40 protein-coding genes, 2 tRNA genes and 1 other RNA gene (1 of these 43 cut by a window edge) are annotated in these 40,916 nt (G+C 69.7%); 18 read left to right on the plus strand and 25 right to left on the minus strand.

The features are described from left to right. Both ABZ664_RS31070 and ABZ664_RS31075 read right to left on the minus strand, forming a co-directional pair. A protein-coding gene (locus ABZ664_RS31070; RefSeq protein ID WP_350941754.1) for a ribonuclease HII crosses the window boundary here: on the minus strand, positions 1-248 show its 5' portion. 421 nt of this gene lie to the left of the window's left edge; only the first 248 of its 669 coding nucleotides appear in the window; the start codon lies at positions 246-248; its stop codon lies off the left edge, out of view. A gap of 173 nt (positions 249-421) precedes the next feature. Continuing rightward, on the minus strand, positions 422-1,408 hold the full coding sequence (locus tag ABZ664_RS31075) for a LysR family transcriptional regulator (protein ID WP_362517595.1): 987 nt from the start codon (positions 1,406-1,408) through the stop codon (positions 422-424). A 180-nt stretch (positions 1,409-1,588) separates the two neighbouring features. Between ABZ664_RS31075 and ABZ664_RS31080 the strand changes: the two genes are divergently transcribed. Then, the gene (locus ABZ664_RS31080) at positions 1,589-2,869 is read left to right on the plus strand and encodes a pyridoxal phosphate-dependent aminotransferase (RefSeq protein ID WP_362517598.1); all 1,281 of its coding nucleotides are present in this window, start codon (positions 1,589-1,591) and stop codon (positions 2,867-2,869) included. A gap of 173 nt (positions 2,870-3,042) precedes the next feature. Beyond that, on the plus strand, positions 3,043-3,687 hold the full coding sequence (locus tag ABZ664_RS31085) for a GNAT family protein (protein ID WP_362517601.1): 645 nt from the start codon (positions 3,043-3,045) through the stop codon (positions 3,685-3,687). A 277-nt stretch (positions 3,688-3,964) separates the two neighbouring features. On the opposite strand, the gene ABZ664_RS31090 is transcribed toward ABZ664_RS31085, so the two are convergent. Then, a complete protein-coding gene (locus ABZ664_RS31090) occupies positions 3,965-4,447 on the minus strand; it encodes a hypothetical protein (protein WP_362517604.1) in 483 nt (160 codons plus the stop codon). A 305-nt stretch (positions 4,448-4,752) separates the two neighbouring features. Between ABZ664_RS31090 and ABZ664_RS31095 the strand changes: the two genes are divergently transcribed. Beyond that, complete coding sequence (locus ABZ664_RS31095; protein WP_362517607.1) at positions 4,753-7,851, plus strand: BTAD domain-containing putative transcriptional regulator; 3,099 nt, start codon at positions 4,753-4,755, stop codon at positions 7,849-7,851. Positions 7,852-8,165: 314 nt separating this feature from the next. Here the strand turns inward: ABZ664_RS31095 and ABZ664_RS31100 are convergent, their stop codons facing one another. After that, positions 8,166-9,635 (minus strand): class I SAM-dependent methyltransferase, encoded by a 1,470-nt coding sequence (locus tag ABZ664_RS31100; protein WP_362517610.1) that lies wholly within the window; start codon positions 9,633-9,635, stop codon positions 8,166-8,168. A gap of 140 nt (positions 9,636-9,775) precedes the next feature. Between ABZ664_RS31100 and ABZ664_RS31105 the strand changes: the two genes are divergently transcribed. Continuing rightward, positions 9,776-10,087: a hypothetical protein gene (locus ABZ664_RS31105; RefSeq protein WP_362517614.1), complete on the plus strand. Its 312-nt coding sequence runs from the start codon at positions 9,776-9,778 to the stop codon at positions 10,085-10,087. A 58-nt stretch (positions 10,088-10,145) separates the two neighbouring features. Here the strand turns inward: ABZ664_RS31105 and ABZ664_RS31110 are convergent, their stop codons facing one another. Both ABZ664_RS31110 and ABZ664_RS31115 read right to left on the minus strand, forming a co-directional pair. Further along, positions 10,146-10,742, minus strand: coding sequence for a TetR/AcrR family transcriptional regulator (locus tag ABZ664_RS31110; protein WP_362517617.1), 597 nt, complete (start codon positions 10,740-10,742; stop codon positions 10,146-10,148). 258 nt (positions 10,743-11,000) lie between these two features. After that, on the minus strand, positions 11,001-11,669 hold the full coding sequence (locus tag ABZ664_RS31115; protein WP_362517621.1) for a GNAT family N-acetyltransferase: 669 nt from the start codon (positions 11,667-11,669) through the stop codon (positions 11,001-11,003). A gap of 88 nt (positions 11,670-11,757) precedes the next feature. Here ABZ664_RS31115 and ABZ664_RS31120 point away from each other — a divergent pair, with 88 nt between their 5' ends. After that, the gene (locus tag ABZ664_RS31120; protein ID WP_362517624.1) at positions 11,758-12,324 is read left to right on the plus strand and encodes a helix-turn-helix domain-containing protein; all 567 of its coding nucleotides are present in this window, start codon (positions 11,758-11,760) and stop codon (positions 12,322-12,324) included. Here the strand turns inward: ABZ664_RS31120 and ABZ664_RS31125 are convergent. Then, a complete protein-coding gene (locus ABZ664_RS31125) occupies positions 12,236-12,931 on the minus strand; it encodes a VC0807 family protein (protein ID WP_362517627.1) in 696 nt (231 codons plus the stop codon). The genes ABZ664_RS31120 and ABZ664_RS31125 overlap by 89 nt on opposite strands. Before the next feature lie 205 nt (positions 12,932-13,136). On the opposite strand from ABZ664_RS31125, the gene ABZ664_RS31130 reads away from it, so the two are divergent. Next, positions 13,137-14,117, plus strand: coding sequence for an SURF1 family protein (locus tag ABZ664_RS31130; protein ID WP_362517630.1), 981 nt, complete (start codon positions 13,137-13,139; stop codon positions 14,115-14,117). Here ABZ664_RS31130 and ABZ664_RS31135 read toward each other — a convergent pair. Both ABZ664_RS31135 and ABZ664_RS31140 read right to left on the minus strand, forming a co-directional pair. Then, positions 14,114-14,830, minus strand: a complete 717-nt coding sequence (locus ABZ664_RS31135; RefSeq protein WP_362517633.1) for a hypothetical protein — start codon at positions 14,828-14,830, stop codon at positions 14,114-14,116. The genes ABZ664_RS31130 and ABZ664_RS31135 overlap by 4 nt on opposite strands. A 21-nt stretch (positions 14,831-14,851) precedes the next feature. After that, a complete protein-coding gene (locus tag ABZ664_RS31140) occupies positions 14,852-15,538 on the minus strand; it encodes a hypothetical protein (RefSeq protein WP_362517636.1) in 687 nt (228 codons plus the stop codon). Positions 15,539-16,044: 506 nt separating this feature from the next. Between ABZ664_RS31140 and ABZ664_RS31145 the strand changes: the two genes are divergently transcribed. Then, positions 16,045-17,241, plus strand: a complete 1,197-nt coding sequence (locus ABZ664_RS31145; protein WP_362517639.1) for an amidohydrolase family protein — start codon at positions 16,045-16,047, stop codon at positions 17,239-17,241. Here the strand turns inward: ABZ664_RS31145 and ABZ664_RS31150 are convergent. From ABZ664_RS31150 to ABZ664_RS31160, 3 genes are all read right to left on the minus strand, one after another. Next, a complete protein-coding gene (locus tag ABZ664_RS31150; RefSeq protein ID WP_362517642.1) occupies positions 17,222-17,560 on the minus strand; it encodes a YkvA family protein in 339 nt (112 codons plus the stop codon). The genes ABZ664_RS31145 and ABZ664_RS31150 overlap by 20 nt on opposite strands. Positions 17,561-17,664: 104 nt before the next feature. Further along, the gene (locus ABZ664_RS31155; RefSeq protein WP_362517645.1) at positions 17,665-19,080 is read right to left on the minus strand and encodes an amidase; all 1,416 of its coding nucleotides are present in this window, start codon (positions 19,078-19,080) and stop codon (positions 17,665-17,667) included. 3 nt (positions 19,081-19,083) lie between these two features. Beyond that, entirely contained in the window at positions 19,084-20,052 is a 969-nt protein-coding gene (locus ABZ664_RS31160; RefSeq protein ID WP_362517648.1) for an LLM class F420-dependent oxidoreductase, read from the minus strand. Between the two features lie 772 nt (positions 20,053-20,824). Between ABZ664_RS31160 and ABZ664_RS31165 the strand changes: the two genes are divergently transcribed. Further along, on the plus strand, positions 20,825-21,070 hold the full coding sequence (locus tag ABZ664_RS31165; protein ID WP_362517651.1) for a hypothetical protein: 246 nt from the start codon (positions 20,825-20,827) through the stop codon (positions 21,068-21,070). Between the two features lie 297 nt (positions 21,071-21,367). On the opposite strand, the gene ABZ664_RS31170 is transcribed toward ABZ664_RS31165, so the two are convergent. Next, positions 21,368-22,135, minus strand: coding sequence for a hypothetical protein (locus ABZ664_RS31170; protein WP_362517654.1), 768 nt, complete (start codon positions 22,133-22,135; stop codon positions 21,368-21,370). 110 nt (positions 22,136-22,245) lie between these two features. After that, complete coding sequence (locus ABZ664_RS31175) at positions 22,246-22,920, minus strand: TetR family transcriptional regulator (RefSeq protein ID WP_362517657.1); 675 nt, start codon at positions 22,918-22,920, stop codon at positions 22,246-22,248. A 408-nt stretch (positions 22,921-23,328) separates the two neighbouring features. On the opposite strand from ABZ664_RS31175, the gene ABZ664_RS31180 reads away from it, so the two are divergent. Further along, on the plus strand, positions 23,329-24,375 hold the full coding sequence (locus ABZ664_RS31180) for a hypothetical protein (protein WP_362517660.1): 1,047 nt from the start codon (positions 23,329-23,331) through the stop codon (positions 24,373-24,375). 365 nt (positions 24,376-24,740) lie between these two features. Here the strand turns inward: ABZ664_RS31180 and ABZ664_RS31185 are convergent, their stop codons facing one another. The 5 genes from ABZ664_RS31185 to ABZ664_RS31205 all read right to left on the minus strand — a co-directional run bounded on the left by ABZ664_RS31185 (position 24,741) and on the right by ABZ664_RS31205 (position 28,651). Continuing rightward, positions 24,741-25,808, minus strand: coding sequence for an aspartate-semialdehyde dehydrogenase (locus tag ABZ664_RS31185; protein WP_362517663.1), 1,068 nt, complete (start codon positions 25,806-25,808; stop codon positions 24,741-24,743). Further along, positions 25,805-27,079: an aspartate kinase gene (locus ABZ664_RS31190; protein WP_362517667.1), complete on the minus strand. Its 1,275-nt coding sequence runs from the start codon at positions 27,077-27,079 to the stop codon at positions 25,805-25,807. The genes ABZ664_RS31185 and ABZ664_RS31190 overlap by 4 nt, the downstream gene beginning before the upstream one ends. 90 nt (positions 27,080-27,169) lie before the next feature. After that, positions 27,170-27,703 (minus strand): DUF5063 domain-containing protein, encoded by a 534-nt coding sequence (locus ABZ664_RS31195; protein WP_350941788.1) that lies wholly within the window; start codon positions 27,701-27,703, stop codon positions 27,170-27,172. Then, positions 27,696-28,295: a recombination mediator RecR gene (recR, locus tag ABZ664_RS31200; RefSeq protein ID WP_362517671.1), complete on the minus strand. Its 600-nt coding sequence runs from the start codon at positions 28,293-28,295 to the stop codon at positions 27,696-27,698. Before recR ends, ABZ664_RS31195 begins: the two co-directional genes overlap by 8 nt. 2 nt (positions 28,296-28,297) lie before the next feature. Beyond that, complete coding sequence (locus tag ABZ664_RS31205; RefSeq protein ID WP_329087916.1) at positions 28,298-28,651, minus strand: YbaB/EbfC family nucleoid-associated protein; 354 nt, start codon at positions 28,649-28,651, stop codon at positions 28,298-28,300. 329 nt (positions 28,652-28,980) lie between these two features. Here ABZ664_RS31205 and ABZ664_RS31210 point away from each other — a divergent pair, with 329 nt between their 5' ends. Further along, a complete protein-coding gene (locus tag ABZ664_RS31210; protein ID WP_362517675.1) occupies positions 28,981-30,462 on the plus strand; it encodes a GAF domain-containing protein in 1,482 nt (493 codons plus the stop codon). A gap of 189 nt (positions 30,463-30,651) precedes the next feature. Here ABZ664_RS31210 and ABZ664_RS31215 read toward each other — a convergent pair whose 3' ends face one another. Both ABZ664_RS31215 and ffs read right to left on the minus strand, forming a co-directional pair. After that, complete coding sequence (locus ABZ664_RS31215; protein ID WP_362517678.1) at positions 30,652-32,880, minus strand: DNA polymerase III subunit gamma and tau; 2,229 nt, start codon at positions 32,878-32,880, stop codon at positions 30,652-30,654. Positions 32,881-32,909: 29 nt separating this feature from the next. Continuing rightward, an RNA gene (ffs, locus tag ABZ664_RS31220) (signal recognition particle sRNA small type) lies at positions 32,910-33,005 on the minus strand. Positions 33,006-33,088: 83 nt separating this feature from the next. On the opposite strand from ffs, the gene ABZ664_RS31225 reads away from it, so the two are divergent. The 3 genes from ABZ664_RS31225 (at position 33,089) to ABZ664_RS31235 (ending at position 34,593) form a co-directional block, all read left to right on the plus strand. Beyond that, positions 33,089-33,177, plus strand: a tRNA-Ser gene (locus tag ABZ664_RS31225). Between the two features lie 176 nt (positions 33,178-33,353). Beyond that, on the plus strand, positions 33,354-34,220 hold the full coding sequence (locus tag ABZ664_RS31230; protein ID WP_362517681.1) for a neutral zinc metallopeptidase: 867 nt from the start codon (positions 33,354-33,356) through the stop codon (positions 34,218-34,220). Between the two features lie 70 nt (positions 34,221-34,290). Continuing rightward, entirely contained in the window at positions 34,291-34,593 is a 303-nt protein-coding gene (locus ABZ664_RS31235; RefSeq protein WP_329087971.1) for a type II toxin-antitoxin system VapB family antitoxin, read from the plus strand. A 54-nt stretch (positions 34,594-34,647) separates the two neighbouring features. Here ABZ664_RS31235 and ABZ664_RS31240 read toward each other — a convergent pair. From ABZ664_RS31240 to ABZ664_RS31255, 4 genes are all read right to left on the minus strand, one after another. Then, positions 34,648-34,737: transfer RNA gene (locus ABZ664_RS31240), tRNA-Ser, on the minus strand. Positions 34,738-34,761: 24 nt separating this feature from the next. Next, a complete protein-coding gene (gene tadA / locus ABZ664_RS31245; protein ID WP_362517685.1) occupies positions 34,762-35,241 on the minus strand; it encodes a tRNA adenosine(34) deaminase TadA in 480 nt (159 codons plus the stop codon). 160 nt (positions 35,242-35,401) lie between these two features. Then, the gene (locus tag ABZ664_RS31250; protein ID WP_362517688.1) at positions 35,402-35,890 is read right to left on the minus strand and encodes a tRNA adenosine deaminase-associated protein; all 489 of its coding nucleotides are present in this window, start codon (positions 35,888-35,890) and stop codon (positions 35,402-35,404) included. A gap of 16 nt (positions 35,891-35,906) precedes the next feature. Then, the gene (locus ABZ664_RS31255) at positions 35,907-36,416 is read right to left on the minus strand and encodes a tRNA adenosine deaminase-associated protein (protein WP_362517691.1); all 510 of its coding nucleotides are present in this window, start codon (positions 36,414-36,416) and stop codon (positions 35,907-35,909) included. A gap of 176 nt (positions 36,417-36,592) precedes the next feature. Here ABZ664_RS31255 and upp point away from each other — a divergent pair, with 176 nt between their 5' ends. From upp to ABZ664_RS31280, 5 genes are all read left to right on the plus strand, one after another. Then, a complete protein-coding gene (upp, locus tag ABZ664_RS31260) occupies positions 36,593-37,231 on the plus strand; it encodes a uracil phosphoribosyltransferase (protein ID WP_350943520.1) in 639 nt (212 codons plus the stop codon). A 209-nt stretch (positions 37,232-37,440) separates the two neighbouring features. Continuing rightward, the gene (locus ABZ664_RS31265; protein ID WP_350941801.1) at positions 37,441-37,671 is read left to right on the plus strand and encodes a hypothetical protein; all 231 of its coding nucleotides are present in this window, start codon (positions 37,441-37,443) and stop codon (positions 37,669-37,671) included. Positions 37,672-38,006: 335 nt separating this feature from the next. Continuing rightward, positions 38,007-38,537, plus strand: coding sequence for a PH domain-containing protein (locus ABZ664_RS31270; RefSeq protein WP_362517696.1), 531 nt, complete (start codon positions 38,007-38,009; stop codon positions 38,535-38,537). A 129-nt stretch (positions 38,538-38,666) separates the two neighbouring features. Continuing rightward, positions 38,667-40,028 (plus strand): helix-turn-helix transcriptional regulator, encoded by a 1,362-nt coding sequence (locus tag ABZ664_RS31275; protein WP_362517699.1) that lies wholly within the window; start codon positions 38,667-38,669, stop codon positions 40,026-40,028. Between the two features lie 108 nt (positions 40,029-40,136). After that, positions 40,137-40,838, plus strand: coding sequence for a FadR/GntR family transcriptional regulator (locus ABZ664_RS31280; RefSeq protein ID WP_362517702.1), 702 nt, complete (start codon positions 40,137-40,139; stop codon positions 40,836-40,838). Positions 40,839-40,916: the final 78 nt, after the last annotated feature.

A 40,916-nucleotide genomic window follows, 5' to 3' on the forward strand; every position in this document is an offset into this window, starting at 1 on the left:
TCGTGGGACGCCTCGCCGTACCCGATCCCGGCCGCCCAGGCGGTGATCTCGGAGACCATGGCGGAGCGGCGGGCGGGGGTGAGCAGTTTCGAGTCGGTGAGCCCTGCGGGCGGTTCCGACAGGTCGGTGACCACGGCGCAGACCGCCACCGGACCGGCCCAGGCTCCGCGCCCGACCTCGTCCACCCCGGCGACCAGTTTGGAACCGCCGTCGTTCAGCAACCGCTCAAGGGCGTAGGTGGGAGGCACGTGCCGACGTTACCGGGACGCGAGGCTCCAGGAGCCGTCTCGCCCGAACACCACCCCGATCAGGCACCGTCCTGACCGGGACTCACCTTCGAGCGTCACGCCGAACGGACCTTCGAAAGTCCGGTCAGGCACCACCTTCGAACGTCACACCGGACAGACCTTCGAAAGTCCGGTCAGACATCACCCCCGAGCGTCACACCGGACAGACCTTCGGAGTCCGGGCCCTCCCTGGACGCCGGCTCGACCCCCTCCAGGTCGGCGGCGAGGAGCCGCGCGGCGACGTGAACGGCCCTGAGGGTGACGGACACCGCGGGGCGGTGGACGCTGGACGATCGGGCCACGGCGTACACGACCCGGCCGACCGACGGGCCGGGAAACCTGCGGACGGCGATGCCGCGGACCCCCGCGGCCAGCGCCAGGGCGGGGACGGCCGCGATGCCGATGCCCTTGGCGACGAGGCCGATGATCGTGCCCAGCCCTTCGAACTCCCAGGTCACCGGCCGGTGCCCGCCGACGTCGGCCATCAGCCTGTCCACTGCCAGCCGGGAGGGCTCGCCGTCCGGAGTGGCCATCCAGGGCTCGTCGCGCAGATCCCACAGGTCGATGGGGACGTCGGGGGAGGCGAGCCTGTGCCTGCGCGGCACCACGAGCACCAGCGGGTCGCGCAGCAGCGGGAAGACCCGCATCGTGTCGGGCTCGCGCATCCGGCCGTACCAGTCGTCGATCAGGGCGATGTCCACCTCGCCCGACTGCACCTCGCGCATCCCGCGTCCCGAGCGGGCCTGTCCCATCCGCAGGGTGAGCTCGTCGTGCCGTCGCAGCGTCCTGGCGAGCGCGGGTGCGAAGGCCACCGCGGCGGTCGGGAAGGCGGTCACGGTGACCCGCCCCGACGGGGTCGCGGCCTGTGCCGACAGGTCCGACTCCGCGCTCTCCACCATGGCCAGGATGCGCTCGGCGTGCTCGACCAGACGGCGCCCCGCGTCGGTCAGCTCCGCACTTCTCGCGGTCCTGTCGATGAGCACGGCTCCCGCCTGGCGCTCCAGCGCCGCGAGTTGCTGCGAGACCGCCGAAGGACTGTAGCCCAGGGAAGCCGCGGTGGCCGCGATGCTGCCACGGCGGGCGAACTCACAAATCAGAGCGAGCCTTCGTAAATCAAGCATCAGTTTTCCTTACGCCCACCCACGACAACCGAAGCTTGTCCTGATGCCGTCCATCCCAGCAGGCTTGAAGACGTTCCACAACGTTCCACAGACTTCCACGACGTACCGCTGCGTTCTGCCGTGCTCTGTCGCGCTCCGTAGCGTTTTCGTGGTGTTCCGCGACGAGGTAAGGACCCCGCGATGAGCGTCACCCTTTCCGCCACCCTGGCGGCCAACGAGGACATCGAACGAAGACGGCGCGCAGGTGAGCGTGTGCTGCACCTGGCCTTCGGTGAGGCGGGCCTGCCCGTTCATCCGGCCCTGCGCGAGCGGCTGACCGCGGCGTCCGGCCTCAACGGGTACGGACCGGTCGCCGGCGCGCCCGCGCTGCGCGAGGCGGCCGCCGGCTACTGGTCGCGGCGTCACCTGCCCACCGATCCCGACCTGGTGGTCTGCGGTCCGGGAAGCAAGCCCCTGCTGTACGGCCTGCTGCTGGCGATCGGCGGCGACATCGTGCTGCCGATGCCGAGCTGGGTCAGCTACGCCGCCCAGACCGAGCTGGTGGGAGCGCGTTCCCTGCTCGTTCCGACGCCCCCCGGCGAGGGTGGGGTGCCGGACCCCGAGCATGTGGCCGCGGCGGTGAGGCACGCCCGCGCCCAGGGGCGCGACGTGCGCTCGCTGCTGGTCACGCTTCCCGACAACCCCGCCGGCACGCTGGCCAAGACGTCCACGATCCGGCGGATCGCCGAGGTCGCCCGCGAGCTCGATCTGACGATCGTCTCCGACGAGATCTACCGCGACCTGGTCCACTCCCCGGCCACCGCCTTCCTCAGCCCCGCCGATGTCGCCCCCGAGCGGACCGTGATCACCAGTGGGCTCAGCAAAAGCCTCGCCCTGGGCGGCTGGCGGATCGGCGTGGCCCGCCTCCCGTCGCCGCTGCTGCGCGACCGGCTCCTCGCGGTGGCGAGCGAGATCTGGTCCAGCCCCGCCGCACCGGTCCAGCAGGCGGCGGCGTACGCCTACACCGAGCCGCCGGAACTCGTCGAGCGGGTGGACCGGAGCCGCGAGCTGCACGGCGCGGTGGCGCGGGCGGTGTACGAGCGGTTCGTCCGCGCGGGGGTGCGGGTGGACGCGCCTCAGGGCGGTTTCTACCTCTACCCCGACTTCACCGGGCTCGACTTCGCCTCCTCCGCAGACCTGGCCGCGTACCTGCTCGACCGGCACGGTGTCGGCGTGCTTCCCGGCCACGCCTTCGGTGACGACCCCGCGGCCCTGCGGGTGCGGGTGGCGACGAGCCTCCTGTACGGCGAGACGACGTCACTGCGGCTCGCCGCGCTCGACGCCGCGGACCCCCTGGAGCTGCCCTGGATCTCGGCCTCGCTGGATGCTCTGAGCGAGGCGCTGACCGCCCTGCGCGCAACGCGTCAGGCATCCCGCTCCCCCGTACGTTTCCCGCTCGTCGCGGCTCCCACGACGGGATGATCGAACCCCGTCGCGGGAGCGTTCCCGCGACGGGTTCTCAGCGAGGTTTCAGCGGCTCCCACCTGGGATTTCTCCTTGGAGAGGCCCATCGGTCACGGACGTCCCCCGATGCTCACCAAGATGTCTCGCACTGTTTGGCATCAGGCATGGTGAGGAGCCCCCATGATGTGCTCATGCCCGCTTTCGTCACCCTGTCCGGGCGCCTCGTGCGTCTGGAACCGCTCAGCCTCGCGGTCGTCGACGACCTCGTCGCCGCGGCGAGTGAAGACCGCTCCACCTATACCTTCACTCGCGTCCCCAATGGCCGGGACGAGATGGTCTCCTACGTGGAGGCCGCTCTGGCTGAGCAGGCGGAGGGCCGCACGATGCCCTTCGCCATCCGGTGGCTTCACACCGATCGCGTGGTCGGTGCCACCCGTCTCATGCACCTGGAGTACTGGCAGGGTCCCATGCCCTGGCCGCCGGGCGCTCGTGGGGCGGTGGGCGATGTCCCGTCCGTGGCGGACATCGGTTACACCTGGCTCTCCGCCTCCGCGCAGGGAACCGGTATCAACCGCGAGAGCAAGTATCTGATGCTCTCCCTCGCCTTCGAGACCTGGCAGGTCCACCGCATAACCCTCAAGGCCGACATACGGAACGTACGCTCCCGGGCCGCCATCAAAGCCCTCGGCGCACACCTCGACGGTGTGCGGCGGGCGGAGAGCCGAGGCGCCGACGACACGGTCCGAGATACCGCGTACTACTCGATCTTGAGCGAAGAATGGCCGGTCGTCCGAGAACGGATGCACGCGCGGATGGGCCTCGCCCAGGCCGCGTGAGACGGACGCCTGATAAATGCGGGAATATGAGGGGAACGGTTGACCGAAAAGGCCATAGTTATATAACTAGAATAAAACGTTACAAATAGCGCTTTAATCACTTAACGGAACAAAAGGCCCGCCCGGATTTCGGGCGGGCCTGGTGTTCGTCCGGTGCCGTACGCGAGTCGCGGCTCACGTGATCACCGGGTCGAGCGGAGATCGCGGGCGGGGGAGAACGTTCGTACATGGATACCACCGGTACGGGCTACCGGATGGATTCGCCGGCGGCCCCGGGTCACTCCTCGTCGTCGGACTCGACCTCGTAGATGTAGTTCCACTTACCGCACAGCGTCCTCTTGGCCTGGTGCCTGTCCCAGTAGCAGACCCTGACCTGCAGGTTGTCGATCTCGTCCGCGACGTAGTGGAAGTTCTGGTAGCCGCTGGTGCCACACTTGCGCGCCCAGGTGTACTCCTCGTCGCCCTCGTGGTCCTCGAACTTGAACTGGGCGTAGCCGCAGAGCCGGCTCGGCGAGTACTTGTCGTAGAGCCTGCCCTGGACGTGAAGGCGGTCGGCGCCGTCGACCCACACGCTTCCCCTCGCCTTGGCGCGGGAGTCGTCGTAGTACTTGGAGTAGTAGTAGCCCCAGGGCTCCGCGTCGTAACCGCTTGAGGCGGTGAGGGTGGCGGCGGAGGCGGGGGAGGCGAGGGCGGGAGCGCCGATCGCGATGACGGCGGTGGCGGCGGCGAGACCGAGAAGTCTGCTGATCGAGCGGCGCATGATGGTTCTCTCCTTGAGGGGTGTGGCTCCTTTCTTTCTTCAGGAGCCATGGCTCATTGATAGGCGCACATGCCTGCACCGCGCTTACAGAGCCTTTATCCATACCTGCAATCCGCTGACATGTCGGGCATGGCCGCCCCCGTATGGGGCCATGCCCGACAGCGCCAAGCATCCGCTGCACGGCTCAACAGCCGATTGACGTGCAATCGACGTCCCGGCGAACAAGCAACCCTCCGCCTACGAGGGAAGCGACGGAGGATCTATCATTTGGCCATAAAACTTTCCTTTGGGCGGAGATTCGAGAAATGGCTGTTCAGGGCAGCGGAGACGGACTGCGGTTCGCCGTGCTCGGTCCTGTCCAGGCATGGCGCGACGGCTCCGAGCTCGATCTGGGCACCCCACTGCAACGTTCCATCCTGGCGATGCTCCTGCTCAGGGAGGGTCGGGCGATCACTCCGGCCGAGATGATCGACGCGATCTGGGGAGACGACGCCCCGCCCCGCGCGCTCGGCGCCCTGCGCACCTACGTCTCCCGGCTGCGCACGGTGCTGGAGCCCGGCAGGTCCCCGCGTACCCGTCCCGAGTTGCTCACCTCCGTCGGCAGAGGCTACGCGCTGCGGCTGAACGACAACTCCTTCGACCTGCTCCTCTTCGAACGCGGTGTCCAGGAGGCCGAGGCGGCGCGCCGCGAGGGCGCTCTGGCACGGGCCGCGGAGAGCCTGCGTGCGAGTCTGTCGCTGTACACCGGCGATCCGCTCGCCGGAGCCGTCGGCCCGTACGCCGAGCACCAGCGCGGACGGCTCACCGAGCGCCGGATGAGCGTGCTCGAGGTCCTGATGGACCTCGACCTGGAGCTGGGCAGGCACGCCGACGTCCTGTCGGAGCTGATCGCGCTCACCGCCGACCACCCGCTGCGCGAGCGGCTCCGAGCCCAGCTGATGCTCGCCTACCATCGGTGCGGGCGCAGCGCGGAGGCGCTCGCGGCCTTCGCCGACACCCGCGCCACGCTGATCGAGGAGCTGGGCATCGAGCCCGGCTCCGACCTGACGAGCATGCACCAGCGCATCCTCACCGGTGACCCGGCCCTCACGCCGGCGCGGCCCGTACCCACCGAGTTCACCAAGGTCACCGGGACCGCCGAACCGTCCGCGAAGGAAACCCCCGAGGCGGATCCGGAGCCCGCGAGGGCTACGGCGACGCCCCCGGAGCTGCCGCGACCGGCGCAGCTTCCCGCCGCCGTGAACGACTTCACCGGCCGCCGCCAGATCATCGCGCGGCTCCGCGCGCTGCTGTCGTCCGGTGACGGCTCCGAGGGCGTGCCGGTGGCGGCCATCTCCGGTATCGGCGGCGTGGGCAAGACGGCCCTCGCCGTACACGTCGCCCACGCGATGCACGACCTGTTCCCCGACGGTCAGCTCTACGCCGACCTGCGCGGATACGGCGAGGAGCCGACCGCGCCCGAGTCGGTGCTCGCGGCCTTCCTCCGCGGGCTCGGCCTGCCCGCCGACGCCATCCCCGACGGTCTGGCCGAGCGGTCCGCGCTGTTCCGCTCGCTCCTCGCCGACCGTCGGATGCTCGTGCTGCTCGACAACGCCCGCGACGCCGACCAGGTGAGCGAGTTGCTCCCCGGCTCTGCCGGGTGCGCGGCGATCGTGACCAGCCGGGGCAAGCTCGCCGACCTGGCCTCGGCCAGGCTGATCGACCTGGACGTCATGGAGCCGGAGGAGGCCCTCGCGCTGTTCGGCATCGTCGCCGGCGTGGAGAGGGTGGAGGCCGAGCGCGCCGCCACCATGGACGTGGTCGCCGCCTGCGGCTTCCTGCCGCTCGCGGTGCGGATCGTGGCGGCGCGCCTCGCGGCCAGACCGTCCTGGACGGTCGCCTCCCTGGTGCCCCGGCTCGCCGACGAGCGCCGCCGCCTGGACGAGATGCGCGTGGGCAACCTCGCGGTGGAGTCGACCTTCGCCCTCGGGTACGGCCAGCTCACCCCCGCCCAGGCCCGCGCGTTCCGGCTGCTCTCCCTGCCGGGAGGCCCGGACATCTCGATCGGCGCCGCCGCCGGGTTGCTCGCGCTGGACCCGATGGACACCGAGGACCTCCTTGAGTCCCTGGTGGACGCCAGCCTGCTCGAAGCCCCGGCCCCCGGCCGCTACCGCTTCCACGACCTGCTCAAACTCTTCGCCCGCCGCGTCGCGGAACGAACCGAGAACGCGGCCGAGGAGAGCTGCGCCGCGGGCGAGACGAGGCGGGGCGAGCGGCGCGGAACCGGTGTGAGCGTGACCGTCGGCGGGGAGAGCGAGGCGGCGCTGCGCCGGTTGCTCGACTTCTACCTGGCGTCCGCGCGCTCGGCGCACCGCCTCGCCTACGAGGGCAGCACGATGGCCGACCGGCTGGGAGTCACCGGGACCGGTCACGTCTTCGCCTCCGCCGACGAGGCGGTGGCCTGGCTGTCGGTGGAGGCGGAGTCGCTGTTCGCCTCGATCGCCCAGGTGACCTGCGCGGACGAGGCCGACGAGCTGCTGCCGGGAGCCGACCTGCTGCTCGCGATGGAGCCGCTGCTGGAGTCGGGGAGCCACGCCCGCGAGTTCGAGGGCCGGACGAGGGACATGCTGGCCGTCGCGCGGCGGCTCGGCGCCGTCTCCAGCGAGCTGCGCTGCCGCTACGTGCTCGGGCGGGTGCTGTTCGGCGCGAACCGGCTCGCCGAGGCGGAGGAGGAGTTCCGTACGGCGCTGGAGCTGTCGGCCGGAGGCGATCGCATCGTCACCGGCGAGGCGCTCAACGCGCTCGCCGTCGTGGCCGGGCGCCGGCGCCGCCACACGGAGGCCCTGGCCTGGTTCGACTCGGCGCGCGAGGCGTTCAGAGAGGTCGGGGCGCGGGGCGGGGAGGCGCTGACGCTCAGCTACTCCGCCCGCGACCACCTGTTCCTGAAGCAGCCGAAGGAGGCGATCGCCGCCGCCGAGCAGGGGCTCGCCCTGTTCATCGAGATGGGCTCCAGCGCGGGCACCGCGAGGGCCCGCTACCACCTGGGGATGATCCTGTCGCGGGTCGGCCGGCTGAACGAGGCCGTCCACCACCACGCCGAGTGCCTCGCCTTCTTCAGGGCCAGCAGGCAACGGGTCTGGGAACAGCGGGTCTGCTCCCGGCTCGCCGAGACGTTCATCAACGCGGGCCGTTTCACCGACGCGGCCCGTCACGCGGAGCAGGCGCTCACCGTGAGCCGGGAGATCAGTCACCCGTACGGCGAGGCGCAGGCCCTGGCGGTGTTAGGCACCGCGCTCAACGGGCTCGGCGAGGTCGAGCGTGGCCGGGGCTGCCTCGAACGCGCCTACGACCTGTTCGGCAGGCTCGGAGCGCCCGAGGCCGAGGATCTGCGTCTTCTGCTGGAGCGCGACCAGGTCGACAGCTGATCCCAGGCCGTCGTACAGGTCGTCGTCGAGACGCGTCATCCAGACGTGGTTGATCACCGGCGTTCCCCTCGCAGTCGGACCCCGTGTTTCGGGGCGGGTGTGGAGGTCCGGCCGGCCGTCTGACCCGGGCGACGCGTAGGGGGCCCGGTCATCCGGTGCGTCGCCCGCGGGTCGGCCGCCTCACTGTGACGGTCGGCCGGACGTGGCACGGACCCTTCACCCCCCGGGTCCGTGCCCCACGGTCAGAGCTTCGCCCACGGCGTTTGCCATCCGATTGACAAGCGATAGCGACGATATCCACAGGCTGTGGACAGTCACCCTGTGGATATGTGGAAAAACCCTTCCGCGATCAGCGGGCGGAGAGCCGCGGGAGCCTTTGCCCGCAGGTCATCGTGGTCCTCGCCGGTCAGTTCCGCGATCGCGGCGAGCAGCGGATCCAGTGGATAATCACCGTCGCAGGCCCCCGCGAGCGCGGCTTCCACGGTCCCGACCACAGCCCTGCGACGCAGCCCCCCGCTCTGCCTGAGCACGATCCGCGCCGGGTCCTCCGCACCCGGCGGGCCGATCCTCTCCTCCAGCACCCCCTCGGCCACCACAAGCCTGGAGCCGAGCAGCTCGGCGTCACTCAGCCGATGGGCCGTCGCGATCGCGCCGAGCACCTCGTCCACATGTCCACCGACCGGCAGTTCCACCGGCCCCCCGTACTCCTCCACCCGCACGACCGGATCGAGGCTCCCGGAGTCCTTCAGGGTGATCCAGCCGAAGCCGATCCCGGTGACGTTCGCGGCCTCGAACCAGCCGAGCCAGTCGTCGTAGAGCTCGCGATGACGCGCGGTGCCCTGCTCCGCGGCGTCCCTCAGCCACAGCTCGACGTACTCGGCGGGATCCTGGACGTCGCGTTGCACCACCCAGCCGTCGCAGCCGGTCCCGGTGAGCCAGCCGCCCACCCGGTCACGCCAGTCCTCGCCGTCGACGTGCAACCAGTTCGCCAGCAGGTGGCAGGTGCCGCCGGGCGCGAGGTGACGGGGTGCCCGCCGTACGAGGTCACGGCAGAAGTCGTCGGCGTGAAAGCCGGACTCGCGGTAGGTGAACCGGCCGGCCGGGGAGATCACGAACGGCGGGTTGGAGACGACCAGGTCGAAGCGGTCGTCCTCGACAGGGTCGAACAGGGAGCCGAGCCGGGCGTCGACGCCGGTGATCCCGGACAGCGCCCAGCTGATACGGGCCAACTCCAGTGCGCGTGGATTGACGTCGGTGGCCGTGATCTCCTCCGCCCTGCCGGCCAGGTGGAGGACCTGCACCCCGCAGCCGGTCCCCAGGTCCAGGGCGCGCCCGACGGGACGGCGGGAGGCGAGCTGGGCGAGGTTCGCCGAGGCGCCACCCGCGCCGACGACGTGGTCCGGGCGCAGGGCCGGGTCTCCCGGCCTCACCTTGCGATCGGAGACGACGTAGCCGCCGGCGTCGGCGGCGTCGGCGGCGTCCCAGGGCTGCAGGTGGACCGCCGAGGTGACCCGGCCGTCCTCGACGGCTACCAGGCCCGCGGCGGCCAGTTCCTCCACGGGAAGGGCCGTCGGCACCCGTCTCGCCTCCACGGGGACGCCGAGCCACCACAGCCGGATCAGGGTGGCGAGCGGGTCACCTTCGGCGGTGGCGCGCAGGGCGGGCACCGTCTCCTCGCGGGAGAGCGCGGTGGCGGCGACGTCGCCGAGACGCTCGCGGACGCCGTCGATGGTGTAGCCGGTGTCGAGCAGAAGCCCTCTGAGCCGGCCAAGCAGATCGTTCACGGGGCAATCCTCGCACCGGGCACGTCCGAACGCTCCCGGTGATGAGACTGTTACCCACCGAGGTAAGCGTTCTGCAAGCGGACTTCAAGCGGTAAGCGGTACTTCTTGGTAGCCGCACCACACGCTTCAAAGGATCCTTGATGTTGATCCCCTGCTTCGCCTGCGAGACCCGTTTCAACCCTGATGAATACTTCCGCGCCTGCCACGACTACCACCGTGGCAAGGACCTGGTCGCATGGACCTGCCCGCGGTGCGGCAATCGGGATGAGTTACGGGTCTTTCCCGGAGAGCTGGGGTTCGGCTACGCCCGGCGTGGCGGGTTCGACGTGTCCGACCGGGTGCTGGTGCCCGGCCTGCGGCGCCGACGTCAGGACCTTCGGCTGGACATCTCACTGGACGAGGACGTCTGGCGGGTGTCGACGCGGACGCGTCAACTGGTGGGGGCGCGCTGAAGCCGCTCCGGCCCGGAAAAGCCCCCGTGATCCGGGCCGGAGTATCGGCGTTACGGCCTCAGGGGGTTCGCTGCCTCAGGCTCTGCCAGGCCGCGTCGCAGAGGCCGCTGATCTCGTCGGGGGTGGGCTGGTGCGCACCGGCGAACCACAGGCGGCACATCTCGGTGGCCGGTCCCAGCCAGAGCACGTAGCACATCGTCGGGTGAACGGGCTGGAGCAGGCCGTCCTTCATGTGCGGACGCCACCACTCGGAGACCTTCCTGAAGAACGCCCTGCGCGACTCCGACACCTCGGTGCCGCCCGGCTCGTCGCGCCTGGGCGGCCGCTCGCTGATGAGCAGGTGCGCCCGCTCGCGGTGCTCGCCGCTCCAGGACATGTGCATGGCGACGATGGCCTCGATGCCTCCCCGAGCGCTCTCGTGACGCTGGAGTTCGGCGAGGAACGCCTCCTGGTACATGTGCAGGGTCTCCGCGTACAGGACGCCGAAGACGTGTTCCTTGCTGGCGAAGTGGTGGTAGAAACTGCCGACGCTGACACCGCTCTCCTCACGGAGGCTCGCCAGTGTGGTGGCCGAGACACCGTCCTGGCTGAATCGGCGGAGAGCCCCCTCGACGATCCTGGTGCGGCCGTCGCGTCCGTTCTTGGCGGTCTTCACGGATCCATGGTGAGGCAACAGAACCTTGTTCCGCAAACTGTCCGGGAACCGGCTTGGGCCATGTCGATCATACGCCCGCCCCCGGGGCCGCGTCGTCGTCCCGGCGCCCGGCCACCCGGCCGCGAAGCGACGTTTCCACACCTCCGGCCAGGAGCCCCCGTCCGGTGAATCCCGGTATGGCCCGCACGGGAATCGGCCCGCCGAACCCGTCCGGTGAACCCCGGTACGACCCGCACGAGGACCGGCCAGGGGTGGCGTTCAACGGAGAACCTGTGCGGTCACCTCGACCATGCCGGAGGAGGCGCGCATGGTCGCCTCCGGCCACATCCTACGGACCATGGACAGGACCTCGCGGTTGTCCCCGAGCACGTCCATCCCCACCGTCACGGCGCCCCTCGCCTCCGCGCGGCGCATCAGAGTCCGGATGAGCCGGGAGCCGATCCCCGTCCCCTGCCACTCGTCACTCACCACCACGGCGATCTCGACGTCGACCTCCTCGCCCCGACAGCTCATCGCGTGCCCGACGAGAACGTTCCCCCGTACGGCGAGCAGGGCATCGCGCCGATCGTCCACCGCGAGCAGCGTCCTGACGAAACTCGCGCTCGGGTGACTCATCCCGGCGAAGAACCTCAGTGCCCGCGTGCGCGGCGACAGCCCTCCGAGGAAGCGGCGGATCCCCTCCTCGTCGCCGGGCCGCGCGGGCCGGATCTCCACGGCGGCCTCCGACACCGCCACGACGTTCCCTGAGGCTGCCACGAAGCCCCTGGACACGTCCCCGGATGCGGCCACACCCTCTCCGGCCTCCCGTGTGACGTCCCCGGAGGTGGCGACGACGCCCTCGGGCCCCTGGGGGACGTCCCCGCACACGACCGGGATGCCGGCAGGCGCCGGTACGTCACCCGGCGACACCGGCTGAGTTCGCATCATGAACTCAGATTCTCGCAGCACACCTGAGTATGTCAACTAGACTTAGATGCACGTTGGAGGTGGTGCGATGGCGACTTACGATTCGCACATGAATGCGGCGACTCCCGGCGACCTGCCCCTGCGGGTGGACAACTGCTCCATCGAACGTGCCCTGGGCGTCGTCGGCGAGAAGTGGACGTTCCTGGTGCTGCGTGAGGCGTTCGGCGGCGTTCGGCGCTTCGCCGACATGCAGGCCGCCACGGGAGCGCCCAGGCAGGTGCTCAGCGCCCGGCTGACCCGGCTGGTGGAGGAAGGGCTGCTGCGCAAGGTCCCCTACCGCGAGCCCGGCCAGCGGCAGCGCGACGAATACCGGCTGACCCAGATGGGTCTCGACCTCTATCCGACTTTGATGGCCCTGATGCGGTGGGGCGACCGGTATCTCAGCGACGCCGCGGGACCGCCGCTGCGCATCACCCACCGCGACTGCGGCGCCCTGGTCGAACAGCACTTCCGGTGCGCGGAAGGGCACGAGGTGTCCGGCCCGAGAGAGGTCACTCCGGTGCCCGGTCCCGGAGCGCGCCTTCGCGCTACGGTCCCCGCGTCTCCAGACCCGGGGTCGGAGCCTCCGGAGGCCACGTCCCCCGCGTCGTCTCCAGCCTCCGCAGGCAGTGCCTGAAGCTGAGCACCGAGACCAGCGCCACGCCGCCGAGCAGCACCGCGACCACGGAGGTACGCACGAGGAGATAGGTCTCCAGGGTCTGGCTGAGCAGCAGCCACAGGCTCAGCGCACCGTTCAGCAGTTGCGCGCAGCCCCACAGCACCGACTGCGACACGAAGAAGCGGCGCATCCGAGGATGCTCCATCACCTGGTCGGGCAGCGGCACGAGGTCGGCCACCACCCGCCGGATCAGCGGCCTCCGCAGCGGCGCGGTGAGCAGAAAGCCCATGCTCACGCAGAACACCCCGAGGCAGGGCTGCAGGAAGAACACGATGGGATTGCCCGTCGCCACCGCCAGCGCCACCCTCACGGTGATCGTGCCCGCCGCCAGCAGCAGCGTGCCGGGGGCCTCACCGCCCTTCACCAGCCGCCAGGCGACGCCGCCGTAGACCCAAGCCGCCGCCACCGCCAGCGCGCCGTTCGCGTTGGTGAAGATCAGCGCGACGTAGAAGACGAGAACGGGAAGAATCATGCTCTCGAACACCCTGGGGACGGCGTGCCGCAGCAGGACCCCGATGCGAGGGAGTACGAGCGGAGCCGGGGGGGCGGGCATGAGCACGGTCATCAGGGGCGGGCTCCGGAGGTGGTGGAACATCCCGAGGGAAAAACTCAGACGACCGTATGCGATGCCCGAAGTGTCCGGTGAGCTTTCCTGACATCCGAGGATCAGGCGGTCCCGGGCACTTTACTACGCCCCAAGGCGCGTCCGGCCATCCCCAGAGGCGTACTCGGAGGACGGGGCGGTACCCCCGGTGCCTACCCTTGATGACGTGTACCGGTTCCTGCTGACTCCCCGATGGCTGGCTCTCCACGTGGTGGTGCTGCTGGTCATCCCCGCTTTCGTGCTGCTCGGCCAGTGGCAGTTCGGGCGTTTCGAGGAGAGGTCGACCAGCAGCCACCAGATCACCGGCAACCTCGCCGCCGCCCCCGTCGCCGTGGAAGAGCTCACCTCACCCGGCGGCACCGTCTCTACGCAGGACAAATATCGCACCGTCCTGGCCAAGGGGACGTACGACGCCGGCGCCCAACTCCTGGTCCGGCGCCGCGTCCAGGACAAGGCGGTCGGCTTCTACGTGCTGACCCCGCTGGTCACGGCGAACGGCACCGGTGTGCTGGTGAACCGTGGCTGGGTCAAGGCGGGCAGCACCGCCGACGCCCTCCCCGAGGTCCCCGCGCCCTCCTCGGGTGAGGTGACTGTCACCGGCAGGCTACGTCCCACCGAGACCGAGGAGACCTCCGGCATCCGCGACCGGGCGGGCCTGCCCGCGGGTCAGGTCCTGCTGATCAACACCGAGGCGATCGGACGCGGCCTGCCGTACGGGCTCCTCGGCGGCTACGTCGACCTGATCGAGCAGTCGCCCGCGGCCGCCGTCGCTCCCGCGCCCGTCCCCGCGCCGGACGTCGGCGAGGGGGGCGGCCTCAACCTGGCCTACGGCGTGCAGTGGTGGTTGTTCATCGGGGTCGCGATCGGCGGCTGGGTCCTGCTGATCCGCAGGGAGGCCGCCGACCTCAAGGCGGCCGCGACGGCACCAGGCGGACCCGGGCCGGACGAGCCTGGAGAAGGAGAGCCCGGGCCGAACGCACCCTCCAGGTCCGCAGAGCCTTCAGTGCCCTCGGGGCCCTCGGGGCCCTCGGGAAGGTCCTCCGCGCCCGACGACTCCGAGGAGCCCTCCCCACCCGGTGAGTCCGCCGAGTCCGCCGAGCCCGCTGTGTCCTCCCCGCCCGGCGAGTCCGCCGACCTCCGCGCCTAGTTCCTGACGAGGTTCAGCAGATAGCCGAAGGCCGGCACCAGGACGAGGGAGAGCAGACCGACTCCGATCGCCAGCAGGAAGCCCCAACCACCGCTCAGCCGCTCGCGCTGCGCCGGACGCCGCCCGGCCGCGAACCAGAGCGGGCGGGGTTCGAGCAGCAGGAACAGGAGCGCGCCCGCCTGCCCGATGGTGAAGAGCCAGAGCCAGGCCCACCGGTTGCCCAGCCGGGGCGTCGAGCCGAGCATGATCAGAAACGCGAGTATCCAGCTCCCCATCAGCCACGGGCCGCCGATGGGCCCCGGCATGTCGATGACCCAGCCGGGCACCCATCCCGCCCCGCCGGAGTGGTTCTGCTCGATCACCCTGGCCTGGCTCGACCCCAGGTCCTTCCTCAGCTCCGCCCACGTGTAGGCGGGCGAGCCCTCCGCGGGCGGATCCAGCCTGATCTCGCGCCAGAGCAGCGGGCCCTGGGCCCACAGGACGTAGGAGATCATGCCGCTCCGCCCGTCTCCCGTGTCGTACCCGTCGTACTCGACGAGGGAGACGCGATCGGCCGTGGCCGCGGCGCGGAGCTCGGCCCGCGTCCCCGGCAGGGGCGTGAAGCTCAGCACGGCGATCAGGGCGCCGAAGGCCAGGACGATCAGGAGAACCGAACGGACGGCCACCCCGACGATCCACCAACCGCGACGGACCTCCGGCGTTTCAAGGGTCATACCTTTGTTTCTACTTTACGATCACGCGTTCACCATCGACAGGCCGAAAAGGAGCGCCACCGCGATCACGAACCCGCGTGTCCCGTCGATCCTGGCCGGCGCGGGCAGTGCCTCGTACGGAGCCCGCCACAGAGGTCTCGGCTCCAGCAGGACGTAGAGCAGCGAGCCGCCGGTGAGAAACATCCAGAACCACGCCCAGCGGCTGGCGTAGCGGGGGTTCGGCCGGGCCAGCATGAGCAGCCAGGCCAGGATCTCCGCCGCCACCGCCACCGGGGCGAACGGCTCCCACCACCGTCCGTAGGCGGGCGAGCCCGCCGGCACCCTGAAGCCGTCGGTGCGCACGATCTCCACCGAGGGGTCGGCGACGGCGCGCACCTGGGCCATGAAAGCCTCCTGGCGGCGTTCCAGGGCCTCGGGGACGAGGCGGGTGGTCTGGGGATCCCAGACGTCGTCCGGCTGGTCGAAACGGGCCTGGCTCCAGGAGAGCGGCCCGTGCGACCAGGTCAGCGTGCCGTAGGCGGGCCAGTTGCGGTCGTATACGATCTTCGTCACCTCGCCCGCCCGCAGGTCCGCCAGGAGTTCGACCGCGGGTCGCAGGGGAGGGGCCTGGTTGATGTGGACGATCACCGTGGAGAGCGCGAGCACGAACAGCAGCGCCACCCGCGCGGCGTACGGGATGTCGTCCCGTGCCGGAATCACCACTCGCATCCCCGCCCCCATCGGCCCCCATCAGGCGAGGCCCGCCGCTGCATAGACTAAACGGCGGGTCGGGCTCGCGCGGGCGTACGACTCCCGCCATGCGGCGGGCAGGGACGTGCGGGACTGTCGCCTACGAGCCTTGAATATGGACAAAAAGAGCATCTTTTCTCTCAAGTATCAACTTATGAAAAATCCTGATACCAGGGCGATCCCTGGGTAGGCGCACCCGCAAGGCCCGCCACGGGCGGCACCCTTCCGGCGGGCCCGTCCCGGGGCCGCCCTCCACCCCCCTCGGGTGGTCCCGGGCCGCGACACAGGACACCGCGGAAGGTGGCCGCGCGGGACGACCGGGGAGGCGCCGCGACAACGGTCGCGGCGAGTGCCGCGAAAGGCTGTTACGGAGCGTCACAAAAGGTGTGATGGGGACATCGCAGAAGACGTCGCGAGAGACAGAGATACCAAGCGGAGACCTTGCGGCTTGATGAGTGTTATTCCAGCGGAATACGGTTGACCGTGTGACTACGCCGCTGCTCCCCGACCCCGAGCCCAGGCGGCGGGACTATGTGATCATTTCAGCCGACGACCACCTGATCGAGCCGCCCGACATGTTCGACGACCGGCTGCCGGAGAAATACGCCGATTTGGCACCCAAGGTGGTCGAGACCGACTCCGGTCACCAGGTCTGGCGTTACGGCGGGGCCACCTACCCCTGTGCCGGGCTCGACGTGGGCGCCGGCCTGCCCCGCGAGCAGTGGACGCTCGATCCTGTGCGGTTCGAGCACATGCGTCCCGGCTGCCACGACGTCGAGGCCCGGATCGAGGACATGGACCGTGCCGGTGTCTGGGCCGCGCTGTGCTTCCCCGGCATGCTGGCCGGACAGTCCGGCATGGTCTTCGCCAAGACCCGTGACCAGGAGCTGGGCCTGTCGGTCCTGCGCGCGTGGAACGACTGGCACGTGGAGGTCTGGGCCGGCACCTACCCGGAACGGATCATCGCCCTGCAGTTGCCCTGGCTGACCGACCCCGAGGTGGCCGCCAAGGAGATCCGCGACAACGCCGCGCGCGGTTTCAAGGCGGTGCTCTTCCCCGAGTTCCCCACCCGGCTGCGCCTGCCGTCCATTCACAGCGACCACTGGGACCCGTTCTTCCAGGCGTGCGAGGAGACGGGCACCGTCGTCTGCCTGCACGCCGGTGCCGGCTCCTGGGCTCCGGTTCCCTCCCCGGACACGCCGATCGAGGCGATCACCACCCTGATGCCCGCGAGCGCCATGTTCGCCTGCGCCGACTGGCTCTGGTCGGGCATTCCGCTGCGTTTCCCCGCGTTGCGGATCCTGATCGTGGAGGGCGGCGTGGGCTGGCTGCCGATGCTGGCCGAGCGGGCCGACTACGCGCTCGACCACCCCGTGGCGGGGGAGGCCTCGTGGGAGGGCGGCCTGAAGCCCAGCGAGGTGCTGCGAAGAAACTTCTTCTTCGGCACGCTCAACGACCACGCCCTGTCGGGGGTTCGGCTCGCCGTCGGGCTGGAGCACGTGCTGCTGGAGAGCGGCTACCCACACTCCGACTCCACCTGGCCCGACACCCAGCAGGCCATCGCGACGAACCTGGGCAGTCTGCCACCCGCCGACATCGCCCGGGTGGCCTACGGCAACGCCGCCCGCCTGTTCGGCCACCCGCTGCCCTCACGTGCCTGGCTCAGGATGGAACAGATCTGATCCCCTCGCGCTCCCAGTCGACGTAGCGCCCGCCCTCACCGAGCAGGGAGCCCATCAGCCACAGGAAGACGCCGAAGTCGTCGGCCACCCCGACGAGGACCAGGAAGTCGGGGACGAGGTCGACCGGCGAGATGATGTAGAGAACGCCGAGACCCATCATGGCCAGTTTGCCCTTGGTCATGCCGGGATACCGCCCGTTCATGACCGCGCCGATCATCCTGGGGAGGGCGCGGAGACGGGTGCCGAGACCGGGCGAGCCCGGCTTCGTCACCTCTCTGTATGCCCGCCACGTCTGCGCCGCGCGCGCCACCTTCGCCATGGAATCCTCCTCGGAACCACGTTCGTCTGGCTGCGTACTACCCCGCCGCCTCACGATATAACGTGTGATTTCCCCATCGGGTTCCCGGACACCGGGCAGGACGGTCAGCGCATCGCCGCGTGCAGGAAGGGCCGTTCCTCCTCGATCTGCGCGGCCACCCGGACGAGCAGGTCCTCCCGCCCCGCGGCGGCGACCAGTTGCACCCCCACCGGCAGGCCGTCCGCCGTGCGGTGCAGCGGCAGGGAGATCGCGGGCTGCCCGGTGGCGTTGACGGGCGAGGTGAACGACACCGCGCGGTTGGTGCGGCCCCGCGAGGTGCTGACGTCGTCGGCGGGCAGCCGGCCGAGGTGGAAGGGCGCCACCCCCAGGGAGGGCATGAGCAGCAGGTCGTGCGACTCCCACCAGGCGGCCATCCGCCGCCTGAACCCGTCGATCCAGTCGCGCGAGGTCACGTAGCCGACCGCGTCGAGCTTCCTGCCCGCCGCCCCCAGGATCCGGTTGCGCTCCTCCAGCTCGTCGAACTCGACGGGCCTGCCGCGCCAGCGCCCGATGTCCTCCAGATCGGCGGCCACGTGGGCGGCGACGATCGCGCCGAAGTGCATGGCGAAGCCGTCCTCGGCGAGCGCGGAAGGTCCTCCCGGCTCGACGTCGTGGCCCAGCGCCTCAAGCAACCCGGCGGCCTCGGTGACCGCGGCCACCAGGTCCGGCTCCGGCGGGGCGCCCCCGTCCGGGTGCTCGGCGAGGAAACCGATGCGCAGCCGCCCGGGATCCGCCCCGACCTCCTCGGCGAGCGGGCGCCTCCAGGCGGGCGCGCCGTACGGGTCGCCCGGCATCGTCCCGGTGATCACGTCGAGGGTCGCCGCGCTGTCCCGCACCGTACGGCAGAGCAGGCCCGCGGCCGAGAAACCGGCCCAGGGCTCGCCCGCGGACGGGCCGGAACTCACCCTGCCCCTGCCGGGTTTCAGCCCGACCAGCCCGCACATGCTCGCCGGGATCCGGATCGACCCGCCGCCGTCGCTCGCCGTGGCGACCGCGACCATGCCTGACGCCACCGCCGCGGCGGACCCGCCGCTCGATCCTCCGCTGCTGTAACGAAGGTCGTACGGATTGCGGGTGGGGCCGAACGCCACCGGCTCGGTGGTGATCGCGGTGCCGAACTCGGAGGTGTTGGTCCGTCCCAGGATCGTGAACCCCGCCCGGCGCAGCTTGGTCACCGCGTACCCCTCGCGCTCGGCGAAGATCCCGTCGAGGGTGCGCGATCCCGCGCGGTACGGCTCCCCGGCCATACTCCAGCCCAGGTCCTTCAGCAGCGTCGGCACGCCCGCGAAGGGGGCCTCGGGATCGACCTCACCCACCTCGGCCAGGGCCCGTTCGAACCTGCGGTGGACGACGGCGTTGATCGCGCCGTCGCACGCCTCGATCCGCGCGATCGCCGCCTCGGCGAGCTCCCTTGGGGAGATCTCCCCTTTCCGCACGGCTTGCGCCTGCCCGAGGGCGTCGAGCTTCAACAGGTCGTGCAAGGGTCACTCCTCGACGGGGGCCAGATCTCGTACGGCCTGGTCGATCGGGACCCCGCCCCCTGGGATGGGGGCGAGGATCGGGGTGTCCAGGCCGTTGCGCACATACTCCCGGATCCTGCTCCGGCATGTGGCGGCGTCGCCGTGCACGATGAGATCGTCCACGACCTCGTCGGGGATGGCCTTGAGCGCCGCCTGCCGGTCTCCGGCCGCCCAGGCCTCGTGCATCGGCCGCAGCACCTCGCCGCGCCCCAGCCAGTCGTGGAAGGCGGCGTAGACCGGAACGGTCAAATAGCTCGCGAGCATCCAGCGCCCGAGCTCGCGCGCCTTCTCCGCGTCCTCGCCGACGCACACGAACAGCCGGGCGATCAACTCGGTCTCCGGGCCGACCTCGGCCCTCACCTTCCGCACGTCCTCCGGCGAGAGCCAGTTGGTGATCGCGCCGTCGGCCTCCTCGGCGGCCAGGCGCAGCATGCGGGGGCGGAGCGCGGCGAGCACGATCTTCGGCGGGATCTTGGGGGCGCGCTCCAGCTTGAAGCCCTTGACCTCGAACGTCTCGTACCGCTCGCTGATCTTCTCGCCCGCGAGGGCTCCACGCAGGAAGCGCAGGGTGTCTCTGGTCCTGGCGAACGGCTTGACGAACTCCCCGGCGTTCCAGCGTTCCACGATGGCCGGCGAGGAGGCCCCGATGCCCAGGACGAAGCGTTCGGGGGCGAGGTCGGCGAGTGTGGCGGCGGACATGGCGAGCAGGCCGGGCCCTCGGGTGGAGACCGGGACGATCGCGCTGCCGAGCCGCATCCCCGGGGCCCACTCCGAGGCCATCGCGAGGGGTACGAAGCCGTCGACACCGTTGACCTCGGCGGACCAGGCGTCGGTATAGCCGAGTCCGGGAAGCTCGGCGATCAGGTCCTTGGAAGCGGCGAGCGAACGGTCGTAGAAGGGAATCGTCATACCCCAGCGTGGGCCTGTGGTCATCGTGCCGCCTCCGTGTTCTGCGATCGCGGCCGGGAACCCTCCCTCGAAACGATATTCCGATGGAGAATCCGGCCCGATCCGGGTGCCGTCAATGGCCTCGACCGTACCAACCAGACGGTATGTGACCAAAAGAATGATCCACGTCGACCGGCCACTTAACACCACATCACTTTCCGTATGATGTTAGAAACTTTGGGTGACAAAACATTGGCGGAGGAGCCGGTGCCGGGGCCTGCTCAAGGTGGCGGCCCTCGCGACCTGCATGACGATTCCCGTTCTGACCGGGACGCATCCCAGCTGGGCGAAGGGTGGTGCGGGATCGCCCGTCCCACGAGACGCCCCGCATCTCCGGGTGTCGCACGCGGCCCTGAGCCCGGCCTCCGGCCGACCGCCGCTCCCCAAGCCAGGGCCGTCCTCCCCGCCCCCCCTCCCTTCCGGCCTTCCATCCGGCCCCGACCGTCGGCTGCAGCCGGACACCGGACGCTCGACCGCCCCACACCCCGCGCTGAAGCCCGAACCGGACTATCCGACCGCGCCACCACCGCCGAGGCCCGACCTCAGGGAACCTCCCTGGTGGCACTGGTGGCACTGGTGGGAGCCGAAGTCGGATTACCCGGCGGACATCCCGGCCAAGCCGAAACCCGAGCCGGAGCCGAAACCAGCGCCCGAGCAGGAGCCCGAACCGACACCCGAACCGACACCGGAGCCCACGCCGGAGCGGCCGACCCCCACCCCGTCCTCCTCACCCGTCTCCGAGCCCTCGCCGCCCCCCATGCCGCGGCCCGTCTCCGTCCCCGAGACGGTCGTCACACCGACGCCGAGCCGCACCCCTCGCCCCAGGGCGGCGCCCCCTGTTACGTCTCCCCTCCAGCGGCAACGACTGGTGCTCGATCGCTACGCCGAGCGGCGCAGGGGGACCGACAGGAAGCTGGTCCTCCTGGTGATGTTCACCGGGGTGATCTCGGTCAGCGCGGTCACCGCACTCAACCGCAGGGGTGGCGGGCAGCCCGGCCGGTAGCCGGGCCTACAGGGCGAAACCCACCGATGGAAGATTCACGCGCCCCGCGTGAGGTGGTGCCCGCACCCATGGCGAAGCCCGCCGACGAAAGATCCACCCGGCGTCCCCGGCGTCCGCCTGAGGTAGGGCGCCCACACACGGCGAAGCCCGCCGACGAGAGATTCGCCGGCGGGCTTCCGCGCCGTCATCAGCGCCACGTCCACACCAGGCCGGGTCCGCACCAGGCCGGGTCCGCACCGAGCAGCGACCGGACCGGGCAACGGCCTACGACCGGACCTGCGACGAGAACGAAGAAGGCTACGGCTGCGCGGGGAAGTGGCCGTCGATCTGGTCGTACTGTCGCTGCGCGCTCTTGAACGCGTCGGGGTCGACGGCACCGAGCCCGCTGAACGGGTGGCTGATCAGGATGATGAAGCACACGCCGATGACGACCACGGCCACCCGGACCAGGTCGGCGATGATCGACGAGGTCGTGGGCCGCGCCCCGAGGGTCCAGGGCAGCGCGATCACCAGGAGACCGGAGAGGATCATCGAGATCACGAAGATGCTCTCCAGACTGGCTCTCGCGTCGTCACTCCGTATCACGCGGGCGTGGGAGACCTCGGAGATCCGGTCGAGCGTGTCCTGCTGGAGGTTCTTGCTCTCGTCGCCGATCGGGCGGAGCCTGAGCACTGTGGCCCGCATGTCCGCGAGGGTCTGCCCGGGGATCGGGGACATCTCGCTGTCGGCCATGAGCGGCCAGTCGAGGTCGATGCTCTGCGCGGTGTACTGCCGGATCTGGGAACGGACGGGTGCCGCCTCGGGGATGGGCGCCACCGACCAGTACATCTCGGTGAGGCTCTCGGCCTCGGCCTGGACGTCGGCCTCGGACACCGAGAGCGCGTCCCTGCACAGGACCGCGGCGTAGGCCAGCACCAGCAGGTAGACGGCGAGGGCGAGGTTGGCGGAGAAGTCGACGGACGACGCGCCGTGCTCGCCGTCGTCGTACCCCTTCCTCCTGAGGACCCGGAACGCGATCAGCGCGATCGCGACGGACACCACCACCAGCACGGCTACCCAGCCCATGAGACTCCCTTGAAGCGGTCATCGAATAAGCTACTCAGGGTAATCGGATCGATACCGTTGTTCATGGAGTTCTGTGGAGTTCCATGGAGCTCTGTGGAGTTTCGCTGGATTCATTCGCGAAGTTCGTGAACCCCCGCGATGAAGTCACGGGCGACCCCGCGCAGTCCGGGCAGGTGCGAGAGCCCCACCAGGCGGTCCACCAGCGGGACGGTGAGCTCGATGAGCCGGTGTGTCCGTCGGCACCCCTCCGACTCGTCGTGCACCCAGAACAGGACGACGCCCATCGACATCAGCCAGAGCAACTCGGGAAGCTCGGCCCGCAGTTCGCTGTCCATCCGGTCGGAGGACCCTTCCACGACCCGCCGATAGATCGCGATCGACGCGTCCCGGGAGGGTGAGGACTCGGCGCTGAACGGGTTGAGCGGGTTGTTCGGCTCGGCCGCGTGCTTGAAGAACTTCACCGCGAACTCGTGGTACGGCTCGGACACCCGTACCCACTCCCGCAACACCCCCGCCAGCCGCGCGGCGAACCGGTGCTCGGTGGCCAGCAGTTTCTCGCACGCGGCCTCGTGCTCGGTCTGGGCCCGGTCGTAGTACGCCTGGACCAGGATCTCCTTCGAGGCGAAGTAGTAGTAGGCGTTGCCCACCGAGACCCCGGCCTCGGCGGCGATGGCCCGCATGGTGGTCGCCTCGTATCCACGCTCGCGAAAAAGCCGCAGGGCCGTCTCCACGATGACCTCACGGGTCCTGTCCGATCCACGGGTTCTCGGGGTCGGCTCGGTCATAGGGCGCTCGTCACCTATCGATTGGAGCTGGGAGAACGGGCTCATCCGGTCTTTCTCCACTGGACGAACCCTAGATCATCCGTCCCGCACCGCCGGGGATGAGCCCAATGAACGACCCTAAGCGCGCCACATTGCCCCCGCCACTCATATCCGTGATTGCTCCGTCACTCTCGCCGTCGCGCCACCCCGTCCCCGTCCGGCACGCCCCCGCCAAGGGCGTGATAGTGGCGCTATTCACGACAAATACGGATATGTCATTTATCGCCGAAAACGCCGTCTCAGCAGGTCATCGAGCTGCCCGATCATTCCCACTACCGGGCAAAAATCACTCTTCGTAAGGGATCATCCGGGTTCGGGGGTGGGATTGATCCTTTTGGCGGAAGGGCTCCCGCGACAAGGGATACATAAATGGGGACATGTCCCTGTAGACAGCGGGCTGCCCGGTTCACCACCGGAGCACTGCTCGCTCTGCAGCTATCTTTCATCGCATCGGCCCCGCACCACAGCGCGACCGCGGAGAGCGGGAACGCGTCGGCCGACGCGGCGATCGTGAGCCGGCCCGTCGCGGCCGGCCCGGCGGAGGTACGCCGGTCCACGATCATCGGAGTGTACGACATCACCACCCTGGAAACCTCCCGGCGCTACCTCCGGGAACTGTGTCATTCGGCCGCCGTCCAGCGCGGCCGGGAGCCCACGGCCCCCCTCTGGCCCGAGGAGGTCACTCCCGCGGACGCACCGTCCCGGCCCTCCGGAACCACCGCACGAACGCGCACCGCCGCCCTGGCGACCAAACACCATGAACAGGCGACCTCTCCAACCTCCGAGACCACCGCACGAACACGCACCGCCGCCCTGACAGGCGCGGTCGGGAGACAGACGACCCCCCGAACCGAGGAAGCCACCCTCCGGAGCGGAGGAAAGACCGCGGTCGAGGCCCAGGGAAGCGCGCGGGCCCCGGTCGCGGCCACCTCGGAGGAGCAGGCCTCCGCCGTCCTCGAAAAGCCGTCCGAGACCCGCCCCGCCCAGGGGCAACAGGCGCAAAAGGCCCAGCAACCCATGCGGCTCCAGCAGACGGACGCCAAGCGGCTCCTACGGGAAGCGGGCCTGACCTGGTTCTCCTCGGGTAAGTGCGCGAACCGCAACGGACCGCACTGCACCTCGCTGGAGGCCGTACGATCCGCGACCGTCTCCAGCGCCATCGAGCTGAAGCGTCGCAGCGGTTGCCCTCTCGTCGTCACCGGTGGCACCGAGGTGGGCCACGCCCCCGGCCCCTACAGCCACTACGAGGGCTACAAGCTCGACATAAAGCCCAATGCGTGCATAAACCGCTACATCACGAAGAACTACCCACTACAGGGCGTGCGAGGTGACGGAGCCCGCCTGTACGGCCAGTCGGCGACCTCGGGGCCCCTCTTCGCCCGCGAGGCGGACCACTGGGACATCCTCTTCCGCTAATGGAAGCCACCGGGTCAGCTGATCGGGCAGACCTGGTACCGGAGCCCCGCCGGCGACGCGGGCTTCCGCTTCCGCTGACCGGGCTACCGCCGCTCCTGACTTCCGCCGACCTGGGGGATCCCACGATCACACGGATCCCACCGGCACGGATCCCACCGGTCCTCGATCCGCGACCGTACGCATCCCACCGATCTCACGACCACGCGGCCTCCACCGGTCCTCGAAGGATCACCGACGGCTCACCGCCGTGCGGGATCCCGTCGCCCGAGGTCCGAGCCCTCCGATGTCCGAGCCTCCGGGACCGCGAAGGCCGTACCGCGGCATGACGTCGCAGGACGTCATGCCGCGGTACGGCCAGGGAGAAACTACGCGAACTCGGCCGCGACCAACTCGGCGATCTCCGCCGCGTTCAGGGCGGCGCCCTTGCGGAGGTTGTCGCCGCAGACGAACAGGTCGAGCGTGTTGGGGAAGTCGAGCGCCTGGCGGATCCGGCCCACGTAGGTGGGGTCGGTGCCGACGACCTCCGCGGGGGTCGGGAAGACGCCGTTGGCCGGGTCGTCCATGACGACCACGGTCGGGGCGGCCTCAAGGATCCGGTGGGCGTCGGCGACGGTGATCTCACGCTCGAACGTCGCGTGCACGGCGAGCGAGTGGGTGGTGATCACCGGGACACGGACGCAGGTCGCGGAAACCTTCAGGTCGTCGATCCCAAGGATCTTCCGTGACTCGTTGCGGAGCTTGATCTCCTCGGAGGCCCAGCCGCCGTCCTTGAGCGAACCCGCCCACGGCACGACGTTGAACGCCACCGGCGCCGGGAACGGCGACTCCTCGTCCCCGAGCTTGTTCTGCAGGGCCTTGCGCACGTCACCGGCGGCCTGCCCGATCGTACGGTCACCCGCGAGGGCCTCGATCTCGTCGTAGAGGCGGGCCGAGCCCGCCACCCCCGCACCGGAGACCGCCTGGTAGGAGGCGACCACCAGCGCCCGCAGGCCGTACTCCTCGTGCAGGGCGCCCATCGCGGCCATCATCGACAGGGTCGTGCAGTTGGGGGTGGAGATGATCCCCAGCGGCCGCTCCCGCGCGGCCTCGGGGTTGACCTCCGGCACGACCAGCGGGACCTCGGGGTTCATCCGGAAGGTGCCCGACTTGTCGATGACGACGGCCCCGCGCTCGGCGGCGATCGGCACCCAGGTCGCGGAGACCTCGTCCGGCACGTCGAAGATCGCGATGTCGACGCCGTCGAAGACCTCGGGGGCCAGCTCCTGGACGACGAGGTCCTCGTCGCGGACCCGCAGGACCTTGCCGGCCGAGCGGGCGGACGCGACGAGCTTGATCTCGCCGTAGACGTCCTCGCGGCCGGAGATGATGTCACGCATGACGGTGCCGACGGCACCGGTCGCCCCGATCAGGGCGAGAGTGGGCTTGCGGCTCATCGCCCGCTACCTCCGTAGATCACGGCTTCAACCTGGTCCACATCGAGATCGAACGCGCGGTGCGCGGCGCTGACCGCCGTGTCCACCTCGTCCTGCCCGACGATCACCGAGATACGGATCTCCGAGGTGGAGATCATCTCGATGTTCACCCCCGCGTCGGCGAGGGCCGCGAAGAACGTCGCGGTGACGCCGGGATGCGAGCGCATGCCCGCCCCGATCAGCGAGATCTTGCCGATCTGGTCGTCGAAGAGCAGCGACTCGAAGCCGATGCGCTCCTGGATCTTCTTCAGCGCGGTGAGCGCGGCCGAGGCGTCACTCGTGGGCAGCGTGAAGGAGATGTCCGTCCGGCCGGTCGTCGCCGCCGACACGTTCTGCACGATCATGTCGATGTTGATCTCGGCGTCGGCGAGCGTTTTGAAAATCGTCGCAGCCTCACCGACCTTGTCGGGCACCCCGACAACCGTGATCTTGGCCTCGCTCCGGTCGTGCGCGACGCCGGAGATGATCGGCTGCTCCATCTCTGTTCCTTCACTGTCGGGGTCGGAGACGACCCACGTGCCTTCCTTGGTGCTGAACGAACTTCTGACGTGGATCGGCAGGCTGAAGCGGCGAGCGTACTCGACACAGCGCAGGTGCAGGATCTTCGCACCGCACGCCGCCATCTCCATCATCTCGTCGTACGAGATCCTGGGGATCTTGCGGGCGGCGGAGACGATGCGGGGGTCGGCGGTGAAGACGCCGTCCACGTCGGTGTAGATCTCGCACACGTCGGCGCTCAGCGCGGCGGCGAGCGCGACCGCCGTGGTGTCGGAACCGCCCCTGCCGAGCGTGGTGATGTCCTTGGTGTCCTGCGAGACCCCCTGGAAACCGGCCACGATCGCGATCTGGCCGTTGTCGAGCGCCTCGCGGATCCGGCCGGGCGTCACGTCGATGATGCGCGCGCGACCGTGCGAGGAGTCGGTGATCACCCCGGCCTGGGACCCGGTGAACGAGCGCGCCTCCTGGCCCAGGTTGGCGATCGCCATCGCCAGCAGCGCCATCGAGATGCGCTCACCCGAGGTGAGCAGCATGTCGAGCTCGCGGCCCGGTGGAAGCGGCGAGACCTGCTGGGCGAGGTCGAGCAGTTCGTCCGTCGTGTCACCCATCGCCGAAACGATCACCACGACGTCGTTGCCGGCTTTTTTCGTCGCGACGATCCGCTGCGCGACCCGCTTGATGCAGGACGCGTCGGCGACGGACGAACCACCATACTTCTGAACAACGAGCGCCACGAGATGTCTCCGAAGCAATCTAGGGCTGTGGAGCTCACAGTCTACTGGCGCCCTCGCTGAGACCCTCGGGTCAACCCAGCATGTGGACGATCACACCGTTGTGCGCTCCTCCGCGACATCGAGCCGCGTGTGGGCGACAAGCGCCTGAAGTGCCCGCATCGCCGCTCCGGCGTGGTTGCCCCAGGTGTTGAAATAGGAGTACTGCCACCACCAGAGCGCCTCAAGAGGACGCCCCGCCCTGTGATGCCGCAAACCATGCAGGAGGTCGGCGGCCACCGCCGTCAGGTCGTCCGACAGTCGGTACGGGGTGACCACGGTGTCCTTGTAGGGATCGAAGACCTCGGCGTAGTCGTCCACCGGCTTCAGCCTCTCGGCGAGGGCCGTACGGACGACGTCGACGTCCGGGTCCTCACCCAGGTGCGGCTCCCAGTTGCCCGACAGGATCACGTCCTGGCTCGCGCCGAGCTGCGCGCCGGCCGAGCTGACCTGCGCGACCTCCACCAGCAGCAGCGGCAGAATGGCGTCGCCGCCCTCCCCGCCCGCCAGACGGGTCAGGCCGTCGATGTAGTTCTTCGCGTGCTCCGCGATCCGTTCCGCGAGAGCGCTCCACGCATCGTCAGACATCAAGGAGCCTTCTTCCTTCGAACGCGCGGCCCAAGGTGACCTCGTCCGCGTACTCAAGGTCACCGCCTACCGGCAGACCGCTGGCCAGTCGTGTCACTTTCAATCCCATCGGCTTGACCAGACGGGCGAGATAGGTCGCCGTCGCCTCCCCCTCAAGGTTGGGGTCGGTGGCGAGGATCAGCTCGGTGACCTGGCCGTCCGCCAGGCGGGCCATGAGCTCTCTGATGTTCAGGTCGTCGGGGCCGACGCCGTCGATCGGGCTGATCGCCCCGCCGAGCACGTGGTAGCGACCCCGGAACTCGCGGGTCTTCTCGATGGCCACGACGTCCTTCGACTCCTCGACGACGCAGATCACGTGAAGATCGCGCCTGGTGTCGCGGCAGATCCGGCACTCCTCCTCCGCGGCCACGTTGCCGCAGACCCGGCAGAAGCGGACCTTCTCCTTGACCTCCAGCAGGGCGTGGGCGAGCCGCTTCACGTCGGCGGGCTCCGCGGCCAGCAGGTGGAACGCGATGCGCTGCGCGCTCTTGGGACCGACCCCTGGAAGCATGCCCAGCTCGTCGATCAGATTCTGGACGACCCCTTCGTACATGCCTAGAACCCGGGAAGCTGGCCGAGCCCGCCCCCGCCGCCCAGCCCCTGGGCGAGGGGACCGAGCTTCTCCTGCTGCAGGTCGGCGGCGGCGCGCACGGCGTCGCGAATGGCCGCGATGACCAGGTCGGCGATGGTGTCGGCCGTCTCCTGGGGATCACCGGGATCCACGGCCTCAGGACTGATCTTGAGTTCGAGCAGCTCGCCCCCGCCGTTGACCGTGGCCACGACAAGTCCGCCGCCCGCGGAGCCCTCGACTTCCGCGTCGTTCAGCTCCTGCTGGGCGCTCACAAGCTGCTGCTGCATGAGCTGTGCCTGCTCCAGCAGCTGCTGCAGGTTGACATCCCCTGGGTTCACCGTCGTTGTGCTCCTCGTCCGTGACATCGGTCGTCACGAGCCTACGGGGTCCGGGCCGGGTGTTGTACTCGACCGAGCACGCGTTCCCCCTGGATGGGGATTAAACCCCCCGTCGGGCCTCGGTCCCCCCTCCAGACGTCCGAGACCCGACGCGACACGCGCCGGAGCGGCCGCACACGGCGTCGTGTGCTCGGAAGGTAACCCTCCGAAGGTTGCACACACGTTGCGATCGTTCACTCACCCTCCGCACACCCTCTTTGGCCGAACGGGTTGCGAGCGGAGGCCCGACCACCGATGCTTCGGCCATCGGCTCTACTCCGGGGGGATATGTGCGCGACGGCCACCGTGGAGCCGTCCAGACGGCCGACCTCGCCTCCTACTCGTCACGGCTACGGCGCCTGCACGAGACCCTGATCGGGGGCGAGCGGCCGACGGGCGAGGGACCCAGAAGCGTGATCTCCGCCTCGTGGCGGCGATCGCTGGACGCCGGTGTCGACCCCGACACCGGGTCGGCCCCCATCGCCTTCGACGGCGAGGACCTCCGCGAGGTCCGCTCGGCGCACCCGATGAGCGGAATTCTGCCGATCATCACCGGGACCCTCCTGGAGGTCGTCGACGCGGACGACCAGATCCTGCTCGTCACCGACGCCCTCGGCAGGGTGCTCTGGCGCGACGGCAACCGCCGGACGATGGACAGCGCCGACGAGGTGGGGCTGGCCGACGGATTCGACTGGAGCGAGGGCGCGATCGGGACCAACGGCCTGGGCACCGCGCTCGCCACCCGACGGCCCCTGCACGTCTTCTCCGCCGAGCACCTGGTCAGGGCGCTCCATTTCTGGTCGTGCTCCGCCGCGCCGATCGTCGACCCCGACAGCGGCGACCTGCTGGGCTGCGTCGACGTCAGCGGCACGACCCGCGCCATGCACCCGGCGAGCGTCGCCCTCGTCGAGGCCGCGGCGCGACTGGCCGAGAACCACCTCACCCTGCGCATGCTCGAACGCGACGAGCGGCTCAGACGCCGTCACGAGCGGCACCTGGGCACGCTGCGCGGCGAACCGGGCGCCCTGGTCACCGCGACCGGGCGGATCATCGCCGGTGACGACGCGCGCCAGTGGGGTGCCCGCGTACGCCTGCCGGAGACGGGCGACCGGGTGATCCTGCCCGACGGACGGAGCGCCTTCCTGGAGGGTCTGGGCGGCGACGGCTTCCTGCTCCGCCTCTCCGGCCCGATCAGGGGCCCCGTGCTCACCCTGTCCTTCCTCGGTGCGGAACACCCCACGGCGCACCTCGAAGGGACCCGCCTGTCACTCTCCCTGCGCCACGCCGAGATCCTCACGATGCTCGCCCTCAACCCCCAGGGCATGACCGCCGCCCAGCTCTCCTTCCACCTGTACGGCGACGCGGGCAACCCGGTGACCGTCCGCGCCGAGATCCACCGGCTCCGCGCCCGGCTCGGCCGTACGATCGCCGCCAAGCCGTACCGCCTCACCTGCGCGCTGGAGGCCGACTTCCTGGAGCTCAAGCGGCTGCTCGCGGCCGACGAGGCCGCTCCGGTCGCCCGCGCCTACCGCGGCCCCCTGCTGCCCCGCTCCGAGGCACCCGCCCTGCGCCTCGAACGGGAGGAGTTGGAGGGGCAGGTACGGGCCCGCCTGCTGCGGCGGGGAGGACCCGAGGACCTGTGGGCCTACGCGGAGACCGAGCACGGCAGGAACGACATCCAGATCCTCGAACGCCTCGTCGTCGCGCTGCCCCGCCACGACCACCGCGCGGTCGCCGCCCGGATTCGTCTCGGCGACGTCGACCTGCCCTGAGCCCACCGTGCCCGGTGATCCGCCTCGCCCGGGAACCCCCACCGGGCGCGGCCGCTCCCGCTCCGCACAGGGGCCGGGAGAGTGATCCCGCTTCGCAGAGGGGTGCGCGAGAGTGCCGACAGCGGTCGGACAGGGCGTCGTCGGGTGACGCCCCCGTACGGCGGTCCCCTTCGGACGGTGCCGACGCCGTCAGGTGTGGTCGATCTCGCCGATCACCTGGCCGCCCAGCTCGCGCTGGAGGAGGGCCATGCCGCTGAGCGCGTCGACGTCGGCGTCCGCGTCGTTGAGCGGGTCGACCTCGTCGGCGTCGGGTGCGGTGCCGCGATTGCCCCGGGGAGGCACCGCGTCAGGCCAGGCCGCCGCCTTGGCGCCGGTCTTGGCCCTTGGGCCGGCCTGGGCCGCCGCCTTCGCCGCGGAACGGGCCGCGGCCAGACCGGGGCTCGACATGGAGTTGGGCGGGGGAGGTGAGCCGGGGTCCTCCGGCATGGGGGCGTCCGGCCAGGACTCGTCCGTCGCGGGCGGGGCCTGCCCTGACGGAGCCTCTCGCGAGACCGCCGGTGACGGCCCGGAGGCGGGCGCCTGGCGTGCGGGCGCCTGCTGCGACCGTGCTGCCTGGCTTTGGGGGGCCTGATTCTGGGAGGTCTGGTTGGCCTGGGGTCCGGGGTGCTGGGGGGCCGGGGGGTGCCTCGGGGCCGGAGGGCGGCTCCCGCCGGAGGGAGGGGGCCCGTTGCCGACGACGGCCTCGACCTTCCAGGTGCCGCCCAGCACCTCCTGCAGCACCGCCGCGACGACCGCGTCCTTGCCGCCACCGGTGAAGTTCTTCATCGCACCGACCTGGGCGAACCCGAGGGTGACGATCTTCCCTTCGACCCCGACGACCTGGGCGTTGGTGTTGACGTTGGCCCACACGACGATGCTGCGCCGCTTGAGCGCCGCGAGCACCTGCGGCCAGGCCTGCTGTACGGTTCCGGTTCCGGCTCCCACCTCCGAGGCGGACGCCGTCGCCTGATCGGCCGGCACGAAGGCGCCCGCGGCCTCGGGAGCCTGCTGGACGGGCGTCTGAGCCTGCCCCTGCCGCCCCTGCTGTCCCTGGGCCGGCGCGCCGGGCCTGGCCGCCGCGGGCCAGTCGTCGCCCTGTCCAGCGGACCCGGCTGCGGCGGGGGGCGCACCGGCGGGCGTCTCCGTCCGCGAAGGAGGCGCCGGGTGAATCACCGGTGCGGGATCTCGCTGCGGGAGGGAGACCGGGGCGGGAGCCGCGACGACTCCTCCCTTCTCCAGCCGCTCCAGGCGGGTGAGCAGCGCGGCCTCCCCCTGGGCCGCGCCGGGAAGGAGGATTCTCGCGCACATGAGTTCGAGCAGCAGCCGTGGCGAGGCCGCCCCACGCATCTCGATCAGGCCGGCGTTGAGGATCTCCGCCGCGCGGGTCAGCTCCGCCGGACCCATGGAGGCCGCCTGGACCTGGAGCCGTTCCAACTCGTCGCCTGGCCGGTCGAGCAGCCCGCTGGTGGCCGCCTCCGGCACATTCGCGAGGATCACCAGGTCACGGAAGCGCTCCAGCAGGTCCATCGCGAACCGCCGGGGGTCGTGGCCGCCCTCGATCACCCGGTTCACCACCTGGAACACCTGCGCGCCGTCACGACCGGCGAAGGCCGCGACCACGTCGTCGAGCAGGTCGCCGTCGGTGTAGCCGAGGAGGGAGACCGCGCGGGCGTACGTGATGCCGGCCTCGTCCGACCCGGCGAACAGCTGGTCGAGGATCGAGAGCGAGTCCCGGGCCGAACCCGCACCGGCCCTCACCACCAGCGGGAGCGCGGCGGGCTCGAACGGAACTTTCTCCGAGGTGAGGATCTCCTCCATGAGCGCGCGCAGCGCGGCCGGGGGGATCAGCCGGAACGGGTAGTGGTGGGTCCGGGACTTGATCGTCCCGATGACCTTCTCCGGCTCGGTGGTCGCGAAGACGAACTTCAGGTGCGGGGGAGGCTCCTCGACGAGCTTGAGCAGCGCGTTGAAACCCTCGCGGGTCACCATGTGCGCCTCGTCGATGATGTAGATCTTGAAGCGCGAGGACACCGGCGCGAAGAAGGCCCGCTCGCGCAGGTCGCGGGCGTCGTCCACACCACCGTGCGAGGCGGCGTCGATCTCGATGACGTCGAGGTGGCCGGGGCCGGTGGGCGCCAGCGCCACGCAGGACTCGCACTCCCCGCACGGGTCGGGGGTCGGGCCCTTCTCACAGTTCAGGGAGCGGGCCAGGATGCGCGCGCTGGACGTCTTGCCGCATCCCCTGGGCCCGCTGAACAGGTAGGCGTGGTTGATGCGCCCGCTGCGCAGTGCCTGACGCAACGGGTCGGTGACGTGCTCCTGACCCTTGACCTCGGCGAAGGTCCCGGGCCGGTACTTGCGGTACAGCGCAAGACTCATGCGGCGATCCCACCTGCGAGGGGTCTCAACGAAGAGACCCCTCGCACACCCGCCAGAGCCCGCTTATCCTTGCTGCCTTCCGGCCCTGGGGAGGTTCACAGGATGACGCCGCGCGAGGGGTCGACCCTCAGTCTAGCCTCAGATCCGAGTGGTCGGTGTCGGAAATCAGTGGTCCCTGCCACTCGGAAAGTTGGGTAAGCTTCTCCACGGAGGATTCGCCTAGTTGGCCTAGGGCGCACGCTTGGAAAGCGTGTTGGGGGCAACCCCTCAGGAGTTCGAATCTCCTATCCTCCGCCACCTCACGAGGGCCGGACCGCACCCGCGGTCCGGCCCTTGTGGCTTTCCCTTCCGGATTTGCTCCGATAAATGGGCATGTAACGCAATAAGCCATCACCTCCCGTGCACCCGCCGGCATGTTGGGACACTCCCAGGGCAGGGGAAGCGCCCCAAGCGGATCGAAGGGACGTCGGGCGATGGATTTCAAGGATGACGCCCAGCTGGACAGCTCTCAGGTCGAGAGCCGTGGCGGCGGGGGGAGGATTCCCGGGGGTGGTATCGCGATCGGCGGCGGCGCGGCGGGAATCATCGCGCTCATCGTGGCCCTGATCTTCGGGATAAACCCCGGTGACATCACCGGTGGCTCCTCCCAACCGGCCCCGGTGGGCACGGGCTCCGACCTCACCGCCCAGTGCAGGACCGGGCAGGACGCCGACCAGAACGAGGAGTGCCGGGTGGTCGGCGTGGTCAACAGCATCCAGGACTACTGGCCGAAGGCGGTCCAGGGGTACGAGCCGGCCAAGACCGTCATGTTCTCCGGCCAGGTCGACACGGAGTGCGGTGCCGCCGACTCCTCAGTGGGCCCGTTCTACTGCCCGGCCGACCGCCAGGTCTACCTGGACCTCAGCTTCTTCAAGGAGCTGGAGAGCAAGTTCGGCGCCAAGGGCGGCCCCTTCGCCCAGGCGTACGTCATCGGTCACGAGTACGGTCACCACGTCCAGAACCTCCTCGGCACCAACGCCAAGGCCCAGCAGGGCCCGCAGCAGGGCCCGGAGAGCGGCTCGGTCCGGCTGGAGTTGCAGGCCGACTGCTACTCGGGCGCCTGGGCCAAGAACGCGTACGAGACCGGCCTGTTCGAGAAGCCGTTCACGAAGACGGACATCGAGGAGGCGCTCAGCGCGGCCTCGGCCGTGGGTGACGACAGCATCCAGGAGCGGACCCAGGGGCGGGTCAACCCCGAGGGCTTCACCCACGGGACATCAGCGCAGCGTGTCAAGTGGTTCACCACCGGTTACGAGAGCGGCGACCCGGCCAGGTGCGACACCTTCGCCGGCAGCATCTAAAAAGGCCTGTGAGCTGCGACGATGGGAACCCGCCCGGCGGAGGGCGGGATTCTCTCCTAAACTACATACTGTGATCTTCAAGTTGGTCGGCGACGAACGGCCCTATCCAGAACACGGCCTCTCGCATCGCGAGTGGGCGCAGATACCGCCGCGGCAGGTCCGGCTCGACACCCTGATCACCACGAAAGCGGTGCTCGACCTCCACTCCCTGCTCGCCAAGGACTCCACGTTCTACGGAGATCTGTTCCCGCACGTGGTCCAGTGGCGCGGCGACCTCTATCTGGAGGACGGCCTGCACCGGGCGCTGCGTTCGGCCCTGCACCAGCGTTCGGTCCTGCACGCACGGGTCCTGGACCTGCCCGCCGAGAGCTGATCGAGACATGCGAAAAGCCCCCGGGTCGCTCACGCGACCCGGGGGCTTTTTCTGTGGCGGTGGAGGTGGGATTTGAACCCACGGATAGGTTGCCCCATCACACGCTTTCGAGGCGTGCGCCCTCGGCCACTAGGCGACTCCACCGCGGAGCAGCTTACCGGATAACCGCTATTGCTCGCGCATCCGGCGAGCGGTGAAGAACTCGGTGAGAACCGCCGCGCATTCGTCGGCCAGAATTCCGCCGAGCACCTCTGGCCGGTGGTTCAGGCGGCGGTCCCTGAGCACGTCCCAGAGCGACCCCGCGGCGCCGCCCTTGGGGTCCGTGGCGCCGTAGACGACCCGATCGACCCGGGCGAGCACGGCGGCCCCCGCGCACATGGTGCAGGGTTCCAGGGTGACCACCAGCGTGCAGCCGCTCAGCCGCCACTGTCCGCGTGCCTTCCCCGCCTGCCGCAGGGCGAGCATCTCGGCGTGCGCGGTGGGGTCGACCGAGACCTCCCTGTCGTTTCCCGCGCGTGCCAGCACGGAGCCGTCAGGGCCGAGGACGACCGCGCCGACCGGCACGTCTCCGCGGGCTCCGGCTTCGGTCGCCTCCGCCAGCGCGAGCCTCATCTCCGGGACGTAGCCCACCGGTGTCAGGCCGGTCATCACGCGTCCCCCGGCGTCGAATCGACGCGTATGCCCGCCCGCGCCTGATCGGTCATCGCACGCCCGCGCCAGGCCGGTGTCCCCGAAGCCGTACCCGTGAGGCGCGGGTCCGCATCGGTCACAGCGCGCTCGTGGGCACCGAGCCGGGCAGGGCGCCCCGTCACCGCAGCCGGTCGAGCTCGTCGGCGAACGCCAGCCGTTCGGCGATCACCGAGAGCGTGTCCGCGGGGAGCGCGCCCTCCTCCATGCTGAGCTCGACGAGCTCCTCGGAGCTCAGCCCGAGGTCTTCCAGCAGCTCGAAGTCACCCGCGGGCCGCACGCCCAGGTCGGGGGTGTCCTTGTCCACCGCCACCCCGGCGAGCTCGGTGAAGAGCTCCCCCAGGTCGTCGGAGAGACCCGCGTGAGCGTCGGACAGGAAGGTGCGCGGCTCCAGGTCGCCCTGGTATCGAACGATCGCGAACCACTCGTCCTCCACCTCCACGCACAGCAGGGCGAGCTCGTCACCGGTGAGTCCCAGGTGCTCCTGGACGGCGTCGCCGAGATCGTCGACGATCTCCGCCTCGCCGAGGTCGATCTCCGCACCGTTCCAACCGTCCGCCGTACGGACGAAGGCGGCGGAGAACACACTGCTGGATGGTCTGGAGGGCATGGCCGATCTCCCGAGGTCAGCCGAACACAGAGTCGATGGCGCGTTCGAACGGCTCGGAGAACCCCAGCCGCGCGGCGATGCTTGACAGGACGTCCTCGGGGAGGAGGTCGATATCCCCTGACAGGATGCCGAGCTCCATCTCGTCGAGGCCCAGGTCCGCGAAGATGGACAGGTCTCCCGCGGGGAGCGCCGTCTCCTCGTCCTGGAGGATCGCGTCGAGCTCGTCCTCGTCGGGAACCGGCACGTCCAGGTATTCCAGCGCCTGCTGCGCGAGCGGGAAATCCCAGGACGCGGCGATGTCGGAGAGGAACACCTCGACTCTCTCGCCGAACACCCGTAGCGCCACGAAGAACTCATCCCCAACGGCGACAAGGCCAATCGTGCCGTTCGTACTCGGCTGCTGGCGCAGGGCGTGGATGAGGCCCTCAAGGTCGGAGGTGAGCGCCACCGGGAGCATCTCCGCCTCCCAGCGATCGTCCTCGCGGTAGATCACGATGGCAAAGTCCAGTGAGTCTTCGTCTGACATGGCCATCCCCACCGAATGCTTTCTCTACGGAGGTCAATGCTTTCAGAAGCGAAGCACCCACGTGGGCCTCTCCGACCAAATTGTGATCAAATCCGAGTGAGCGGGTGATGTCTGACGAGTGACCCGTCGTCCCCCGGCTCATCGCCGCCCGCCGGCCCAGGATACCTTTGGCCACCATGGAAACCCTGGTCGTCGACCATCCCCTGGTGGCCCACAAGCTGACCGCGCTGCGGGATGTGAACACCGACTCCCCCACCTTCCGGCGTCTCGCCGACGAACTGGTGACCCTGCTGGCCTACGAGGCGACCAGGCAGGTCCGCGTCACCGAGTGGTCGGTGGAAACCCCCGTGGCCCCCGCCGAGGGTGTGCGGCTCGCGCACCCGTACCCGCTGGTGGTGCCGATCCTGCGCGCGGGGCTGGGAATGCTGGAGGGGATGACCCGGCTGCTGCCGACGGCCGAGGTGGGTTTCCTCGGGATGATCCGCAACGAGTCCACGCTGGAGGCGGAGACCTACGCCACCCGCCTGCCCGACGACCTCTCGGGCCGCCAGGTCTACGTGGTCGACCCGATGCTGGCCACCGGTGGCACCCTCGCCGCCGCGATCAAGTTCCTCTTCGACCGCGGCGCCGACGACGTGACCGCGCTGTGCCTGCTCGCCGCGCCCGAGGGGATCGCTCATCTCGACGAGGTCTTCGCCGGCACCGGCAGGCCGATTCGCCTGGTGACGGCGGCCCTGGACGAGCGGCTGAACGAGCACGGCTACATCGTGCCCGGCCTGGGCGACGCGGGAGACCGTCTCTACGGCGTCGTCTGAAAACACCCCGCCCGCGCTCCCCGTACGGCGCCCGCCAGAACGCTCCGGGAACCGCCCCGGCAATTCCAGCACCATCCTTTTCCCTTAAAGGATGGTTCTTCTACCCACCGGCCGTTACATAATGCGGTTGTCCGGGTACGAAGCGTGGCGAAGATATCTCTTCTGTGTCCCCGGTCCGCCGAGGCCGCGGGCGCACACCAGGGAGAACCATGAGCGAGCGAATCATCCCGGACACCGAGCCGGACCCGTACGCGGACTTCAGCGCCGCGCTCAGGGACGAGTTCTCGGAGATCCATCCGGCGGCCACGGTGACCCGCTGCATAGAGGCGGCCCACTACGGAGCGCTGGAGGTCGTCGGTCACGCCCATCCGGCGCTGGTCGAACGGATCGCCCGCAAGCACCTTGAGGTCCTCGCGCTGGTCGCGAGTGAGCGCGGGTGACACGGGCGACAGGGGATGGCGGGTGCGTCGGACGGCAAGTGCTCCGCGAGGACCTCTGAGGGGATCCTCGCGACGCACACAAGACCGCATCGACCGATATCGGCCGATGCGCTTTACCTCGGCATGGCCCTGGGTAATGTATATGCGGGTGCAGTGGGTGAGCGGTAGTAGGAGGCCAAGGTGCAGGTCAAGAAGGTCCTAACGTACGGTTCCATTGGATTTGTGGCGTTTTACCTGTTCACACGACCAGGTGACGCGGCCAGTGCTGTGAAGGGTGCCATGGACACGGTTTACACGGCGGCCGATTCTCTGGCCCAATTCGTCTCACATCTGTCATGAGGCTCGTGACCCACGGGGATTCCGCCCCCTCGTCGGTCAACCGCTACTTACTCCCCCACGAACACCAGGTCATCATGGTGCGGCGCCACCCGGCCGTGCTGCTTCGCGCGGTCGCCGAGGTCTTCGGCGGCCTGATCCTCGCGGGACTGCTGAGCAAGTGGTTCGGTGACCAGGGCGGGGGCGGCATGCTCGTCGTCGTCTGGTGGGCCTGGCTGCTGCTGCTGATCCGCTTCGTCTGGAAGGTCGCCGAGTGGTCCGTCGACTACTTCGTCGTCACCTCCAAGCGGATGCTGCTAACCACCGGGCTGATCACCCGCAAGGTCGACATGATGCCGCTCGGCAAGGTCACCGACATGAGCTTCCAGCGCTCGATTCTCGGCCGAATGCTGGGATACGGCGAGTTCGTCCTGGAATCGGCAGGTCAGGACCAGGCGCTGTCGAGAGTCAACTACATCCCCTACCCGGAGACCCTCTATCTGGAGGTCTGCCAGATGCTCTTCCCCGGAGGGAACGACTCGGACGACTAACGTCCATGTCAAGGGCACAGAAGCCGTTGACACTTTCCGGTGAGGATTTTTCACTCGGGGTTACCTGATTCGGCCGCTTCATGCAATCATGGCGAGGAACATTGACCATCCTTCGCCCTGAGAGATCAGATGCCGAGTCAGGGAACCATCGGTGACCGCGTCCGCGGACTGCGCCTGAGCAGGCGCATGTCCCAGGCCCAGCTCGCAGGGCCGGACCTTTCCGACAGTTATGTCTCCCTCATCGAGTCCGGCAAGCGGACGCCGACCCCCGTGGTCGCCCGTCTGCTCGCCGAGCGACTGGGATGCACCACCGAGTTCCTGCTGCACGGGATCGAGCCGCGGCAACGCATCGACACCGAACTCGGCCTGCGCCACGCGGAGCTGGAGCTCCTCCACGGCGACCCGTCCGTCGCGGCGGATCGCTTCGGCGAGATCGTGAAGGTCGCCGGCGAGGAGAACGTCATGCTGGCCGCGCACGCGCGGTTCGGCCGCGCACGCGCGCTGGAGGTCCAGGGCGAGCTCGGCCCGGCGGTGAAGGCGTTCGAGCGGCTCCGGCACGAGGCGGCCACCCACCCCGAGCGCCTGGCCGACCTGCCGCTGGCGGTCGCGCTGAGCCGCTGCTACTTCCTCGCCGGAGACACCCTTCGCGCCCGCGACCTCGCCGCCCACGCGCTCGGCGAGGTCAACCGGCTGCCCCTGTCACAGGGGGAGATCGCCGTGGAGCTGGCCGTCTCCCTGATGGAGATCACCGGCACCCGAGGGGCCGACTTGCCGGGCATGTCCTACGTCCGGAACATCCTCTCGGTCAACGGTGTCCCCGCCGTGGTCAACCGCACCGCGGAGATCCACGCCCTCTGGCGGGCGAGCGTCACCGCCGCCGACGGTGAGGACTCGGCGCTCGCCGTCCGTCTCGCCGACGACGCGATCGCGACCGGACGCCCGGCGCGGATGGCCTCGCAGCTCGCCCTCGTCGCGATGGGCTGGGCGCGTCTCGCCGCCTCCACCGGTGACGAGCCGCTCGACGAGGCCCGCGAGCTCGCGACCGCCGCGAGTGATGTCTTCGCCGTATTCCCCGAGCACGCCCAGGAATACGCCAGGAGCCTTGTCGTACGCGCCCACGTCCACCTGGGGGTCGACGACGCCCGAGGCGCGGCCACCCTGGCCAGGACCGCTCTGGACCTGCTGGACGGTCAGGCGGGTCCCATCGGGGCGACCGCGCAGCTGGTTCTCGCCCGCGCCGCGCTCTCTCGGGGCCACCATGTCGAGGCCACGATGGCCCTGGACACCGCGAAGCTGTCGCTGAGCGACATCCGGCACGAGTTCTCCGTTCCCGGCCGGGAGGCCGCACGGGTCTGGCGTGACCTAGGCGACCTGTACGGTCAGGCCGGTGTGGTCGAAGAGCAGACCGGTGCGTATCGTAAGGCTCTTGAGGCTGCCGGAGTGCGCGATGCGATGGTGGGCGTGACGGTCGATTCGGCTCTGGTCCGTTAAGACGTTCTCGCTTCTGAAGTTCCAGATTTGTTTTTGCGCCTCCGGAATAACTAGGGTCTACCAGTCATTGATTCGTAGGATGATTGGTTTCTCCGGAGGAGGCAGACGGTGAGTCTGCGTACGGCGCAGCGAGCATCCCTCGTCGACCAAGTGATCGATCAACTCAAGGAGCAGATCACTTCTAACTCCTGGCAGATGCACGCGAAGATTCCTACCGAGACCGTGCTCGCCGAGCAACTGGGCGTCGGGCGCAACACCGTGCGCGAGGCGGTGCGCGCACTCACACACGCCGGCCTGCTGGAGTGTCGCCAGGGCGACGGGACGTACGTCCGTGCCACGAGCGAGCTCTCCGGGGCCATGCTGCGGCGGCTGCGCACCGCCGAGCAGCTCGAAATCCTGGAGGTGCGACGCGCGCTGGAGGTGGAGGCCGCCAGGCTGGCCGCCACCAGGCGCACCGACGCCGATATCGCCGGTATCGAGGCGGCGCTGGCCGAGCGGGAGCGGGCCTGGGAGCTGGGAGAGCCCGACGCGTTCGTCGAGGCCGACCTCGCCTTCCACATGGCGGTCGTCCGCGCCACCCACAATCTGGTGCTGATCGATCTCTACGAGGATTTCTCTGCGGCGCTGCGTGCCAGCATCACCGCCGCGGGAACCTCGCTGAACAGCACCCTGAACAGCACGTACATTCCGCACGAGGCGATCGCCCGCGCCATCGCCGTCGGTGACGCCGCCGCAGCCGAGCGCGCGGGCCACGCGTGCATGGAGCACATCCTGATCGCCCTGACGGAGGAGCAGGAACTCCCTCTCTGAACATCCGTCTCTCCCTCTCATGTCGCGGGGGGGGGCGCCCGCGGGGGGGGGGGGTCCGGGCCGCGAGGTCGATCTCAA

It is taken from the genome of Streptosporangium sp. NPDC006930 (assembly GCF_040635605.1).
Classification (GTDB): Bacteria; Actinomycetota; Actinomycetes; order Streptosporangiales; family Streptosporangiaceae; genus Streptosporangium.

Bases quoted from the DNA above. Each gene is read 5' to 3' on its own strand.
- ABZ664_RS31075 (WP_362517595.1), bottom strand. From the start codon at position 1,408: ATGCTTGATTTACGAAGGCTCGCTCTGATTTGTGAGTTCGCCCGCCGT.
- ABZ664_RS31080 (WP_362517598.1), top strand. From the start codon at position 1,589: ATGAGCGTCACCCTTTCCGCCACCCTGGCGGCCAACGAGGACATCGAA.
- ABZ664_RS31085 (WP_362517601.1), top strand. From the start codon at position 3,043: ATGCCCGCTTTCGTCACCCTGTCCGGGCGCCTCGTGCGTCTGGAACCG.
- ABZ664_RS31090 (WP_362517604.1), bottom strand. From the start codon at position 4,447: ATGCGCCGCTCGATCAGCAGACTTCTCGGTCTCGCCGCCGCCACCGCC.
- ABZ664_RS31095 (WP_362517607.1), top strand. From the start codon at position 4,753: ATGGCTGTTCAGGGCAGCGGAGACGGACTGCGGTTCGCCGTGCTCGGT.
- ABZ664_RS31105 (WP_362517614.1), top strand. From the start codon at position 9,776: ATGTTGATCCCCTGCTTCGCCTGCGAGACCCGTTTCAACCCTGATGAA.
- ABZ664_RS31115 (WP_362517621.1), bottom strand. From the start codon at position 11,669: ATGATGCGAACTCAGCCGGTGTCGCCGGGTGACGTACCGGCGCCTGCC.
- ABZ664_RS31120 (WP_362517624.1), top strand. From the start codon at position 11,758: ATGAATGCGGCGACTCCCGGCGACCTGCCCCTGCGGGTGGACAACTGC.
- ABZ664_RS31125 (WP_362517627.1), bottom strand. From the start codon at position 12,931: ATGACCGTGCTCATGCCCGCCCCCCCGGCTCCGCTCGTACTCCCTCGC.
- ABZ664_RS31135 (WP_362517633.1), bottom strand. From the start codon at position 14,830: ATGACCCTTGAAACGCCGGAGGTCCGTCGCGGTTGGTGGATCGTCGGG.
- ABZ664_RS31140 (WP_362517636.1), bottom strand. From the start codon at position 15,538: ATGCGAGTGGTGATTCCGGCACGGGACGACATCCCGTACGCCGCGCGG.
- ABZ664_RS31150 (WP_362517642.1), bottom strand. From the start codon at position 17,560: ATGGCGAAGGTGGCGCGCGCGGCGCAGACGTGGCGGGCATACAGAGAG.
- ABZ664_RS31160 (WP_362517648.1), bottom strand. From the start codon at position 20,052: ATGACCACAGGCCCACGCTGGGGTATGACGATTCCCTTCTACGACCGT.
- ABZ664_RS31165 (WP_362517651.1), top strand. From the start codon at position 20,825: ATGCCGCGGCCCGTCTCCGTCCCCGAGACGGTCGTCACACCGACGCCG.
- ABZ664_RS31170 (WP_362517654.1), bottom strand. From the start codon at position 22,135: ATGGGCTGGGTAGCCGTGCTGGTGGTGGTGTCCGTCGCGATCGCGCTG.
- ABZ664_RS31175 (WP_362517657.1), bottom strand. From the start codon at position 22,920: ATGACCGAGCCGACCCCGAGAACCCGTGGATCGGACAGGACCCGTGAG.
- ABZ664_RS31180 (WP_362517660.1), top strand. From the start codon at position 23,329: ATGGGGACATGTCCCTGTAGACAGCGGGCTGCCCGGTTCACCACCGGA.
- ABZ664_RS31185 (WP_362517663.1), bottom strand. From the start codon at position 25,808: ATGAGCCGCAAGCCCACTCTCGCCCTGATCGGGGCGACCGGTGCCGTC.
- ABZ664_RS31195 (WP_350941788.1), bottom strand. From the start codon at position 27,703: ATGTCTGACGATGCGTGGAGCGCTCTCGCGGAACGGATCGCGGAGCAC.
- recR (WP_362517671.1), bottom strand. From the start codon at position 28,295: ATGTACGAAGGGGTCGTCCAGAATCTGATCGACGAGCTGGGCATGCTT.
- ABZ664_RS31215 (WP_362517678.1), bottom strand. From the start codon at position 32,880: ATGAGTCTTGCGCTGTACCGCAAGTACCGGCCCGGGACCTTCGCCGAG.
- ABZ664_RS31230 (WP_362517681.1), top strand. From the start codon at position 33,354: ATGGATTTCAAGGATGACGCCCAGCTGGACAGCTCTCAGGTCGAGAGC.
- tadA (WP_362517685.1), bottom strand. From the start codon at position 35,241: ATGACCGGCCTGACACCGGTGGGCTACGTCCCGGAGATGAGGCTCGCG.
- ABZ664_RS31250 (WP_362517688.1), bottom strand. From the start codon at position 35,890: ATGCCCTCCAGACCATCCAGCAGTGTGTTCTCCGCCGCCTTCGTCCGT.
- ABZ664_RS31255 (WP_362517691.1), bottom strand. From the start codon at position 36,416: ATGTCAGACGAAGACTCACTGGACTTTGCCATCGTGATCTACCGCGAG.
- upp (WP_350943520.1), top strand. From the start codon at position 36,593: ATGGAAACCCTGGTCGTCGACCATCCCCTGGTGGCCCACAAGCTGACC.
- ABZ664_RS31265 (WP_350941801.1), top strand. From the start codon at position 37,441: ATGAGCGAGCGAATCATCCCGGACACCGAGCCGGACCCGTACGCGGAC.
- ABZ664_RS31270 (WP_362517696.1), top strand. From the start codon at position 38,007: ATGAGGCTCGTGACCCACGGGGATTCCGCCCCCTCGTCGGTCAACCGC.
- ABZ664_RS31275 (WP_362517699.1), top strand. From the start codon at position 38,667: ATGCCGAGTCAGGGAACCATCGGTGACCGCGTCCGCGGACTGCGCCTG.